The sequence below is a fragment of the Adlercreutzia sp. St.1H8 genome (assembly GCF_059728655.1).
Map to the genome: position 1 here is coordinate 173,015 of NZ_AP039376.1, position 57,671 is coordinate 230,685.

At 68.0% G+C, this 57,671-nt stretch carries 40 protein-coding genes, 3 tRNA genes and 1 riboswitch (2 of these 44 running past the window's edge); of the genes, 30 read left to right on the top strand and 13 right to left on the bottom strand.

What is annotated here, in order from left to right; all coding sequences use genetic code 11:
• Both AC6I0Y_RS00715 and AC6I0Y_RS00720 read left to right on the top strand, forming a co-directional pair.
• Window positions 1–61 carry the 3' portion of a LemA family protein gene (locus tag AC6I0Y_RS00715; protein ID WP_497732253.1) on the top strand. 491 nt of this gene lie to the left of the window's left edge, so the window shows 61 of its 552 coding nt (coding positions 492–552); its start codon lies off the left edge, out of view; its stop codon occupies window positions 59–61.
• A 109-nt stretch (window positions 62–170) separates the two neighbouring features.
• Window positions 171–533 carry a guanylate cyclase gene (locus tag AC6I0Y_RS00720; RefSeq protein WP_497732255.1) on the top strand — a complete coding sequence of 121 codons (363 nt, stop codon included), beginning with the start codon at window positions 171–173 and terminating at the stop codon, window positions 531–533.
• A gap of 278 nt (window positions 534–811) precedes the next feature.
• On the opposite strand, the gene AC6I0Y_RS00725 is transcribed toward AC6I0Y_RS00720, so the two are convergent.
• Window positions 812–902 (bottom strand) — tRNA-Ser (locus tag AC6I0Y_RS00725).
• A gap of 176 nt (window positions 903–1,078) precedes the next feature.
• Between AC6I0Y_RS00725 and AC6I0Y_RS00730 the strand changes: the two genes are divergently transcribed.
• The 3 genes from AC6I0Y_RS00730 (at window position 1,079) to AC6I0Y_RS00740 (ending at window position 5,267) form a co-directional block, all read left to right on the top strand.
• Window positions 1,079–3,136, top strand: coding sequence for a DUF2207 domain-containing protein (locus tag AC6I0Y_RS00730; RefSeq protein WP_497732257.1), 2,058 nt, complete (start codon window positions 1,079–1,081; stop codon window positions 3,134–3,136).
• A 609-nt stretch (window positions 3,137–3,745) separates the two neighbouring features.
• Window positions 3,746–4,738 carry a DMT family transporter gene (locus tag AC6I0Y_RS00735; RefSeq protein ID WP_497732259.1) on the top strand — a complete coding sequence of 331 codons (993 nt, stop codon included), beginning with the start codon at window positions 3,746–3,748 and terminating at the stop codon, window positions 4,736–4,738.
• A 1-nt stretch (window position 4,739) separates the two neighbouring features.
• The gene (locus AC6I0Y_RS00740) at window positions 4,740–5,267 is read left to right on the top strand and encodes a shikimate kinase (RefSeq protein ID WP_160708334.1); all 528 of its coding nucleotides are present in this window, start codon (window positions 4,740–4,742) and stop codon (window positions 5,265–5,267) included.
• Window positions 5,268–5,477: 210 nt separating this feature from the next.
• Here the strand turns inward: AC6I0Y_RS00740 and AC6I0Y_RS00745 are convergent, their stop codons facing one another.
• Window positions 5,478–7,025, bottom strand: a complete 1,548-nt coding sequence (locus AC6I0Y_RS00745; protein ID WP_497732261.1) for an alanine/glycine:cation symporter family protein — start codon at window positions 7,023–7,025, stop codon at window positions 5,478–5,480.
• Window positions 7,026–7,117: 92 nt separating this feature from the next.
• Window positions 7,118–7,217, bottom strand: a riboswitch (glycine riboswitch).
• 172 nt (window positions 7,218–7,389) lie between these two features.
• On the opposite strand from AC6I0Y_RS00745, the gene AC6I0Y_RS00750 reads away from it, so the two are divergent.
• The 14 genes from AC6I0Y_RS00750 (at window position 7,390) to AC6I0Y_RS00815 (ending at window position 26,424) form a co-directional block, all read left to right on the top strand.
• Window positions 7,390–7,465, top strand: a tRNA-Arg gene (locus AC6I0Y_RS00750).
• Window positions 7,466–7,880: 415 nt separating this feature from the next.
• A complete protein-coding gene (locus tag AC6I0Y_RS00755) occupies window positions 7,881–11,825 on the top strand; it encodes a hypothetical protein (RefSeq protein WP_497732264.1) in 3,945 nt (1,314 codons plus the stop codon).
• Window positions 11,826–11,837: 12 nt separating this feature from the next.
• Window positions 11,838–12,614, top strand: a complete 777-nt coding sequence (locus tag AC6I0Y_RS00760) for a SipW-dependent-type signal peptide-containing protein (protein ID WP_497732267.1) — start codon at window positions 11,838–11,840, stop codon at window positions 12,612–12,614.
• Window positions 12,615–12,627: 13 nt separating this feature from the next.
• Window positions 12,628–13,323: a hypothetical protein gene (locus tag AC6I0Y_RS00765; protein WP_160708340.1), complete on the top strand. Its 696-nt coding sequence runs from the start codon at window positions 12,628–12,630 to the stop codon at window positions 13,321–13,323.
• Window positions 13,320–14,120, top strand: a complete 801-nt coding sequence (locus AC6I0Y_RS00770; RefSeq protein ID WP_160708342.1) for a hypothetical protein — start codon at window positions 13,320–13,322, stop codon at window positions 14,118–14,120. Before AC6I0Y_RS00765 ends, AC6I0Y_RS00770 begins: the two co-directional genes overlap by 4 nt.
• The gene (locus tag AC6I0Y_RS00775; protein WP_160708344.1) at window positions 14,117–15,184 is read left to right on the top strand and encodes a MucBP domain-containing protein; all 1,068 of its coding nucleotides are present in this window, start codon (window positions 14,117–14,119) and stop codon (window positions 15,182–15,184) included. The genes AC6I0Y_RS00770 and AC6I0Y_RS00775 overlap by 4 nt, the downstream gene beginning before the upstream one ends.
• A gap of 3 nt (window positions 15,185–15,187) precedes the next feature.
• Window positions 15,188–15,721: a signal peptidase I gene (locus tag AC6I0Y_RS00780; RefSeq protein ID WP_160708346.1), complete on the top strand. Its 534-nt coding sequence runs from the start codon at window positions 15,188–15,190 to the stop codon at window positions 15,719–15,721.
• A 2,181-nt stretch (window positions 15,722–17,902) separates the two neighbouring features.
• Window positions 17,903–19,168, top strand: a complete 1,266-nt coding sequence (locus AC6I0Y_RS00785; RefSeq protein ID WP_236643328.1) for a homocysteine S-methyltransferase family protein — start codon at window positions 17,903–17,905, stop codon at window positions 19,166–19,168.
• Between the two features lies 1 nt (window position 19,169).
• Entirely contained in the window at window positions 19,170–19,670 is a 501-nt protein-coding gene (locus tag AC6I0Y_RS00790; protein ID WP_497732269.1) for a hypothetical protein, read from the top strand.
• Between the two features lie 544 nt (window positions 19,671–20,214).
• On the top strand, window positions 20,215–22,563 hold the full coding sequence (locus AC6I0Y_RS00795) for an anaerobic ribonucleoside triphosphate reductase (RefSeq protein WP_497732271.1): 2,349 nt from the start codon (window positions 20,215–20,217) through the stop codon (window positions 22,561–22,563).
• Window positions 22,564–22,644: 81 nt separating this feature from the next.
• Complete coding sequence (locus tag AC6I0Y_RS00800) at window positions 22,645–23,433, top strand: 4Fe-4S cluster-binding domain-containing protein (RefSeq protein ID WP_497732272.1); 789 nt, start codon at window positions 22,645–22,647, stop codon at window positions 23,431–23,433.
• Window positions 23,434–23,511: 78 nt separating this feature from the next.
• Window positions 23,512–24,438, top strand: a complete 927-nt coding sequence (locus tag AC6I0Y_RS00805; protein ID WP_497732275.1) for a mechanosensitive ion channel family protein — start codon at window positions 23,512–23,514, stop codon at window positions 24,436–24,438.
• 97 nt (window positions 24,439–24,535) lie between these two features.
• Window positions 24,536–25,252, top strand: coding sequence for a response regulator transcription factor (locus AC6I0Y_RS00810; RefSeq protein WP_160708356.1), 717 nt, complete (start codon window positions 24,536–24,538; stop codon window positions 25,250–25,252).
• A gap of 326 nt (window positions 25,253–25,578) precedes the next feature.
• Window positions 25,579–26,424 (top strand): sensor histidine kinase, encoded by an 846-nt coding sequence (locus AC6I0Y_RS00815; protein WP_370520274.1) that lies wholly within the window; start codon window positions 25,579–25,581, stop codon window positions 26,422–26,424.
• A gap of 397 nt (window positions 26,425–26,821) precedes the next feature.
• On the opposite strand, the gene pknB is transcribed toward AC6I0Y_RS00815, so the two are convergent.
• The 5 genes from pknB to AC6I0Y_RS00840 form a co-directional block, all read right to left on the bottom strand.
• Window positions 26,822–28,768 (bottom strand): Stk1 family PASTA domain-containing Ser/Thr kinase, encoded by a 1,947-nt coding sequence (pknB, locus tag AC6I0Y_RS00820; RefSeq protein WP_497732280.1) that lies wholly within the window; start codon window positions 28,766–28,768, stop codon window positions 26,822–26,824.
• A gap of 156 nt (window positions 28,769–28,924) precedes the next feature.
• A complete protein-coding gene (locus AC6I0Y_RS00825) occupies window positions 28,925–31,699 on the bottom strand; it encodes an FtsW/RodA/SpoVE family cell cycle protein (RefSeq protein WP_497732282.1) in 2,775 nt (924 codons plus the stop codon).
• 3 nt (window positions 31,700–31,702) lie between these two features.
• The gene (locus tag AC6I0Y_RS00830) at window positions 31,703–32,926 is read right to left on the bottom strand and encodes a Stp1/IreP family PP2C-type Ser/Thr phosphatase (RefSeq protein WP_497732285.1); all 1,224 of its coding nucleotides are present in this window, start codon (window positions 32,924–32,926) and stop codon (window positions 31,703–31,705) included.
• A complete protein-coding gene (locus tag AC6I0Y_RS00835) occupies window positions 32,926–33,339 on the bottom strand; it encodes an FHA domain-containing protein (protein WP_160708364.1) in 414 nt (137 codons plus the stop codon). The genes AC6I0Y_RS00830 and AC6I0Y_RS00835 overlap by 1 nt, the downstream gene beginning before the upstream one ends.
• Before the next feature lie 42 nt (window positions 33,340–33,381).
• Window positions 33,382–34,317 (bottom strand): FHA domain-containing protein, encoded by a 936-nt coding sequence (locus AC6I0Y_RS00840; protein WP_497732290.1) that lies wholly within the window; start codon window positions 34,315–34,317, stop codon window positions 33,382–33,384.
• A gap of 573 nt (window positions 34,318–34,890) precedes the next feature.
• Between AC6I0Y_RS00840 and AC6I0Y_RS00845 the strand changes: the two genes are divergently transcribed.
• The 9 genes from AC6I0Y_RS00845 to AC6I0Y_RS00885 all read left to right on the top strand — a co-directional run bounded on the left by AC6I0Y_RS00845 (window position 34,891) and on the right by AC6I0Y_RS00885 (window position 47,190).
• On the top strand, window positions 34,891–37,155 hold the full coding sequence (locus tag AC6I0Y_RS00845; protein WP_160708368.1) for a molybdopterin-dependent oxidoreductase: 2,265 nt from the start codon (window positions 34,891–34,893) through the stop codon (window positions 37,153–37,155).
• Window positions 37,130–37,477, top strand: a complete 348-nt coding sequence (locus tag AC6I0Y_RS00850; RefSeq protein WP_160708370.1) for a 4Fe-4S dicluster domain-containing protein — start codon at window positions 37,130–37,132, stop codon at window positions 37,475–37,477. Before AC6I0Y_RS00845 ends, AC6I0Y_RS00850 begins: the two co-directional genes overlap by 26 nt.
• A gap of 93 nt (window positions 37,478–37,570) precedes the next feature.
• The gene (locus tag AC6I0Y_RS00855) at window positions 37,571–38,869 is read left to right on the top strand and encodes an MFS transporter (protein WP_160708372.1); all 1,299 of its coding nucleotides are present in this window, start codon (window positions 37,571–37,573) and stop codon (window positions 38,867–38,869) included.
• A gap of 108 nt (window positions 38,870–38,977) precedes the next feature.
• The gene (locus tag AC6I0Y_RS00860) at window positions 38,978–40,621 is read left to right on the top strand and encodes a sodium:solute symporter family protein (RefSeq protein WP_497732293.1); all 1,644 of its coding nucleotides are present in this window, start codon (window positions 38,978–38,980) and stop codon (window positions 40,619–40,621) included.
• A gap of 231 nt (window positions 40,622–40,852) precedes the next feature.
• On the top strand, window positions 40,853–42,244 hold the full coding sequence (locus tag AC6I0Y_RS00865; protein ID WP_497732296.1) for a helix-turn-helix transcriptional regulator: 1,392 nt from the start codon (window positions 40,853–40,855) through the stop codon (window positions 42,242–42,244).
• Between the two features lie 326 nt (window positions 42,245–42,570).
• The gene (locus AC6I0Y_RS00870) at window positions 42,571–43,680 is read left to right on the top strand and encodes a hypothetical protein (protein ID WP_497732299.1); all 1,110 of its coding nucleotides are present in this window, start codon (window positions 42,571–42,573) and stop codon (window positions 43,678–43,680) included.
• 192 nt (window positions 43,681–43,872) lie between these two features.
• On the top strand, window positions 43,873–45,525 hold the full coding sequence (locus AC6I0Y_RS00875) for an ABC1 kinase family protein (RefSeq protein WP_497732302.1): 1,653 nt from the start codon (window positions 43,873–43,875) through the stop codon (window positions 45,523–45,525).
• Window positions 45,526–45,633: 108 nt separating this feature from the next.
• Window positions 45,634–46,644, top strand: a complete 1,011-nt coding sequence (locus AC6I0Y_RS00880; protein WP_497732304.1) for an MBL fold metallo-hydrolase — start codon at window positions 45,634–45,636, stop codon at window positions 46,642–46,644.
• Between the two features lie 54 nt (window positions 46,645–46,698).
• Window positions 46,699–47,190, top strand: a complete 492-nt coding sequence (locus tag AC6I0Y_RS00885) for a universal stress protein (RefSeq protein WP_497732307.1) — start codon at window positions 46,699–46,701, stop codon at window positions 47,188–47,190.
• Between the two features lie 416 nt (window positions 47,191–47,606).
• On the opposite strand, the gene AC6I0Y_RS00890 is transcribed toward AC6I0Y_RS00885, so the two are convergent.
• The 6 genes from AC6I0Y_RS00890 to AC6I0Y_RS00915 all read right to left on the bottom strand — a co-directional run bounded on the left by AC6I0Y_RS00890 (window position 47,607) and on the right by AC6I0Y_RS00915 (window position 52,701).
• Window positions 47,607–48,293 (bottom strand): PspA/IM30 family protein, encoded by a 687-nt coding sequence (locus AC6I0Y_RS00890; protein ID WP_497732309.1) that lies wholly within the window; start codon window positions 48,291–48,293, stop codon window positions 47,607–47,609.
• 72 nt (window positions 48,294–48,365) lie between these two features.
• A complete protein-coding gene (locus AC6I0Y_RS00895; protein ID WP_497732312.1) occupies window positions 48,366–49,973 on the bottom strand; it encodes a hypothetical protein in 1,608 nt (535 codons plus the stop codon).
• A gap of 517 nt (window positions 49,974–50,490) precedes the next feature.
• Entirely contained in the window at window positions 50,491–51,108 is a 618-nt protein-coding gene (locus AC6I0Y_RS00900) for an NUDIX hydrolase N-terminal domain-containing protein (RefSeq protein ID WP_497732316.1), read from the bottom strand.
• A 587-nt stretch (window positions 51,109–51,695) separates the two neighbouring features.
• Window positions 51,696–51,917, bottom strand: coding sequence for a helix-turn-helix transcriptional regulator (locus AC6I0Y_RS00905; protein WP_160710636.1), 222 nt, complete (start codon window positions 51,915–51,917; stop codon window positions 51,696–51,698).
• A gap of 43 nt (window positions 51,918–51,960) precedes the next feature.
• Window positions 51,961–52,290: a DUF6442 family protein gene (locus tag AC6I0Y_RS00910; protein WP_497732320.1), complete on the bottom strand. Its 330-nt coding sequence runs from the start codon at window positions 52,288–52,290 to the stop codon at window positions 51,961–51,963.
• Between the two features lie 335 nt (window positions 52,291–52,625).
• Window positions 52,626–52,701, bottom strand: a tRNA-Thr gene (locus AC6I0Y_RS00915).
• A gap of 1,018 nt (window positions 52,702–53,719) precedes the next feature.
• On the opposite strand from AC6I0Y_RS00915, the gene AC6I0Y_RS00920 reads away from it, so the two are divergent.
• Together AC6I0Y_RS00920 and AC6I0Y_RS00925 are read left to right on the top strand one after the other, a co-directional pair.
• Window positions 53,720–56,080, top strand: coding sequence for a MurT ligase domain-containing protein (locus AC6I0Y_RS00920; RefSeq protein WP_497732322.1), 2,361 nt, complete (start codon window positions 53,720–53,722; stop codon window positions 56,078–56,080).
• A gap of 179 nt (window positions 56,081–56,259) precedes the next feature.
• Window positions 56,260–57,671: the 5' portion of an LCP family protein gene (locus AC6I0Y_RS00925; protein ID WP_497732325.1), read on the top strand. Its footprint extends 160 nt past the window's final position; the window shows 1,412 of its 1,572 coding nt (coding positions 1–1,412); it begins with the start codon at window positions 56,260–56,262; its stop codon lies beyond the right edge, outside the window.

Consider the following 57,671-nt stretch of genomic DNA (forward strand, 5'->3'; position numbering starts at 1 on the left):
GGCGCGGCCGAGCTTTGACGCGGACGCCGGTGCCGAGGTGGCGCCGAAGGTGCAGTTCTAGCGCCAGAGACGAGAAGGCGGAAGGCGCGCCCTGAGGCGGCATGCCCCCCCTGTGAGGGCGCGGGCTCGCCTGGCGGGGCGGCGCGACAGCAAGAAGGCGAGGTGGAACCATGGGTTTGGTAGCGCGGCTCTCGCGGGTGATTCCGCTCGTCATTGCGCTTGCGGCCATTGCCGCGGTCATCTACCTGGTGGTCACCTACCGCCATTCGCCGGCGCGCGCCAAGGAGGTGCTCATCCGCGTGTTCACGTGGATCACCGGCGTGCTCTCCGTGTTCTTCGGGCTGGTGACCCTCTACGCGCTGGCCGAGGCCAACGCCGGCGTGCTCGACTTAGGCGCAAGCTTCCTGGTGGTCGCCCTCATCGGCTTGGCCATCACCCGCTGGTGCAACCACCTCTTCCTCAAGCACCACCCCAGTTACAAGAGGAAGCCCGTGAAGGCCGCCGTCAAGCGCCGTTGGCCCTGGCAGCGATAGGGGAGGCTCGAATCCCCGCGGGGGCTCAGGCGGCTTCCGGCAACGAAAAGACCCCCGTCTCCGGGGGTCTGTCAGAGCTGGCGGAGAAGCGGGGATTCCCGCGCCCGCCTTCGGCGAGCGCTCAGCCCCTCCCTCGCAAGCTCGGTCGGACGAAACGCTAAAAACGCGCCACCGGCGCGTTTTCCTCACGCGTTTCCACCTCATCGGTTCGAATCCCCGCTGCGCTTGATCGCCTTCTGGTAGCAAAAAGCCCTCCGGTCAGGAGGGCTGTTCTAGGCTGGCGGAGAAGCGGGGATTCGAACCCCGGAAGCCCTTGTGGGGCTTACTCACTTAGCAGGCGAGCACCTTCGGCCTCTCGGTCACTTCTCCAATAGCAAGAATGAATCATACCCGACTTGGACGCCCCGCGCAACGGCGTTTTCCGCACTTCCGCGGGCTTTCCGGGCGTACAGTATAATGAGAGGAATCCCTGCCAGACCGGGGTCGTCCGCTGCCCGCGCGTCGTCGCGTCGCGCGCTGTTCGGCCCTACGCGAAGGAGGCTTCCGTGCCCTCACGTTCCTTGGCCCGCCCATGCGCCCGTCGCCCGCTCGCGCTGTTCGCAGCCGCCCCGCTGCTGGTCGTCGCGGTGCTGCTCAGCATCCTGCCCGCTTCGCTTTCGCCGCTGGGGGCCACGCAGGCCCTGGCCAAGTCCTACGAGTGTCCGCGCGTGGACACCACGGCGCAGGTGCAGACCGACGGCTCGCTGCACGTGGTGGAGCAGCGCACCTTCGCCTTCGACGGGTCGTTCACTGCGGTGTGGTGGACCTTCGAGGACTTGCCGAGCAACGCGCAGGTGCAGGTCAACGGTATGCGCATGGCTCCGGTGGATGATGCGGGCAACGTGGTGGGCGACTGGGTGCCGCTTCAGCGGGTCACCTTCCAGCTGGCGTGGCGCGAGGCCGGCGGCCCTGGCGTGGACGCGTGGTCCTTCGACGAGCCGCAAGACACCGTGTACGCGTTCTTCAACGTGGAAGATGCCACGATGATCTTCGAGCTGGACTACACCGTGGTCAACGGCGTGCAGGCCTACGAGGACGTGGCCGAGGTGTACTGGAAGTATGTTCCCGAGGGCTGGGCGGTGGACTCCCGCAACGTAAACATGACCGTCGAGCTGCCGCTGCCGGCCGATGCGGCGGTGAGCGCTCCGGCTAACGATTCCGGGAGCTGGGCCGAGGGCGAGAGTCCTCGCGCCGGCGCTGGCGAGGTGCGTGCGTGGGGCCACGGGCCGCTCGACGGCACGGTAACGGTGAGGGCCGACGGCACGGTGACCTACGAGGTGCCGCTCGTACGCGCGGGCCAGTACGCCGAGGCGCGCGTGGTGTTTCCCGTCGAGTGGCTCACCAACCTCAGCCCGGAGGCGCGCAGGGCCCATCAGGGCACCTTCCGCCTGGAGACCGTGCTCTCCCAGGAGCAGTCGTGGGCCGACCAGGCCAACGCCCAGCGTGCGTGGTCGCTGCTGTTCATCGTGGGGATCGCGCTGGTTTGCGTGGCGATGCTGGCGGTGGCGATACTGCTGTTCCTGCGATTCGGCCGCGAGTATAAGCCCGACTTCACCGACGAGTACTGGCGCGACGTGCCCAAGCGCGGCATGCAGCCGGCCGTGATCGGCCGCCTGTGGCGTTGGAACCGCGAGAGCCACGACGACTTCACGGCCACCCTCATGCACCTGGCCCATGTGGGCGCGGTGCGCATCGACAAGGGGAGCTATGCCGACCCCAAGGGGCGGATGGTGGATGACTACTACCTGACCATCGACTACGCCATAGCCGACGCCCGGACCGATCCGGTGGAGAAGGCCACGTTGGCGCTGCTGTTCCGCCGCATCGCCGAGGGCCGTCCCTCGGTGTGGCTGGGCTCCATCCGCGAGTACGGCCGCAAGCATCCGGAGGAGTTCCTTGCCGCCATGAAGTCGTGGCAGGCCACGCTCGAGACCGAGGTGTACGCCCGCCACTTCTTCGAGAAGCCGGGTCGACGCATCGGCGCTGCCATGGGCGTCGTCGCGTTTCTCTCCCTGGGAGCCGGGCTTTTCCTAGGGGTGACCATGGAGAACTTCATTCCCCCGATCTTGCTGATCCCCACGGGCATCGCGCTGCTGGTCATCGCCAACTACATGCCGCGCCGCACTCGCGTCGGCAACGATCTGACGGCACGCTGCAAGGCCCTACGCAACTGGCTGCGCGACTTCTCCAACCTGGACGAGCGCCCGCCGACGGACGTGAAGGTGTGGGGTGAGTTCATGGTGTACGCCTACCTGTTTGGCGTGGCCGAGCGCGTTATGAGGGAGCTGCGCGAGACGGTGCCGGAGGTGCTCGAGGTGGACGACGGCGCTTCTGCCCCCCATTATGTGCCGTGGTATGTGTGGTACGCGCCGGGCCGCGGCGTGGGAGGCGCGCCCATGCCGAGCGTGTCTGACCTGATGAGGACGTCAGTGGCGAACACGGTGTCGACGGCGCAGGCCGCTGTGTCGGCTGCGAGCGGCGGCTCGAGCAGCGGTGGCGGGTTCGGCGGGGGCTTCTCCGGCGGCGGAGGCGGCGGGTTCGGCGGAGGCGGCGGCGCTCGCTAGCGGTTGTGGGGATCGCCGGGGCCGGCTCGCGGCTTCGGCGGCCCAGTGTGTGGGGCGGCCCGCGGCAGTCGGGGCCGCCCCGCCCAGCCCCCCGGTCCCGGCACCTGGCAGTCGCCTCCGCCCCCCCCGGTCCCGGCCCCGCCCGGCCCGCGGCAGTCGATCCTGCCCGGCTTCCGGCAGTCGGCCCCGCTCAGTCCCGGCATCCGGCAGTTGCCCCCCCCCTTCGCCTGGCTCCCGCCCGCCCCGGTTCCCGCCCCCCCGCCTGCCCAGCTCCCTCCCAGCTCCGCCCAGTCCCCGGCGCCCTCCACCCGGCTCCCACCCAGCACCTCCAAACCGCCCGCCAGGTCGTTTCCCCGTTGGCGATTGCGTCCGCGTGCCTCCTAGCGCCTCCCGAACCTTCGCTTCTCGCGCGCGATTTGCAAATTCGCACGGTTTTGCACTGAGATACCGCGCGAATCCCGCGCTACCGCGACATGGCGACTTTATCGACCTGGGCAAACGTAAACCCGCCTGCGCATCTGTCCCCGAGAAAGCCGCTCGCGCAGTGCAAAACCGTTCAAATTTGCAAGTTGTGGCCGCGTTTCGCCAGGCCGACTATAATGCTGCTCCGTGACTGCTCTGCGTAACATACCGCCAGCCGCCTACAAGCTGCTGATCGTGCTGGCCACCGTCATATGGGGGCTCAGCTTCGTGGTGATGAAGGACGCGGTGGACGTGATGGAGCCCGCATGGCTCATCGGCGTGCGCTTCCTCATCACGGCGGCGTTGCTTACCGTGGTGCTGTGGCGTCGCGTGCGTCCGGCGCTCACCCGCGAGCAGCTGCGGCGCGGCGCGGTGCTGGGACTGCTGATGTTTCTGGCCTACTGGACGCAGACCATCGGCCTGGCTTTCACCACGCCGGGCAAGAACGCCTTTCTCACGGCCACCTACTGCGTGATGGTGCCGTTCATGTTCTGGGCGGTGGCCGGCAAGCGGCCCACCGTGTTCAACCTGATGGCAGCTGTGCTGTGCGTGGCGGGCATGGGGCTCGTGTCGCTGGCGCCCGGCACGCAGGCCGTGGAGTTCGGCGACGTGATGACCCTTGTGTGCGCTGTGTTCTTCGGACTGCACATCGTGTTCGTGAGCAAGTACGCGCAGGGATGCGATGTGCTGCCCATCACCGTGTTCCAGTTCTGGACGATGGGGCTGTGCGGCGTGGTTATCGGCGCCCTTACCGAGGAGCTGCCGAATGCGGCCGCGGTGAGCCCCGAGTTCCTGTTTAACATGGCGTACCTGATCGTGCTCGCGTCGTGCGTGGCGCTCGTCATCCAAAACGTGGCGCTGGCCCATGTGCCGCCGGCCCAGGCGTCGCTGCTGCTGTCGCTCGAGGCCGTGTTCGGCGTGGCGTTTTCGGTGCTGCTCTATGGCGAGGCGCTCACGATGCGCCTGGTGGCGGGCTTTGGGCTCATCTTCGCGGCCATCGTGCTGAGCGAGGTGTTCCCGCTGCGCCCCCGTGGTCAACAAGCCGGAGACATCCCGGCCCCTGCGCCTGCCGCCGACTTGCTGGTGGGCGACAATGGGGCCTCCGGTGAGCTGGAGGAAGTTCTTGACGGAAGGAGCTGAGATGAGGGAGAAAATCGAGGAAGCCGGGCGCGACAACGTCGTCCTGATCGGGATGCCCGGCGCGGGGAAGTCGACGCTGGGGATCGTGCTGGCCAAGATCATGAACTACCGCTTCGTCGATGCCGACCTGCTTATTCAGAACCAGTGTGACAAGACGCTCCAGAAGCTGCTCGACGCCTGCGGACCCGATGGGTTTATCGAGGTAGAGAATCAGGTGCTCTCCGATTTGGAGTGCGAGCGCACCATCGTGTCCACGGGCGGATCGGCGGTGTACTCTGACGCGGCCATGGAGCACCTTGGGCAGATCGGTCGCATCGTGTACCTCCAGATCAGCTACGACGAGCTGAAGAACCGCCTGTCTGACCTGCAGGAACGTGGCGTGGTGCTGAAGGGCGGCATCTCCATGAGCCTGCGCGACCTCTACGATGAGCGCAAGCCGCTCTACGAGCGCTATGCCGACATCGTGGTGGACGTGAACGATCTGAGCATCACCGCGGCGGCCCGCAAGGTGGCTGCAGCGCTGGCCTAGCGGGCGGTGCGTGAGGCGGGCCGGAGGTGGGATTTCCTGAGGAGGCCTCGCGCCGCACGCTGCGCCGCAACAGCCTCCGCTGCCTTCCGGTCGTGCCGGAGCAAGCGCAGAACGCGAGAAAGGCGGGACGTCCCAGCGCGGGCGCCCCGCCTTTCTCATGCGGGACGGGGGCGGCCGACAGGCGCCCCCGCGTCTTCGGGTGAGACGCCGCTACAGCGACGGCTCCAGCTCCAGATCGTCGTCGAGGCCGGCGGGCACCGGAGCGGCGGGATCCTTGGGGGCCTTCCAGTCGGCCGCGTCGTCGGGGCGCGGTGCCATGGCGCTCTCCACGCCGTTGGCGGCCTTCAGGCGCGCGAAGTAGCTGCGGGTCTCCTTGGCCACCACGCCGGACAGCGCTACCAGCGCCACCATGTTGGGCAGGGCCATCAGGCCGTTGAAGATGTCGGCGATGGTCCACACGGCGCTCACGGTCATGTAGGGGCCGATGAACACGGCGGCGATGTAGAGCCAGCGGTACGCCTTCACGGCCTTCATGTTGCCGTTGCTGAAGTACTCAAGGCAGCGCTCGCCGTAGTAGTCCCAGCCGAGGATGGTGGTGAACCCGAACAGCACCAGGCACGCCATCAGGACGAAGGCCGTGGCCTCGCTCGGCAAAAACGGCAGGCCCGCTTGGAATGCGGCGGTGGTGACGGCCGCGCCCTCGAGCCCCGGCAGGTTGTAGGCGCCGGTCATGACGATGGCCAGGCCCGTCATAGAGCACACCACGATGGTGTCGAGGAAGGTGCCGGTCATGGACACGAGACCCTGACGCACCGGCTCCTTGGTCTGGGCGGCCGCAGCGGCGATGGGGGCCGAGCCCAGGCCGGCCTCGTTGGAGAAGATGCCGCGGGCGATGCCCTTCTGCATGGCGATGATGATGGCGCCGAGCATGCCGCCGGCCGCCGCCTGCAGGCCGAACGCACTCTGCACGATGGTCACGAGCGCTGCGGGCAGCATCTGGATGTTGGCGATGATGAGCACGAGCGAGAAGCCCACGTACACCACCACCATGGCGGGGATGACGCGCTCGGACACGCTGGCGATGCGGCGCAGGCCGCCGACGACCACCAGGCCCACCAGCACGGCCAGAATGAGCGACGCCACCACGGTGGCGATGGAGTAGTCCATGCCGAACAGCGAGAAGGCGATGGCGGACTTGTCCGGGTCAAAGAAGCCGGTAATGGCGCCGGATATGGAGTTGACCTGCGTGAACGTTCCGATGCCGAACAGGCCGACGCACATGCCGAAGAAGGCGAAGATCTTGGCGAGCCAGCGCCAGTTGGGCCCCATGCCACGCTCGATGTAGTAGAACGGGCCGCCGAGCACGTGGCCGTCCTCGCGGATGGAGCGGTACTTCACGGCAAGCAGGCCCTCGGAGAACTTGGTGGCCATGCCGAACAGCGCCGCGAGCCACATCCAGAACAGGGCGCCCGGGCCGCCGGCCACGATGGCGGTGGCCACGCCCACGATGTTGCCCGTGCCGATGGTGGCCGAGAGCGCGGTGCACAGAGCGCCGAAGCTGGTGACCTCGCCCTTGCCGTCGTCCTCGTTCTTGATCATGTAGCGCAGCGCACGCGGCAGCTGGCTGAACTGCAGGCCCTTGAGGCGCACGGTCAGCAGCAGGCCGCCGAAGAGGATGAGCACCATGAGGGGCACGCCCCAGATGAAGTCATCGATGATGCCCAGTACGTTGTTGATGGGCTCGAACACGTCGTCCACGAAAATCCTCCTTCTCTTGTGGGCGATGTCCGCCGAAGAAGGAGGCTCTGGAGAAGCACGCTATGCGGGGCAAGGAAAGATGAGCGCGAAGATAAGCGCCCTCTGTCCTTTTGCCTGAGAGTTTCAGCGCGGCCGCGTGGCAGCGCCTTGCACCTTCGGCACCCGTATTCGGGATTCTCCAGAGGCCCCTCCGCGCCCTGTCTCCGTGGATTCAGAGCGTTTCAGCGGGGTACGCTATGTGATTGCGTTGCAAATTATAGGCAGGGCGGTCGGCTTGTCAATGGAAGGCTGGGGCGAAATGGTAGAATCGGGGTCGTCGGCGCAGCGGACGGCCCCGAGCAGCTCCCCGCCGACCTCAAAGCGCGCCCCTGTAGCTCAGCGGATAGAGCGTCGGTTTCCTAAACCGTGCGTCGGAGGTTCGAGTCCTCTCAGGGGCGCCAGTTTCTAGGCCGTCTTCCTCAAGCTCTCCTTTTTGTCATGCATTCGTTACCTGTGGTCGGTCGTTCGTGTCCGGTGGCGCTTGCACGGTATTGTCGTGCCAGAGGGTCGTTATTAGTATGTAAACCGTATATTTACGTTTTTTGATGGAGAACTATCCGCTTTGGGCAATCTGCTCCGCCGTTCTGGAAGGGGCAGGGGCGGTAGTGGCCATGGTCGCGCGGCGTTTGGCGAGAAACGCGGGCGCGACCCGTAACGTTGTTGCGTCACCCCCCCGGCGCTCGTCGTCGGGAGAGAGCCATGGGGCTTGTGCGCACGGTCGGGAGGATGGCCGAGCGTCGCAGTGCCCGAAGAGGATGTTCTGCCAGTTGAGGAACGGTCGCTTTGCGACTGGTCTGATAACGAGGGAGGATGGCCATGGGTGGCTCGAACCAGAAGCCGGCGCAGCCAAGCACGCCGAAGAACCACACCTGGGGAAAGAAGCGCGTCCAGCTCATCGTGGGCGGCGTCGCCGTATGCGCGGCCCTGTCCCTGAGCGGCATCGCCTTTGCGGCGGCGGGCGGCGGATCGTCCGTCACCTGGGACGCGATGGAGAAGGAGCAGCCCCCGGTTCCCATCGAGCAGGCGGAAGCCCCGAAGGCCGAGGCAGACGCGCTGCCCGTCACGGGCGCGGCGGACAAGAAGGACGCGCAGGAGCAGCCGAAGGCCGAGGCTCCGGCTGAGGACAAGAAGCCGGCCGACGAGGTTGCGGCTTCGGTCAGCAACCCCGTGGGGGATGGAAAAAACACCACGGAGCAGGGCTCGCGCGGTTCGAATGAGCCGGCCGGAGCTGACGTGAAGGGCGGCGCGGACGGCAAGGAGCCGGCCGACGCGGCGAGCGACCCCCAGGGCGACGCGCAGGCCGAGCCTGCCCCTGAGGCTCCGGCCGCGGAAGACCCGACGGCCCAGGCTGCCGAGGCGGCTCCCGCGAAGGCCGTCGTGAAGCTCTCCGTGGAGCCGGCCGACCAGGGCGCCGTTGCCTACGCGGGAGCGACGTACCGCGACGGCGATTCCATCGAGGCCGAGGCTCCGGCCGACTTCGCCCTGACCGTGAGCCCTGCCGAGGGGTACGAGGTCGAGTCCGTCACCGTTATCCGCACGGCCGTCCCGCTTGAGGGCACAGACGCCCCGGCCGCTGCCCCCGGTGCCGGCCAGGCTGCCCCTCTCGAGGCCGATGCCGCGGGCGCCTACGTGGTGAGCGCCGACGCGCAGGCCGCCACCTACCAGGTGTCGGTGACTCTCAAGGACGCGCGCATCAACAGCTGGGAGAACCTCAAGGCCGCGCTCGAGCGGGGCGGGGATGTCAGGCTTGACGACGACATCGAGGCCGAGGGGCCGCTGACCATCACCGCTAACACGACGCTTGACCTGGCGGGTCATAACCTCACGCTTCCGGACGGCGAGGCGAGCGCGGTGAACGGCGGCGCGCTCATTACCGTGCAGAGTGGCATCGCTTTCACCCTTACCGACTCCACGGCGGCGGCTCCGCTCAAGTCCCAGTGCCGAGGCGAGGAGCGTGGCGTGCTGGCCTCGGCGGCGGGCAAGCTGGCCTCCTATGACGAGACCAGCCATGAGCTCACCTACTATGTGACCACCACTAAGACCAACCGCAGCGCCGGCACCACGGCCGAGACGCGTCACGAGGAGCACCTGGATCTGAAAGCTGCCGGCGGCGCCATTGAGGCCTCCGGCATCAATGCCCTCGTCGCCGTGGAGGACGACTCCACGTTTACCATGAGCGGCGGCCGCCTGACCAACGCCGGGGGCGCCCACGCCATCAAGGCCGGTAACGCCACGGTGACCCTGGCTGGCAACGCCGTCATCGCCGGCAGCGGCAGCGCATCCGCCGCGGGCGAGGACGCCAACGGCGCCGGCATCTACCAGGCCGGTGGCACGCTGACTGTGGGCGGCAACGCCGCCATCGCCGCTAACGTGGCCGCCAACAACGGCGGCGGCGTGTACCTGGCTGATGGCAAGGCGACCATCGGCGGCAATGCCGTGGTGGCCGGCAACAAGGCGTCCGAGGACGCGGCGGAGACGGACGGCTCCAACGAGCATCCGGACACGTACAACGGCGGCGGCATCTACGTGGCCAAGGCCGCGTCGCTCACGGTGAGCGAGAACGCCGTCTTCTCGGGTAACCGCGCTCGTCGCGATGGCGGCGGCATCTACGTGGCGCCCCGGCTGAAGGATGACTCGCTCGTCAGCGCGAACCGCCTTGTCCTCACTGGCGCCACCATTACCAACAACTACTCTGATGCCGTCAAGGAGCGCACGGGCTTCTACGTGTCCGGCGGCGGTGGTATCTTCTCGATGGGCGACGCTGCTATCGACGGTGCCGTCATCACGTCCAATCGCGCGGCCGACGCCGGCGGTGGCTTGGCCATGCCGGGCGAGGCCAAGTACCAGATGCCCCTGCTTACCATGCGCAACACCGTGGTGGCTGCCAACTGGGCGGAGGCTAGCGAGGGCGGCGGCATGTTCTGCATGACCTCCGGTCGCCGTGATGAGGACAAGGTGGCGCGCCTGAGCTACGTCACCACCGGCACCTACGTCACCAACAACCACACCAACACCGTGTTCGACTACGGCGGAGGCGGCCTGTTCGTGCCCGTCGATGGCTTCCTCAACGTGGTGTACCCCGTGGTCTCGGGCAACGAGGCCAGCGGCTTAGGCGGCGGCGTGGGCGCGTGCAGCAACAGCACCGTCATCACCCAGGACGCGGCCATCTTCGACAACAAGGCCCTGGGCGAGAACCACACCACCAACCCCAACGAGTACGGCGACCGCTGGGCCATGCTCGCCGAGGACAAGGGCCCCGGCCCCAAGGGCAACGACCCGGGCGACCGTATTTGGGATATGAAGTCCTCGGCGGTGGTTGAAAACACGTACGATCAGTACGACAGCTACAACGACTATCGCACGCTCAAGCATGCGGGTTGGCGCAACGAGAAGGGCGAGGTCGAGCCCCTGGAGGCCAACGACTTCTTCAGCGCGCACCGCGCCACCGTCTACGGCACGATGCTCGGCGGCCATGACGCCAGCTGCCCGGAGGACTGCGAGAGCAGCCACCGCTCCGAGTACAACTGGACGGGCTGGATGAGCGCGAGCCCCGCCCAGGGCGAAGCGCTGGTGGACTACGCCAAGTATGGAGTGGCGAAAGTGACTCTCCCGGGTGAAGGAGGGCAGCTGGGAGCCAACTCCTCTGGTCCCCGTGCTAACAACTTGGGTTGGTACCTATGGGTCAAGAATAGCGACTTCGATGAAGAGTTGGCTCTGGAGAGTGCGTACAAGCTTGACGGCGCGAGTGTGGAGCTCAACAGCTACCAAAGCGGCAAGAGCTTCCGCTCTTCCATGACCGGCTTCTACGAGCTGGGCTTGCAGAACGCCCCCAACCTCATCTGCCTGGACTTCAAGCGCTACGCCGATGGCGGCTTCATGCAGAATGCCGACGGCAGCCCCGCCAACAAAGGGCTCTACCTTAAGGCCGACGGCTCGAAGCTGGCCCCGCGCGAGCTGGAGGCCGCCACGCGCACCGAGCCCTTGGCCTACTACCGCGTGTACCACATCGACAAGTTCCCCGAGGGCAATGGCTTTGCCCAGGCCAACCGCATCATGGCGCTTACCGCGGACCCGAGCGCCGAGGCCAAGGTGTCGGCCCGCAGCGCTGCTTGCGTGTTCGTCACGGGCAACAGCTCCAACACCAACGGCGGCGGCATCGGCTGCAACGGCTTCATCCACATCGGCCGCCCCGATCCCAACGTGCCGGACGAGCCGACGACGCCGGACGACCCGACGCACTTCGGCAGCTTCCGCATCGTGAAGACGCTCGAGAGATTCCCGGAGACCGAGGAGGGCACCATCGACGGCGAGCGCGCCACCGTGGTCTTCCACGTAGTGGGCTATCAGGACAAGGAGTCCGTCGAGAGCGGCGAGGGCCATAACGTCATCTACGACGCCTATCACGCCCTGGAGTTTGACGCCAACGATTCGCAGGAGATCGTGCTGGGCCGCTTCCCCGCGGGCTCTTACTTCACGGTGACCGAGGTGTCCTACAGCGGCGCCAACTTCGAGATAGCCGATGGCGAGAGTGCCACGCAAGGCGTCATTATCGAGGACGACACGCAGGAGGGCGCCGTCCTCCCGCAGGTCAACTTCCGCAACACGTACAAAGACGACGGCCATAAGACCTCCGGCGTGGTGAACACCTACACCAAGCAGGACGGCAGCTACACCGTCACCCAGAAGTGGAGCAAGACCCAGGTTGTCGTGCCTGAGCCTGCGGAGGGCGACGAGCCGCAGACCCCGGCCGACGAGTCCTAGGCGAGGAAAGTGATGAGCATGAAACGAACCTTCCTGAAGAAGCGGACGGCGCTCGCCGTGCTGGCGGTGGCCCTGGGCTTGGGCGTGATGGTCGGCCCCACGTTGGCCTACTATACCGACACCACCCAGGCAAACGGGTCTATCCCGTTCTCCCTCACTCCCGAGACGCCGCCCCCGCCCGAGGAGCCCGAGGAGCCTGAGGAGCCGACGCCGCCCCCGCCGGGCACCGATATCCAGGAGGAGATCGAGGGCACCAACAAGATCATCCGCGTGGAGAACGTGGGCGAGACCGACGTGGCGGTGCGCGTGCGCGCCTTCTACGGAACGGCGAACGCCACGGTCGAGTTCGTCGGCGACGGCTGGGGAACGCGCGCCGAGGGCGACGGCGAGGAGGGCTGGCTGTACGGCCGAGCCGTCCTGAAGCCGGACGAGGTGAGCGATGACCTCTATATAAAGGTAGAGCCGGTCAAAAATGCCCAGGTCGACTCGTTTGACATCGCCATCGTGCAGCAGTGCGTGGCGGTGGATGAGGTGGCCGAGGGCGAGCCTGTCGCGGCGACCTTCGCGGACGGCACCGTGGTGCTGGACGAGCTGACGCCCCTTCCGGCCTACGAGGCTGACGACCAGGCCGAAGGCGAGGATCCTGAGGCTGGGGCCGAGGCCGAGGGCGAGGAGCCTGCGGCTCGGGCGGCCCTGGCTGCGGCGGCGGCCGTCGAGGGCCTGGTGCCCGTGGCCGACGAGGCTGCCCAACTGGTGAACGCGACCGTCAACCCGGGCGTCCGGGCGTAAAGGAGGGAGAGCCATGAGCGAAGTGAAGAGCGCATCCCCCCGCACCGTGCGGATGATGGTGCTGGCTGCGGCCGTGCTGCTGGTGGTCGGCATCGCGGGCGTGGTTCAGTCGACCCAGGCCCAGCTGGTGTTCATGAGCGAGAACTACGTCGCCGAGTTTGCGCAGACCCACATCGGGGTGGCGCTGACCGAGAACGACGTGGTGGTCGAGGGCGACGACGCCCTGCTGGCCGATCCGGAGGCCCTGCTGGGCGGCGATGCCCAGATGATTCCGGGCAAGGCGTACGCCGAGCGGCTCTCGGCGGTCAACACCACCGACATGGGCGAGTACGTGCGCCTGACCGTGCGCAAGTACTGGGCCGATGCCGACGGGACGAAGAACCCGCTGCTCGATCCCGCGCTGATCCAGCTGACCTACGACAGCGAGGACTGGGTGCTCAACCCGGAGGAGTCCACCGACGAGCGCCTGGTGTTCTACTACCGCCACCTGCTGGACGCCCATGAGGCAGCCGTGGCCCCAGCGGTCAAGACCATTGCCATCGACCCGTCCGTGTCCACGGCGACCGGCGATTTCTCGCAGTGCCGCGTGGCCCTTTCCGCCCAGGTCGACTCCGTGCAGATCAACTATGCCGACGACGCCGCTAAGAGCGCCTGGGGCGTGGACGTGGACGCGCTCGGCCTCGAGTGGGATGAGGTGATGGCGCGATGAGCCTGAGGAGTTTTTGCGGGAAGGCCCGGACTGGGCTGCTGACCGTGGCCCTGGCCGCAGGCCTGGCGCTCTCGGGCGCGGCTGCCGCGTGGGCTGCGGAGACCGGCTGGACGGTCACGTTCACCGGCGACAAGATGGAATCCGACGGCACGGCCGACGTGCTGGCCCAGGTGAAGCGACTGCAGCCCGGCGACAAGGTCGAGTTCGACATCGACCTGTTCAACGCCTATGGCGACAAGGCCGACTGGTACATGAAGACCGCGGTGCTGCGCACCATGGAGGAGCTGGCCGAAAACGGCGGTGGCTCCTATTCCTACAACCTGACCTACACCAATCCCGCGGGCGAGAAGAAGGTTATCTACACCAACGACACCGTCTCGGGAGATAGTGACAAGGGCGACACCAACGGCCTGCATGACGCAACTGACGCCACGAAGGAATGGTTCTTCCTGGACACGCTGCCGGCGAAGTCCCACGCGCACATCGTCATGAGCGTGAGCCTCGACCCCGAGTCGCACGGCAACAGCTATTTCGACACGGAGGCGGCGCTCGAGCTGTCCTTCGCGGCCGAGCCTGCGGCCAAGCAGCCGGCGACGCCGACGGATCCCAAGCCAGACACCCCGGCCGACCAGCCCAAGGCTGACAAGCCGACCGATCCTATCTCCAAGCTCGCCCAGACGGGCGACCCCGTGGTGCTTGCCATTGCCGGCGCGGCCGTCGTGGCCGTGGTCGCGGTGGTGCTGCTGGGCGTCGCGCGTCGACGCTCCCGCCTCAAGGAAGAAGGTGAGACGCGATGAAGACCGTCGCTCTGACTGCCCGCTGCGCCGCCGCTGCTGCCGCTGCGCTTCTGGCCGTGTCCCTCATGGCCGTCCCCGCGCTGGCCGCGCCGGAGGACGCCGCCCCGGCTGCTGATGGTGCCGCTGCGCCGGCTGATCCCACCACCTACACGGTGCGCCTGTACGCAGGCAACCGCGGCCTGGTGAACGACGGCGCCTCGTTCGAGTGGACGGGCGTTCCCTACGGCTCCGACCTGGAGCTCACCGGGGCTCGCGTGACCGTGACCGATCCCAAGTACTACGTGAAGGGCATCCGCCTGGCGGGCCTCGACAACGTGAAGGACGTGCGCTACGTCGGCCAGGTTGACGATCGCGGCTTCGCCACGGGCTCCGTGCGCGTGACCGAGGACGCCGACTATGTGCTGGCCTACGGCATCATGGCCAACCGCGTGGGCTACACCGTGCGCTACGTCGATGCCGAGGGCTTCACCATCGCGCCTTCCGCCACCTACTTCGGCGACGTGGGGGACACCCCTGCCACCACCGCCGTCTACGTGGAGGGCTACGTCCCCGACGCCTATGAGATTTCCAAGACGCTCGGCGAGGACGAGGCCGATAACGTGATCACGTTCACCTATACGCGCGTAGCCGCCGGCTTCACCACCGAGCCTGACGGCAACGGCGGCACCGTGGTCGTGACGCCCGAGGGCGAGCGCGTCCCGGCTCGCCAGCCGGCTGCCGAGGCGCCGGCTCAGGGCGCGGGAGCCGCCGCCGGCGAGGGCGCTGGGAACGAAGAGGAGGCGGTGGCCGACGAGCCTACGCCCCTGACCACGGCCGACGGCGCCGAGATCATCGACGACGATGGTAATCCGCTGATGGCGCCGCGCGATTCCATGAACATTGACGACGAGGCGGTTCCGCTGGCCGCCGCCGGGTTCGGCGAGGGCGGCGAGGCCCCCGAGGGCCCCGGCTTCGCGCTGGCGGTCAGCCCGACCTCGGTTGCGCTGCTCGCCGGAGGCGTGCTGCTGCTGGTGGCCGCGTTCATCTTGTGGCGACGTCGCCGCAAGGCCGCGCAGGAAGGCTAGCACGTGGCGCTGCGAGCTCAGACAGAGAGAGGCGCCCAGGACAACGCGAGCCCATCGCTCACCTCGCGGGTCCTGGGCTTCACGGGAACCGCGACTCTGGTAGTCGCGGCTCTTTTTTGCGCGGCCATCGTCCTGCCGCGCTTCGTCGGCGTGGTGCCCTACACGGTGGCCACCGGCTCGATGGAGCCCGATCTTCCCGTGGGGAGCCTTGTTTACACCGAGCCCGTCGATCCGGTTGAGCTGCTGCCGGGGGACGTGGTGACGTTCTCGATGACGCGCCAAGACGGGGCGGCCGTCACGCACCGCGTGGTTTCCAACGACCTTGATGAACGGCAGCTGGTCACCCAGGGCGATGCCAACACCGCGCCTGATCCCGAGCCGGTTCCCTACGAGAGCGTGCGGGGCAAGGCGGTGTTTTCCGTGCCCGTGCTGGGGGTTATCGCCAGCGGGCTGTCTTCCGGCGGGGGCAAGCTGGCGTTGGCCGTCGTAGTGGTAGGCGCGCTTGTCCTGTGCTTCGCCGCCGATCGCTTTCGGTAGCGCGTCTTCGCTGGCCGTGCCAGAGGGTCACACCAAAGCGTGCCAGAGGGTCACACCAAATGTCACTCCGCCGCGTGTCAGAGCGTGCCAGAGGGTCACGCCAAATGTCACTCCGCTGGGCTTAGTTTCGCTTGAAAAAGAATGCGGCCCCGGTCGAAGAGGGGTGCTTCGCCGGGGCCCAGGAGGGGGATGATACGACGCCTCGGGCGTCGCACGCTGCTTTTAGAAAAGCAGGGCTCGCTGATGAGGAGGGGTGCCTTTTCAGCGGCCGGGAATTATTATAGAGAACCTCCTCGTTTCGAAGCGCCTCCCGCGTTCCTCCAGAACGGAACGGCATGTTTTACACGGTGAACCGCACTTGCTCAGAGGCCCCTCGCCGCTAACCCGCTTCCACCTGCCGTTCGCCCTCGCTCAAACAACACGTACCCGGGAGTGTCCATCCCTTTGGGCCGGTGTGCGCCGCGGTTGGAGCGGGCGCAAGTGCATGATGGCGCGGAGCGCGCGATGCGGCCGCGGGCGTGGCGGCGGCGCGGTGATGAGGGGCACGTGGTGGCGATGCGGCTGCGCGTAGAGCCGGAGGCCCGTTTGTCGGTGTGTTTCGGATGTGCCGTGGTTTTGCATACGAATGTTTCACGTGAAACATTCGTGCGTCGGTGCCTTGCGATCCGATTTTCGTGCTCCGAGGTGTCAGTGTTTGGCTGGCCCCGCTTCGTGTGTGGCTGCTCTGGGGTACGTCGGTATCCCTCGGGGACATGATGCAGAGTATCTCCCGAAGCATAGCGACAGGGGTATAAGTAGCGCGTAACCATATGCGATCGCGGCATGCGGCTGTGCGCAATAGAGGCGTGATCGCAGTCATGCTGGTGGCAGGGGCAGAACCTGACGTGGTGCGGCGACACGGCTGCGGTGCAGTTGTGGATGTGACGTGCGATCGCGATGGGGCTGCGTGGCGCGGCGCGATGCGAATCAGTGTGTCGCGCGTGCGCGATAGCCACGACGAGCGTGTGAAACGCACGAGTGCGGCGAGGCTGAGGCGCGCGTGGGGTGGCATGGTTGCGGATGCGGCTGCGGAAGTGGTGGCGGCATGTGGTGGCGATGCAGCTGCACGGTGATGCGGGGCATGTGGCGGCGCGTGGCGGCGGCGCGGTGATGCGGGGACATGGCGGCGATGCGGCTGCTGTATCCGTTCGGCGCGTATCGTGGCGTGCTCGCCGTCTGTGGCGTCCTTTTTCAGCGCGTTTGCCGTAGTTGGGCGCACGAATGTTTCACGTGAAACATTCGTGCGTCGGTGCTTCGCGATCCAGCTTTCGCGTGCTGCACCTCGTTCGTCGCCGGCGCTTCGCTGTCCCCCCGCTTTGCGCGTGTTCGCACTGGGCGTGCCGATGCTCGTCGGGAGGGCGACCGTGACGGTGGGGCGAGCGTGGTACGCGGGGCGCGAGCGCGCCGGTGCGCTCGCGTGGGTAGCGCGCGATGGCGCGGGGCGCGCTCGACGATGGCCAGCCTATGCGTACCAGCCAATCGTCCTCTTGCGATGGCGGTGCGGCGGCGCGGCGGCGCGGCGGTGTGGCTGGTCAGGCCCCATCCTTTCTTCTGGTCGTCCCTTTCCCGCCCGGATAGACCCCGTCGCAGTGATTGGCCAGGCCCCATCCCTTCCGGCTACTCCTTCTCCCTCGCCTCGCGCTTCGCTGGGGTTAGTCGCTCTCGGCGGCGCGTCGGCGGCATGCCGGCGGCGCCTTCCGCTCGTTTCGCGCTCTGCTTGGGCTGGCCGCTTCCCGCGGGGCATTGGTCGCATGCTCGGTGCTCTCCTCCGCGTGGGTTCGACCGGGGCGCACGGATGTTTCACGTGAAACACTGGCGTGGATTTGACCATTGGGCTGCGACGGAGGAGAGCCCGGCAGGAAAAACGCCGATTTTTGGCAAGAAAAGCCGGTTCTGCAACACGATTCGGCGTTCCGCGAGCGTTCTATGAGCTGTTGCCGGCGCTGGCGGCCGCTGGCGCTTTCTGTGACCTGGGAAAATGCGCAGGGGAAAACGCAGCGCGCTACGATGGACCTTGCAGACCCGGCTTTTCTTGCCAAAAATACGCGCGTAGGGTGCCCGGGCGGGTGGGCGGAGCCTCGCCTGCTGCCGTCTCGTCCCATGCGCTATCATAGAGCGCACGAAACGGTCGAAGGGAATCTCATGCCTGACATCCAACTGCGCTTCCACAAAGACATGCTGGTGCTTTCTGCGCCTGTTTCCGCCGCGCTGCGGCGCGCGGGGCTCGACACGGCGCGCGATCTGGAGTTCACCCTGCTCTTCGAGCCTGACGTGGTTGAGGAGGCCTATCGCCTGGAGTCCATCGCTGGCGCTCAGTGCCTGGTGGCTGCCACGGGAGGCGTCACGCCGGCGCGCCTGGCCGCCGTCTCCATGGACGGGCGCGGGGCGGACGTGGTGGAGGCCGCCCTTGAGACGCTGCGCCCCTTCCGTCCCCAGCACGTGCTGGCGTCCCTTGAGCCGTGCGGCCTGCCGCTTGACAAGTCGTCGAAGGCGTCGATGACCGAGAATCGCGATCAGTACGCCCGCGCGGCGCGCCTGTTCGCCGGCAAGGAGCTGGACGGCTTTCTTCTGGAGGGCTTCGCGAGCTGCGCGGATCTGATGTGTGCCCTGGCGGGGCTGCGAAAGGTGACGGATGCTCCTGTCCTGGCATCAGTGGACGTGGATGGCGAAGGCGTGCTGGCCAATGGCCGCGATACCTTGGAGGAGGCCTGCGCCGTCATGGCTGACTTCGAGGCCTCTGCAGCTGGATTCGCGACCGCTGCTGGCCAGGAGGAGGCTTGCGCCCTGGCGCGCCGGGCTGCCGCGGCCTGCGATCTGCCGCTGGTGGCGTCGCTCGTCGTGAGGCGTCGCGATGCGCGCCAGCAGGGTCCCACGGCGGAGAATCCCTACTACTGCCCTGATGCCCTGGTGGCGGCCGCCGATGCTCTGCGTGCGGCGGGCGTGCAGTTCCTGCGGGCCGTGGGCGACGCCACGCCGGCCTACACGGGCGCCCTTGCTGCCACGACGGCCGGCCTGGACGTGGCGGCCGTGAGCGCGGGCGACGCCGCCGAGGAGGAGGCGCGGGCCCAGGCCCTCGACGCGCTGGCCGCCCAGATGCGCGAGCGCGTCTCGGCGGCTCTCGGCACGCTGGCCGCTGAGACCGATGCCGCTGCTGCGACCCTTACCCCTGAGGAGCGGGCCGCCGCCGAGTCTGCCGATGCCCCTGGCCCCACCGCACTCGACTCGGCCGCACCGTCCGGCGCCGCTGCCTCCATCGCGTCCCCCAGCATCTCGGAGAAGGCCCTGGCCGCCGACGACGCCGCCCCCGGCTCCTCCGCACTTAGTTCGGACGCGTCATCCGACGCCGCCTCCGTCTCGTCGGCCGACGCCTCGGAGGAGGCCTCGGCTGCTGGCGCCGGGAGGAGCTAGCATGCCTCGCGACCACTACGGCACCAATCGCGACCAGAGCGAATACTACGGTGCGCTGCAGAACCTGGTGGACAGCTTGTTTCCCGACGACGAATACGGGTTGGGAGACGCTGCCCGCGTCGTGGTGTCCGATGCGGGCACGGCGGCGACATCCGATGCGGGCGCGGTCGCCGGTGTCGCGGACGGCGCCGCGCCAGGCGCGCCAGGTGCAGCCGATGCCGCGGCGGCCTTCGGGGTATCGGAGCGTGCGGCGAGCCTTCTCGGGCTGGCGGCGCTCGTCCCCGCCGACGCCGAGCCCGCACCGGACACCACGCCTCCCGGTCCCACCATCCGTCGCCTCGACGCCGTGCTAGCGGCGGAGGCGGCCGATCTGCCCGATGACCTCATTCGCATCGTGAAGCTCCTGCCGCCGGGCGACTACACGCGCGAGCGCCTCTGCACTCAGCTCAACTCCGCCCTCACCGGCCACGCCTGGGGCCAGGTCTACGGCACGGTGGAATAGCCCCCCCCAAGCCCTCCCCAGGAAGAGGCGAGGGGCTGCCACAGCGGGGCCAAGTCTACAACACCGCAGGACGGGGTCTGCCAGGGAAGGAAAGCCATGGTTTTCTTCCCCTGTCGCTGTTGGAAAGAGAGGGCGTCCCCTGTTGCGTGGGAGGTGCTTGCCGGGGGCGGGTCGAGGCCTTCCGCTCGGGTGCCGGGAGCCTTCTCGGCTACGGGTTGGCAACTGGTTGGAAAATGATTTCTGTAGTTTTCGGCCCCTCAAAAACACAACTTGTTCGCTTGCAGTCGAACCCCCTGCCATGTACTATATATTCCCGCTGGTGAATGCAACAAGCACTATATCTTGTGGGTATATCGGTGGATTGTTGGTGGAAACCTAGTTGACGAAACAAGGGTATCCCCACTTCGCGACGATGAACCACAGGCCGTGTGAATAATGCGGAAGCATTCGCCAGGACACAGCATTTTGTGTTCAAGCGCCCTGCGCGAAAGCGTGGGGCGACCTTATGGATAGCCGCGGCAATAAGGAAGGAAGACGGCACGCCATGGTAGAGACCATCATCAAGCGCGACGGGCGCACCACCGCATTTCATCGGGAGAAGATCGTCGGAGCGGTGGAGAAGGCGTTTCAGGCTTGCGCGGCCATGCAGGATCGCGCGGTGGCCGAGGAAATCGCCGACACCGTTATCGCCAAGCTCGACGAGGGCGCCATCGAGGGCGTCCCGACGGTGGAGGGCGTGCAGGACCTCGTGGAGGAGACTCTGATCGAGTCCGGCTTCGTCCAGACGGCCAAGGCCTACATCCTCTACCGCGCCGAGCGCAATCGCGTGCGCGACGTCAACTCCCGCCTCATCAAGACGCTCAAGGACATCACCTTCTCCAAGGCCTCCGAGTCCGACATGAAGCGCGAGAACGCCAACATCGACGCCGACACCGCCATGGGCACCATGCTCAAGTACGGTTCCGAGTCCGCGAAGCAGTTCTACGAGATGTGCGTCATCAACCCCAAGTACGCCCGCGCCCATCGCGAGGGTGATATCCACATCCACGACATGGACTTCTACACGCTGACCACCACCTGCTGCCAGATCGAGCTGCGCAAGCTCTTCAAGGGCGGCTTCTCCACCGGCCACGGCGTGCTGCGCGAGCCCAATGACATCTCCAGCTACGCGGCCCTGGCCTGCATCGCCATCCAGTCGAACCAGAACGACCAGCACGGCGGCCAGTCCGTCTGCGACTTCGACTACGGCCTGGCCGTGGGCGTGCGCAAGACCTTCCGCCGCCTGTTCAAGAAGCACGCGGCCGAGGCCATCGACCTGCTCACCGACATCCAGGACGACCGGGAGTTCGCCGAGAAGCTGCTCGCCGGCGTGGAGGAGGAGACGGGCGCCATCGCCTCCCTGGACATGGACCCTGCCTTCAGCGCGGCCGTCATCGCCGGCCTGGTGCGGGCGGGCGTCGAAGAGCCCATCGCCGAGCGCGTGGTGAGCTACGCCGTGAAGAACGCCACGCGTGACACCGACCGCCAGACCTTCCAGGCCATGGAGGCCCTGGTGCACAACCTCAACACCATGCACTCCCGCGCTGGCGCGCAGACGCCGTTCAGCTCGGTGAACTACGGCATGGACACCTCCCCCGAGGGGCGCATGGTCATCAAGAACATGCTGCTGGCTACCGAGGAGGGCCTGGGCTCCGGCGAGACGCCCATCTTCCCCGTGCAGATCTTCCGCGTGAAGGAAGGCGTCAACTACAACCCGGAGGATCCGAACTACGACCTGTTCAAGCTGGCCATGCACTGCTCGGCCAAGCGCCTGTTCCCCAACTTCAGCTTCCTGGACGCGCCGTTCAACGCTCAGTACTACAAGGGCACGCCGGAGACGGAGATTGCCTACATGGGCTGCCGCACGCGCGTCATGGGCAACGTCTACGATCCCGAGCGCGAGGTCACGCCCGGCCGCGGCAACCTGTCCTTCACCTCCATCAACCTGCCGCGCCTGGCCATCCGCTCCAAGGGCGACCTCGACCTGTTCTTCGACCTGCTCGACTCCAAGCTGGCGCTCGTTACCGCGCAGCTCGACGAGCGCTTTGAGATTCAGGCCCGCAAGCGCGTGTACAACGCCCCGTTCCTGATGGGCCAGGGCGTGTGGATCGACTCCGAGAAGCTCAAGCCCACCGATGAGCAGCGCGAGGTGCTCAAGCACGGCACCCTGACCACCGGCTTCATCGGCCTGGCCGAGTGCCTGGTGGCGCTGACCGGCCAGCATCACGGCCAGTCGCCCGAGGCGCAGCGCCTGGGCCTGGAGATCGTGGGCCACATGCGCAGCTACTGCGACCGCGTCTCCCGCGAGCGCGGCATGAACTACACGCTCATCGCCACGCCTGCCGAGGGCCTGTCCGGCCGCTTCGTCCGCGTGGATCGCGAGCGCTACGGCGTCATCCCCGGCGTGACCGACCGCGACTACTACACCAACGGCTTCCACGTGCCGGTGTACTACGACATCTCGGCGTTCGACAAGATTGCCATCGAGGCGCCCTACCATGCGCTGACCAACGGCGGTCACATCTCCTACATCGAGCTGGACGGTGACCCGACGGACAACCTGGAGGCCTTCGAGAGCGTCATCCGCTACATGAAGGACTGCGGCATGGGCTACGGCTCGGTCAACCACCCGGTCGACCGCGACCCGGTGTGCGGCTACAACGGCATCATCGAGGACGTGTGCCCCAAGTGCGGGCGCACTGAGGCCGAGCACGACATGCCCTTCGAGCGCATCCGCCGCATCACGGGCTACCTGGTAGGCACGCTCGACCGCTTCAACGACGCCAAGCGCGCCGAGGAGCACGACCGCGTGAAGCACGACGTCTCCCGCATCGAGGAGGTCGAGGAGCGCTAGCGGCCAAGTCAACGCTATCGTGAGGAAGCGCCCCGCCGGCCTCCAGGTCTGCGGGGCGCTCCTATAATGGAAGGCATGAAGATGAGCGAGGACATACCGAAGGACGCGAAAGGCGCGGCTGCGAAAGGCGCACGGCCGGGCTCTGCCGGGGAAGAGGCCGCAGGCGCCGGTTTCCCGACGGTTGCGAGCGGCGCCCCAGACGCGCCCACGCACATTCGGCTTTACGGCACGGTGGCGGATTCCATCGTCGACGGGCCGGGACTGCGCTATGCCGTGTTCGTGCAGGGCTGCTCCCACGGGTGCCCGGGGTGCCACAACCCCGAGAGCCATCCGGCGGAGGGCGGTACGCTGACCGCCATCGACGCGCTGGTGGCCGACATCCGCGCCAACGGGCTCGTCCACGACGTGACGCTCTCAGGTGGCGATCCCTTCGAGCAGCCCGAGGCCTGCGCCGAGGTGGCACGTCGCTTGAAGGCTGCGGGTTACGGCCTGTGGGCCTACACGGGCTACCGCTACGAGGACCTGCTGCGCCAGGCCGACCCCGCCGAGGCCGCCCCCGCTGTCGTCCCCGGCGCCGACGCCGAGAATGCCGCCGGTATCGCCGGCAGCGCCGACGCTGCCTCCAAGGTTCCGGGGGGTGCCTCCCCCGACCAGGCCGCCATCCGGCGCGCTGCCGCCGTCCGCAGCCTGCTCGACACGGTGGACGTGCTGGTGGACGGCCCCTTCGTCGAGTCGCTCAAGTCCCTGGGGCTGAAGTGGCGCGGATCGTCCAACCAGCGGCTCATCGACCTGGCCGCCACGCGCGCTGCGGGGCAGGTGGTCGAGTGGCGGCCGCCGGCCTTCTCGCTGGAGAAGCCCTCCAACTGGTAGCCTGCCGGCCTTAACGAATCCGTGTAGATGCGCGCCTGCGGCCTCTCGGCTTGCGGGCGCGCCTCTACAATGGGGCCCATGGAAAAGCTCTACGACATGTTCGATCGGTTCGTCCACTCAGACTGGCTTGCCACCGCGCTCGGAGTCGCCGTCATCCTCGGCATCACCGCGGCGCTTGCGCGCGCGGCCGTCGCCCTGACGCGCCGCCTGCTCACGCGCGGGTCGCTGCTGCCCACCAGCTCCATCTTCATCAATGTCATCCGCGTGGGCATCTGGCTCATCGGCATCAGCTTCATGCTGTCAACCTGCTTCAACGTGAACGTGAGCGCCATCGTCACCGGCCTGGGCGTAGTGGGCATCGCCGTGTCGCTCGGGTTCCAGGACACCATCGCCAACCTCATCGGCGGCCTGCAGGTGAGCGTGTCGCGCACGGTGGAGCCGGGCGACAACATCAAGCTGGGCACCAGCGGCGTGAGCGGCGTCGTGCGGGACGTGACCTGGCGCTACACCACGGTGGACAACCCATCGGGCACCCACATCGTCATCCCCAACTCCATGATGAACACCACGGCGCTCATTCACCTGGCCCGACCCGAGTGCGTGTCGGTACCGCTGGTGGTGACCGATAGCGAGCAGCGCCTGACCACCGTCGCCCATCGCATGGAGGAGGCGGCGGCGAAGGCGCTCAAGCGCGTGGACAAGGTGAAGAAGGGCCCGTCGGTGACGTTCTCGGAGGTGACGGCCCAGGGGTTCCAAGGCTCGCTGAGCTTCACGCTCGCCGACGCGAGCAAGGTGTCGGCGGCTACCGACGCGGCCATCCGCGCCATCGCCCCCTACTGTCATCCGCACGCGCTTGAGCAGACGGCTGACGCCATCGCCGAGGAGGTGGGCGCCCTCACGGCAGCGGAGGGTGCCGAGCCGCCTGCCTCCGCCAAGGATCGGGCGGCAAGCGCTCCGGCTCCTGATGCCGATGCCGCCGACTGCGCGGCCAGGCGCTTCGGCTGATTCTTTCCCCAACTCTCACGACGCGGAAACCCGCGGCGGCCGGCGGTGGCCTACAATGGATAAAATACCCGCCACCAGGACTTTCCGGAGGCTGCCCATGATCTACTACGTCGAAGACGACCCCAACATCCGCGAGCTGACTAGCTACGCGCTGCGCCAAGCGGGCTTCGAGGCCGCGTGCTTTCCCGACGCCGAGGGCTTCTTCGCCGCCTGCGATGAGCGTCTTCCCGACCTGGTGCTGCTCGACATCATGCTGCCGGGCATCGACGGGCTGGAGATTCTGCGCCGCCTGCGCGCCGATGAGGCCACCGAGCATGTGCCTGTGATGATGCTCACGGCCAAGGGCGCGGAATACGACAAGGTGAGCGGCTTGGATGCTGGCGCCGACGACTACCTGGCCAAGCCCTTCGGCATGATGGAGCTCATCTCCCGCGTGAACGCCCTGCTGCGCCGCGCGGCCGCCCCACCTGTGGGGGGAGCGGCGTCTGCCGCGACGGCTGCCGATGAGCTGCGTGCCGGCACCATCGAGCTGTCGTCCGCGCGTCATGAGGTGCGCGCCGGCGGCAAGCCGGTCGTCCTCACCCTCAAGGAGTTCGAGCTCTTGCGCGCCCTCATGGAGAACGAGGGGCTCGTGCTCTCGCGCTCCCAGCTGCTCGAGAAGGTGTGGGGCGTCACCTTCGCTGGCGAGACGCGCACGGTGGACGCCCACGTCAAGACCTTGCGGCAGAAGCTGGCCGCCGCCTGTCCCGGCGCCGAGGAGGCTGTCGGCACCGTGCGCGGCGTGGGCTATCGCTTCCGAGGCGCGGGCGCATGAGCATCCGCCACCTGCTCGACCGCCGCGCCGCCCGTTCGACGCGCAGCCTCTCGGGCACCATATTCCGCGGCCTGCTCCTCTTCGTCGTCGGCGTGACCGCCGCCTTCGCCCTGGTGCTGGCCGGTCTCTACTACCTGTCACCCGAGCGCGCTCCCGAAGATCAGATGGTCGCCTTCCTCGGCAGCCTGATGGCGCCCGTGGCCGTGGCCCTGCTGGCGGCGGCCCTGCTGGCGCTGCTGCTCTCGCGCCTCATCACGCGGCGCATCATGCGCCCGCTCGACGCCATGGACCTGGCCGAGCCGCTCCATAACGAACACTATGCCGAGATGGCGCCCCTGCTGGAGCGCATCGACTCGCAGCAGCGCACCCTGCGCGCGCAGAACCGCGAGCTGGCGCGCGCCGAGAGCCTGCGCCGCGATTTCTCGGCCAACGTCTCGCACGAGATGAAGACCCCGCTCCAGGTGATAGCCGGCTACGCCGAGCTCATGGAGAACGGCCTGGTGCCGCCCGAGGACGTGGCGCGCTTCGCCGGCGTCATCCACAGCGAGTCCCAGGCTATGCGCGCCCTCATCGATGACGTGCTGACGCTCTCGCGCCTGGACGAGGTGGGTGCCGGCGCCGAGGACGCCGTGCCCGTCGAGCTGCGCGGAACGGCTGAGCGCGCCATCGGGCGCCTGCAGGCACTCGCCAGGCACGTCGGCGTGGAGGTGACGCTAGCGGGGGAGGCGTGCTGGACGCGCGGCAGCGAGACGCTGCTTGAGCAGATGGTCTACAACCTGGTGGAGAACGGCATCCGCTACAACGAGCCGGGCGGCAGCGTGACGGTGACGGTGGGGCGGGAGTTCGCTCCGATCGCCCCCGGCAGCGACGACGATGCGACGGCGCCCCTGCCCGCTGCGGCCACCCTGGCCGCCCAGGCCGTCATCCGCGTGCGCGACACGGGGCCGGGCATCCCCCCGGAGAAGCGCGAGAAGGTGTTCGAGCGCTTCTACCGCCTGGAGAAGAGCCGCTCGAAGGAGACGGGCGGCACGGGGCTGGGGCTGGCCATCGTGAAGCACGCCGCGCTCCAGCACGGCGGCTCGGTGGAGGTGCGCGACGCGTCAGGACACGGTGCCGAGTTCGTGGTGCGCCTGCCGCTTGTCACGCCGCCAGCAGACAGCCTGCGATCATAACGCGAGAAACCCCGGGCCAGGCGGCCGCGGGGTTTCTCGAAAAAGCCCTGTCCCTCGTCAGAAGGATGAACCCACCTCTAAAAGGTGGGTGCTCGCAGCTGGCTTCCTGGCTTTCGTGTCAACGGACGCGAATCTCCATTCCACCCGCTATCTTGAGCTCCCTCGTGCTAAAACGTCGGTCCATCGCGAATGTGACGGGAACAGGACCTGGGCCTAGTATAGGCCAACTCGCCTTGAGGAAAAGACTTGACAAGGAATGTAAGCATATTGTTCGGAAGGGACGGGTGCGCGGCGTCCGGCAGTGGCGCGCAGTGGCTGGGCATCGCCGGACGCCGCGCGCGTGGAGAGGGGTGCGGGGCCTGAAAGAAAAGGAGGCCCGCTCTTCGCGGGCCTCCTGCTAGTTCGCTGCTGCGGTCTGGGGGGTGGTGCCGTTGGCGCTGCCCCCGTTGGAGCCGCCTCCCTGGTTGCCCGAGCTTCCGCCCTGGCTGCCGTTGTTGCCGTCACCGGTGCTGGTGCCGCCGCTGTCGCCGCCAGAGGGCTTGTCGCTCGGCGTGGTGCCTCCCTGGTTGCCGCCCGGGGTGTCGGGCTTGGGCTCTGGCTCCGGCTCCGGGTCGGGCTTGGGCTCAGGCCCCTTGCTGACGGTGATGGTCACCTCGGTGCCCGGCTTGGCCGGCCCGGTGACGCTCTGGCTGATGACGTTGCCGGAGGCAACCGACGAGCTGTGCTCCTCGGCGGTCTTCACCTTGAAGCCGGCGTTGGACAGCGTATTGGTGGCCTCGGACTTCGACTTGCCCACCACGCCGGGGACGTTGACGTTCTCCTCGCCCAGCGACAGCACGTAGGTGACGGTGGAGCCCTTGGGCACCTTGGTGCCGTAGGTCGGGTTCTGGCTGACGATGTGATCCTTCTCCACCTCGTCGGAGTAGGCGGCCGGGTCGGCCGAGAGCTTGAGGCCGTACTCGTCGGCGTACTTCTGCGCCTCGGAGGCGGTCATGTCGTAGAAGTTGGGCACGGTCACCTGCTCCACGCCGGAGGACACGGTGACGTTCACCTTGGTGCCCTCGGGCTTCTTCTCGCCGTTGCCCGGGGTCTGCTTGATGATGGCGCCCTCGGCCACCTTGTCGTCGGGGGCGTAGTCCACCGTGCCTATCGCGAAGCCGTCGGCCTCGAGCAGGGTCGTGGCCTCCTCCACGGTCTTGCCTACCACGTTCGGCACGGGCTTGTCATCCGATCCGCCGCCGCCCATCAAGGCGAACGCGACGAATCCCACGATGGCAAGCGCGGCCACGACGGCCACGGCGATGACCGCGTTGCGCTTGGACTTGGGCGGCTCCTCCACGCGGTAGCTCTTGCCGGAGAGGCCGGGGTTGGTCACGGGCGCCACGCCGCCCACGCCGGGCATGGCCTGGGTGGCGTCCATCGGCGGCATCGGCGGCACCGCGGGCGGCACCGTGCCGATGACGCGGGTGCTGGCGCTCGTGAAGTCGGACGCGCCGCCCAGGTTGACGGGGCGGCCGGCCAGGTAGTCGTTGAGGGCCAGGCGCATGTCGTTGGCCGTGGCGAAGCGGTCGGCCGGGGACTTGGCCATGGCGCAGAGGATGATGTCCTCAAGCGCGGGGTCGATGTTGGGGTTGATGGCGCTGGGCGGCAGCGGCTCGTCCTGCACCTGCATCATCGCCACGCTCACGGCGTCGGGGCCGTCGAAGGGGAGCTTTCCGGTGGTGGCCTCGTACATGACCACGCCGAGCGAGTAGATGTCGCTTGCGGCCGTCAGCTCCTTGCCCTGCGCCTGCTCGGGCGAGATGTAGTGGGCCGTGCCCAGCACCGCGGAGGTCTTCTGCTTCACGGAGTTCTTCGCACGCGCGATGCCGAAGTCCATCACCTTCACGTTGCCGTCGGGCTGGACCATGATGTTCTGCGGCTTGATGTCGCGGTGGATGATGTCCTGGTTGTGGGCCACGGTGAGGGCCTGGCACACCTGGGAGCCGATCTCGGCCACCTTGCGCTGGTTGATGGCGCCGCGCTGGTTGATGGCGGTCTTGAGGTCAGACCCGCGAACGAACTCCATGACGATGAAGTAGGTGCCCTCGTCCTGGCCCCAGTCGTAGACGTTGACGATGTAGGGGCTCTGGAGGTTGGCGGCTGCGGCGGCCTCCTGGCGGAACCGGCGCGTGAACTCGGCGTCGGCCGCGTACTGGGGCAGCATCACCTTGACGGCCACCACACGGCCCAGGACGTTGTCCTGCGCCTGGTAGACCTCGGCCATGCCTCCGATGCCGATGCGATCACGCACCTCATAGCGGCCGCTGAGGGTGCGTCCCGTCATAGAATCCTGTCCGGTCACCTTGGAAACTCCTTTTACTCACACATGTGCTGCGTCTTTGGTCTGTTTATGCGGAAAGGCAAGCATACTTCATTGTACTAAACGCCCTGCGCCCTTCCGCCCTTTTTTGGAAAAGTCGTAACTTCGCCATGGCTCCTATCCGCCTTTGATGCTGCATCAGGCCAGGCCCTGCACCTGGAGGGCCGTCTTGAGGACGCCCTGGGCCTTGGCCGCGCCCTCGCCCGAGTCGCCCTTCTCGATGACGATGGCCACCACCACGCGCGGGTTGTCTGCCGGCGCCATGCCGACGAACCAGCTGTTGGAGGTGCCGTCGCCGCGCTCGGCGGTGCCCGTCTTGCCAGCCACGTCCACGCCGCTGATGCGAGCGGCCGTGCCGGTGCCGTCCGTCACCACGCCGCGCAGCACCGCGAGCGTGCGGTCGGCCGTGGCCTTGCTGATGGCCTGCGCCAGCTTGGACGGCTGGGCCGTGAAGCTGCGCTTGCCGCTGGCGTTGTAGATGCCGTCCACCAGGTAGGGCTGCATGATGGTGCCCTCGTTGGCGATGGCGCAGCCGGCCAGCGCCATCTCGAGCACGGTGGCCTGGGGGCCGGCCGGACTCTCGTGCTCGCCGACGGGCTCGCCGCAGGCGGCCCATGCCGTCTCCCACTCGGTCATCTCCGAGGGCTTGGGCATGAGCGACTTGCTGAGCGGCAGGTCGAACGGCACGTCCTGGTTGAACTCGAACTTCTCGGCGCTCGATACCAGGCGCTCGGGGCCTATCTCCACGCCGATCTGGCCGAACGCCGTGTTGGCGGATACCTCGGTGGCGCGCGCCAGGGTCACGCGCCCGTAGTCCACGTCCTTCGCGTTGGTCACCGGCGCGTTGCCGATGTCCATTGTGCCGGGGGCGTCGAGCATCGTGTCCTCGGTGGCCACGCCGGTCTCGAGCGCGGTGGCCAGGGTGACCATCTTGAACGTGGAACCCGGTGCGTAGAGCGCCTGGGTGGCGCGGTTGTAGAGCACCGATGAGTCGGTCGATCCCGCCGAGCCGCCCGCGGCCGCGCCGGCGATGATGGCCTCCACGTCGGCGGCGTCGTAGGTGGGGGAGGAGGCGAGGGCCAGCACGGCGCCGGTCTCCGGGTCGATGGCCACGCACGCGCCCACCTCGCCGACGAGCGCGTCCTGCGCCGCCTGCTGGATCTTCGAGTTGACGGTGAGCGTCACATCGTTGCCGGGCGCGTTGACGCCGGCCAGCGAGTTGAGCGCATCGGCCCAGGTGGCAAAGCTCTCCTGGCCCTTGAGGGCGGTGTTGCAGGCAGCCTCGATGCCGCTCGTCCCGTACTTCTCCGACGCGTAGCCCACGATGTGCGCCGCCAGCTCGCCAGCGGGGTAGACGCGCTCATAGGAGCCGTTCTCGCCCTGGATGCTCTGGGCGAGCACCACGCCGTCGTAGGTGGATATGGTGCCGCGCTCGGTCTTGGCCTCGCGAGCCATGGTGTGGCCGTTGCCGGGCAGGTTCTGGTAGTAGTCTGCCTGGATGACCATGATGTAGGTGAGGTTGGCTACCAGCACGGCGAACAGCGCCGAAAAGATGATCATGGTGCCCGTCAGCCGCTTGCCCAGGGCCACGCGGCCCAGCACGCTGTTGGCGGAGAGCGCGGTGGTGGCCTGCTTGACCTCCTCGCCCACGCCGGTGCCCTCGTCGCCGCAGCGCAGAAGGCAGCCCACGATGGCGAAGCTGGCGATGAGCGAGCTGCCGCCCTGGCTGATGAAGGGGAGCGTGATGCCCGTCAGCGGGATGACCCGCGTGACGCCGCCCACGATGATGAAGGCCTGGAGCACGATGATGGAGGTGAGGCCCACCGCGATGAAGGAGCTCACGTCGGACTTGGCCCGCGCTGCCGTCACCATGCCGCGGATGGCGAAGCACAGGTAGAGCAGCAGCACGCCGGCCGCGCCGAGCAGCCCCACCTCCTCGGCGATGACGGGGAAGATGAAGTCGCTCTCGGCCACGGGAATCACGCTCGCGCCCATGCCGCGGCCGATGCCGGTGCCGAACAGGTCGCCGTCGGCCATGGAGTAGAGGGACTGCACCAGCTGCAGGCCCTTGTTCTGGGCGTCGGCGAAGGGGTCGAGCCAGATGCTCACGCGCGTCTGGACATGCCCCATCATGAAGTAGAGCGCCACGGCCGCCACGGCCGCCATGCCCAGCGAAACCACCAGGTAGAACTTCTTGCCCGTGGCCACGTAGAGCATGACCACGAACACGGCGAACAGCACGAGCGCCAGGCCGAGATCTTTCTCGAGCACCACCACGAGAAACGCGAGCGCCCACATGACGATGAGCGGCAGCAGGGTGGACAGCGACGGCAGGCGGAAGGGCCCCACGTCCCAGGTGAACACCGAGAGCATCTCGCGGTTGGCGGCCAGGTAGCCGGCCAGGAACACCACGATGAGGATCTTCGCCAGCTCGCCGGGCTGGAAGCTGAAGCTTCCCACCTTCAGCCACAGCTGGCCGCCGCCCGACTCCGAGCCGATGCCCGGCAGCAGCGGCGAGAGCAGCAGCAGGATGCCCACCGCCATGAGGGTGTACTTGTAGTTGGCCACCTTGTCGAGGTTGCGGATGAACGCCAGCACGAGCACCATGAGCGCGATGCCCGCGTAGAGCCACATGAGCTGGCGCACGGCCAGGTCGGGCACGATGCGGGTGACGAACGCGATGCCGATGCCCGACAGCGCGAAGGAGATGGGCAGGATGGCCGGATCGGCTCCGGGCGCGAACCGCCGCACGGCCAGGTGCGCGATGACGAAGGCCACGAAGATGCCGAGGGGCACGCCCAGGGTGTTGAAGGTGAGCTCTTGGCCGCCGTTGACCACCATCATGCCGAACAGCACGATGACGATGGGCGCGGCGATGCAGAGGAGCAGCAGCTCGAGGTTGCGGCGAGTCATGGCCTACGCTCCCTCGCCGGCGGGCGGCGTGGCGGCCTGGTCAGCCGTCGGGTCGGCGTCGGCCGGGGTGCCGGTGCCGTTCGCGTCCGCAGGGTTCGTCGTGGCGTCAGCGGCGCCGGTGCCGGGTTCCGCGACCTCGCCGGAGGGGCGGTTGCGCTCCTCGATCTCCTGGCGGTAGTCCTGCACGAGCTCCTGGGCGCCCTCTACGCTGTCGGCTTTGATGCCGTCGGTGCGCAGGCGGTTGGCCAGGCCCGGCTGTAGGTCGTCCACGGACACGTCGGTGACCTCCACCAGCTTGGAGGTGGACAGGCCGAACACGTCGCCCTGAAGCCCCCGGTAGACGGCCACCTTGCCGTCGACGTCAGTCAAGTAGGCCGAGTTGGAGGTGAGAAAGTTGAAGATGCCCACGGCGCCGGCCACGATGGCGGCCAGCAGCAGCACCAGCAGGGCGGCGGTCACCTTGGTCTTGCGGGCCACCTTGCGCCGCCGCGCCTCGGCGAAGCCGGTGACGTCGGCCACCACCACGGTGACGTTGTCGTAGCCGCCGTGGGCGATGGCCTCGTTCACGAGCAGCGCGGCGCAGCGCTGCGGGTCGGGCGTGCGGGCCATGAGGGACTCGATCTCATCGTCCTCCACCATGCCCGACAGGCCGTCGGAGCACAGGAGCAGGCGGTCGCCCGTCTCCACGTTGATCTCGAAGAGGTCGGGGGTGGTGCGTGGGTCGCTGCCCAGGGCGCGGGTGATGACCGAGCGCTGGGGGTGGACGCGCGCCTCCTCCGGGGTGATCTTGCCGGCCTCGATGAGGTCGGTCATGAGGGAGTGGTCGCGGGTGAGCTGCTGGAGGCGGCCCTTGTGCAGCAGGTAGGCGCGCGAGTCGCCCACCTGGGCGATGACCAGGCGCTCGTTCTCGAGCATGGCTGCGGTGCAGGTGGTTCCCATGCCCTCGCGCCCCACGCCCTCGCGGGCGGCGCGGACGATGGCCAGGTTGGCTTCCTCCACGGCGCGGCCCAGGGCCTCGGCGTCGGGGTGGCGCGGGGCGCGCTCGGCGATGACGTCCACCGCTATCTCAGAAGCCACCTCGCCGGCGGCATGGCCGCCCATGCCGTCGCACACCACGTACAGCGGCGGCGCCACGACGAGCGAGTCCTCGTTGTGCTCGCGCACGCAGCCGACGTCGGTGCGGCTGCCGAAGGTGGAGCTCGCCTTCTTGAAGCTGCGGGCCGCCATTACAGGTACCTCACGCGGATGGCCACATCGCCGATGGTCACCACGTCTTTGTTGCGCAGGGCCGCGGGCTCGGCGACGAGGCGCCCGTTGACGTAGGTGCCGTTGGTGGAGCCGAGATCCTCGACGAAGAGGTTCTGCCCCATCAGCTGGAAGCGCGCGTGGCGGCCGGACACGAACCCGGCGCCTATCACGATGTCAGCCCCTGGCGAGCGTCCCACGATGACAGGGCCGCGCACGGCGATGGACACGCCGCGCAGCTCCTTGGGCCCCTTCTCGACGGAGAGGTTCCAGGTGTGCTCCTTCTTGCGCTGGCCGCGCACCAGGCCGATGCCCGTGCGCATGATGGCGAACAAGAAGAGGTAGAGCAGCGCGACGAAGAGCAGGCGCGCTATGAGCAGAACGACGTCGATCACGGGATTTTCCTTTTCGCGGTGCTTCCGGCTTCCTCCAGGCGCCTAGATCAGCTGGAACTCGACGCTCGTGGTGCCCAGGGTCAGGCGGTCAGCGTCCTGGAGGGGGGTTGATTTTATCTGGCGCCCGTTGACGAAGGTGCCATTGGTGGAGCCGAGGTCAGAGATGACCCACGCGCCGGTGGCCTCGCGGCGGATCTCGGCGTGCTGGCGCGAGACGTTGATGTCGGGGATGACGATGTCGTTGCGCGACTCGCGGCCGATGATCATGACGCGCCCGTCGAGCGGGAAGGCCCGATCGTTGGTGATGTCGTAGAGGTAGGCCTGCTGCTGGGGCTGGCCGGCTGAGCCGCCGGCGGGGTCGAAGACCATGGTCTGGGGCGCCTCGCCGTAGCCGTCGGCCGGGTTGTCGTAGAAGCCGTCCTCGCCCTGGGCCTGGCCGTACGTGGCATCGCCGGCGTAGGCGTCGCGCTCGTCGAAGCCGTAGGGGTCGGGGGCGGGCGTCGGGGCGGGCGCGGCGCCGGAGGGGCGGTAGCCCACGCCGCGGCCGCCTGCGCCGACGGCCAGTCCGTAGCGCTCCATCTCCTCCTGGCGCAGCTGGGCCACGAGCGGCGCGGCCACCATCTCGGCGATGACCTCGAACTTGCCGTGCTTCAGCTCCTCGTCGACGATGAAGCGCACGAGGGGCTGGCCGTCCATGATGAGGCCGTGCTCGCTGGCCTTGGCGGCCAGGTAGGTCTCGGTCTCGCCCGCGAGGGTGGGGTAGTAGCCGAAGAGGCGCTCGTCGTCGTCGGCATTGACCAGCACGGTGTAGAGGGTGGGGGCGTACTGCTTGCCCGCGCCGACCATCTTCTCGCGGCGCATCTGCTTCTCGGCCTTCTTGGCTATCTGGACGGGGGAGAGGGGGGTGCCCGCCATGCGATCGGCAGCGCCCTCCACGGTGTCCTCCATCTTGCCCTCGACCTTTGAAAAGAAGCCCATGGGTACTCCTCTACTCGCCTGAACATAGTAAGTCTCCATCTTGCCACAAACGCTTAGCAAGGCGGTGCTTCTTTACGCAACGAACAAAATGCCGTAACCGGCCCCGTGGCCGTCGGTCCTCACCTTGGGAGTTGCGGCGCGAATTGCAAATTCGGTCGGTTTTGCACTCACCGGCCGGGTGTTTTCCGCGCCAGGAGGCCCCGATTGGCCCGAAAAGCGCCTCGGGAGCCTGTTTCGGGCCTCAGGAGGGCAGTCGTAGAGTGCAAAACCGATCGAATTTGCAATCGGGGTGCCGAAAACGAAGGACGGCCCCGGTGTCAGGGCGAGGTGGTAGCGCTTGACCAGGGGCTCTGGGCGCATCCTAACCGTTTTGTCTAGGTGGGGAGCCTAGGCGAAACTATCATCCTCTGCGTAGTAAATGGTCGCTTTCTCCTGATGGAAAACCGCCTCGTTCGCCGTACGTTGTCGGCAGCGCGAAGCGAGCGCCCCGGCGCTGCCTCCGGGCATCCCCCACGCCGCCGCTCCTTCGCGTTCTGGCAGGAAAACGGAAAGAGGAGAGGAAAGGAGAGAGGTATGCACAAAGACTTGCCAACCACGTGGGAAGAAGACGGCTACGTCGTCACCCGCACGACGGCATGGTCCGCGCCGGGCTGCCATTCCGGCTGCGGCATCATCTGCTACGTGAACAAGGAGACCGGCAAGCTCGAGAAGGTCGAGGGCGACCCTGAGCATCCCTACAACCAGGGCCATATCTGCCCGCGCTGCGCCGCGCTTCCCGACGTGGTGAACAGCGAGGAGCGTCTGCTCTACCCCATGAAGCGCGACCCGGAGCGCCGCGGCGACCCGGACGCGTGGGAGCGCATCTCCTGGGATGAGGCGCTCGACCTCGTCTACAACACCATGACCGAGCTGGGCGAGAAGTACGGCAAGCACACGCTCCAGACGTTCTGCGGCACGGGCCGCGACATCCTCTGGCAGTCGCAGCGCCTGGCCTACTCGATGGGCACCCCGCACGTCGAGAGCTACTCCTCGGGCCTGGCCTGCTGGATGCCGCGCCTCATGTCCTACAACGTGAGCACCGGCGGCTACATGATGCCCGACTGCTCCGAGTGCCATGAAGACCGCTACGACAACCCCGAGTACAAGGACCCGGAGGTCATCGTGGTGTGGGGCAACAACTGCGTGGCCTCCAACTCCGACGGCTTCTTCGGCCAGTGGGTGGTGGAGGTGGTCAAGCGCGGCGCCAAGATGATCGTGGTCGACCCGCGTCTGACCTGGATGGCCGCCCGCGCCGACCTGTGGATCCAGCCCCGCCCTGCCGTTGACTCCGCCGTGGCCATGGCCATGCTCAAGGTGGTCATCGAGGAGGACCTCTACGACCACGACTTCGTCGACCGCTGGACCTACGGCTTCGAGGCTCTGGTGGAGCGTTCCCGCGAGTACGACTTCGACGAGCTGTGCGAGCGCGCCTGGGTCGATCCGGAGAAGATCCGCAAGGCCGCCCGCATGATCGCCGCCGGCAACCACACCGCCGTGCAGCTGGGCCTGGCCGTCGACATGCAGCGCAACGGCATCGGCGCGGTGCGCTCCATCATCGCCATGCTCGCCATCTGCGGCGACATCGACCAGCCGGGCGGACAGATCTTCACCCCCGAGCCCTATGACTTCCACTACTTCAGCTGGGGCTTCAAGGAGCTCCCGGAGGACGTGCAGAAGATGGTCGTCGGCTACGACGAGTACCCCTTCATCCGCATGGGCATGGTGCTCGACCAGCCCGACCTGGCCGTCGTCCAGGCCGAGACCGAGGAGCCCTACGGCTTCACCGGCGCCATCATGATGGGCACCAACCCGCTGTGCTGCATGAGCAACGCCGACCTGAACCGCGTCTACCCCGTTCTGCAGAAGCTGAAGTTCATCTGCGTCTGCGACTGGCGCATCACCCCCACCATCCAGACGCTGGCCGACGTGGCGCTGCCCGTGGCCATGTGCGTGGAGAAGACGGGCATGATCGCCAAGCGCACCGGTGCCTGCGCGATGTCGCCCATCGCCGGCCTGGACATCCAGGGCGAGCCCAAGTCCGACGCCGAGATCACGCTGCTGCTCGGCAAGCGCTTCAACCCCGAGATGTTCCCCTGGGACACCGTCGAGGAGATCTACGACTTCCTGGTGAAGGACTCCGGCTGGTCGTGGCAGGACATTCGCAACATGAACTGGGCGTGGCCCGGCCAGGAGTACCGCCGCTACGAGAAGGGCCTGCTGCGCGCCGACGGGCAGCCCGGCTTCAACACCTCCACCGGCCGCATCGAGCTGTACTCCCCGTTCGCGGAGAGCATCGGCGAGAACGTGCTTCCCTACTATGACGAGCCCTATTACGGCCCCTACACCACGCCGGAGCTCTACAAGGAGTACCCCGTGATCACCATGACGGGCTCCCGCAACATCCAGTTCTTCCACAGCGAGCATCGCGATGTGAAGAAGCTGCGCGAGATCCAGCCCGATCCGCTGGTGGAGATCAACGACGTGTGGGCCAAGGAGCAGGGCTTCGAGGACGGCGACTGGCTGTGGGTCGAGGACAAGATCGGCCGCATCAAGCACCGCGCCAAGTGCACGCCCATCGTCAAGTACGGCATGGCCAACGTCAACTCGGGCTGGTGGTTCCCCGAGACCGATCCGCATGAGGATCCGATGTACGGCTGCTGGGACGTGAACCCCAACGTCCTGAGCGAGCTCGGCCAGCAGGGCCCGACCGGCTTCGGCGCCGACGTCAAGGCCCTTCTCTGCAAGATCTACAAGTGCGACGAGGAGGATGCAAATGTCAAAGCAAGCACTGCTCATTGATTATGAGTTCTGCTCCAACTGCCACACCTGCGAGGTCGAGTGCAAGATGGAGCATGGTTTCCCCGAGGGAACCGCCAACGGCATCAAGGTGTTCGAGGTCGGCCCGTGGCAGATCGAGGGGGATCGCTGGCAGCTGACCTACATGCCGGTGCCCACCGACATGTGCGACCTGTGCGCCGACCGCACGGCCAAGGGCAAGCTCCCCGCCTGCGTGCACAGCTGCTACACCGGCTGCATGAAGTACGGCACCGTGGAGGAACTCTCCGCCGAGCTCGAGCGCAAGAGCCGCCAGGTGCTGATCGTTCCTCTGCAGGAGGACTAGGGGCACGGGCGCGCGTCGCGTCGGCTGCCGCTGGCCCGGCACGGCGCGCGCCTGCGCGCGAACATCGTCATCTCAAAACGAAAGGGGGATGAAATGGGTGCTGAATCCGAAAAGAAGGGGATTCACTACGCGTGGTTCATTCTCGTGGCCTGCTGCTTCATGTTCGCGGGCTCGATGGCGCTCATCAACTCCATCATCAGCGTCTACGTTCTGCCGGTGACCGAGGCCCTGGGCTGCAAGCGCGGCGACTTCACGTTCATGCTGACCACCCAGGCTATCTCGATCGTGCTCACGATGCCGCTGTGGGGCAACATCTTCAACAATGAGAAGATCAACATCAACCTGGCGCTCTCGCTCGGCGCGCTGTGCATGATCGCCTGCCCGCTGCTGTGCTCGTTCGCCACCGACCTCATCATGTTCTACGTGGCCGGCTTCATCGGCGGCGTGGGCATCGCGGCCTGCTTCACCATGGCGACGCCGGTGCTCTGCGGCAACTGGTTCGCCAAGAAGTACCGGGGTAAGATGATCGGCATCGCGTCCGCCTTCGCCGGCGTGTCCACCATCTTCTGGGCTCCGCTGTTCCGCTGGATCATCGCGGAGAACGGCTGGCAGACCTCCTACCTCATCAACGCCATCCTCATGGCCGTGCTCATCCTTCCCTGGACGCTCTTCGTCATCAAGCGCAAGCCGTCTGACAAGGGCCTGCAGCCGTTCGGCTACGATCCGAACGAGAAGGACGCGACCGAGTCCAAGCAGAACTTCGGCGTGAAGGCGGCCGACGCCCTCAAGACCCCGGCGTTCTGGATCATCATCGCCGGCGTCATGCTCACCGCCCTGGGCATGGGCTGGAACAACAGCCAGTCCGGCATCGCCAAGGAGCTGCTGACGGGCACGCCCGAGGAGGCCAACGCCGCCGTCATCGGCGCGACCATGGTATCTGCGGCTGCGCTCGGCAACCTGCTCTCCAAGCTGAGCATGGGCGCGATGATCGACAAGTTCAACCTCAACGTCACCTTCATCGCCTTCCAGGTGGTGTGGCTGCTCGCGTTCGTCATGTGGTACTTCTTCGGCACCACCTCCGCCGTCCTGGTGGCGGGCGGCTTCTGCCTCGGCTTCAGCAACGCGCCCTCCCGCGTCGGCTGGCCGATGGCCATCCGCAAGATCTTCGGCAACGCCGACTACTCCAAGATCTGGGGCTACATCGCCACCGGCTCCTCCATCATCGGCGGCATCTCGACCTCCCTCATGGGCTGGTGCTACGACTACCTGGGCTCCTACATGCCCACGCTCATCATCGGCATGGTCGTCGTGGTGCTGATCGCCATCCTGGCGTTCGTGGCCTCCACCTTCGTCGGCAAGTACGAGTGGAAGGACATCGAGCCCACCAAGTAGCAGGGCCTCTCTTCCGTGGGGACGCGTCGCCCGATAGCGCGACGCGTCCTTGGGCGGGGTCCGCGGGCAGGTCTCGCGGGCCCCGATCGATACCTGAAAGGCATCGAGATGATTACCTTCGCTATGGTCGTCGGCTACCTGGCCGTGACCCTGATCGTCGGCTTGGTGATGAAGCGCCGGGCCGGCAAGGACAAGACGGTGCGGAACTTCTTCGTGGCGAACGGGAAGATGCCGCTGTTCGCGGTGACCACCATGCTCTTCGCGGACCTCATCGCCGCGTCCACCACGACGGGGACGGCGGGCACCGGCTACAGCACCGGGCTGGCTGCGCTCTGGGGCATCTGGAGCTCGAGCTTCGGGTGCATCCTGTTCAGCGTGTGCTTCTGCCGGTTCTTCTTCGAGATTCGCCGCACGGGCGCCATCACCGGGCCCGAGGCGTTCGGGATCCGCTTCAGCCAGAAGATCCGCTACCTCGTGCTCGTCTTCACGCTCATTCCTCTCTTCATCGTGTTCTCGGCGCAGATCACGGCGGCCAGCATGTACCTGGCCAGCATGCTCGGCATCGCTGAGTCGGTTGCGACGGTGGCGGTGCTCTTCCTGTTTCTGGCCATGGCGCTTCTGGGGATCACGGGCATCGCGGAGATGAACAAGGTGCACGCGTTCGTCCTGCTGTTCGGCCTGACGTTCGCCGCCATCGTGTGCCTGAACCACGTGGGCGGCCCCCAGGCGCTCGTCGAGAAGCTGCCCCCCTCGCACCTCGACCTCTTCTCCGTCGGGTTGCCGACGGTGCTCGCGCAGTTCGTGGGCGGCGCGCTCGGGTTCTCCATATCGGTGACCTCCATCAACATCGGCTACTGCGCCAAGGACATCAAGACCGCCGAGCGCAGCCACGTCATCGTGGCCGTCGCCAGCGCGGTCTTCGCGTTCGCGCCGGCCATCATCGGGCTGTGCGCCGCCGTGTCGCTCGAGGGCATCCGCAACGACAACGCGCTGTTCGCGATGACGAGCTCCATCTCCCCCGAGCTGGCCGGCATCGCCGTCATGGCCGTGTTCGCGGCCATCTTCTCCACGGGCCCGTGGTTTCTGCTGGCCACCTCCAAGCTGGTGGTGCAGGAGCTCTACGTTCCGCTGAGCGCGCGTGCAGGGCACGAGGTGTCCGACCGCTCGGCGCTGCGCATGTCGCGCGTGGTCATCGTGGTGACGCTCGTGCTGGCCGTGCTGGCTAGCGGGACCAACGTGTCGCTGCTCAACTCGCTCATGAGCGCCTCGCAGATCAAGGCCATCGCGGTGGTCCTGCTGCTGTTCGGCATCTACTGGAAGCGCACCTCCAACGCTGCGGGCTTCGTCGGCCTGCTGGTGGGCGGCACTCTGTCCACCGCGTGGTACGTGCTGGGCAGCCCGCTGGGCGTGCAGCCGTTCTGGCCGGGCGTCGTGTCGTCGGTGGCCATCATCGTGGTGGGCAGCCTGGTGGCGAGCCGCAAGCCGGTGTCGGACGACTACGTGGCCTACGAGCAGCGCCTGGCCGCCGCGCAGGAGGAGTTCGCCGCGTGCCGCCGCGCCTATGACGCGCGGGCCGCGGCGGGTGCGGCGGGCGCGGGCGCGGTGGACGTGCCGGCGGGCGCGGGCGCGGCGGGGCCGGGTGCCGGGGCGCTGTCGGGCGCGGGCGCGGCGGGGCCGGGCGTCGAGGCGCCGGCGGGTGTACCTGCTGTGGAGGAGGACGGGGTGTCGCGCGACATTTCCGCCGCTGGGTGAGGAGGGTGGCTTAGAATTCTCCGCATGGGAAATGGGCTTGCTTCGACAGAGGGGGACGAGACACGTTGACTGCATCGCGCGACATGGCTGAGATCGATCCGGGCGCCCCGTGCGCCACGACCGCGGGTGACGACGCGCAGGCTGACGGGGGGGGGGGCGCTGATTGCCCACGCCAGTGACGGCTGGGGCATCGCCGGCTTCGGGCTGTACCTCGCGTGGGTCTATCTGATAATGACGTGCTCCGTCACCGGTGACGCCCGCATCCCCCAGATCACGGCGACGCTGCTCGTGGCGGCATTCCTGATAGGCGAGGCGGCTGCGGCGGCGGTGGTGGCCTCGGGCGCCGCGCGCCTGACGGGGCGCCGGGTCATCCGCGTTATCTCCGGCGTGTCCTGCGCGCTCCTCGTGCTGCCGGGGCTGGCCGCCCTCGTGCCGGTGTCCGAGACCGTGCTGTTCGCCGCCTGGTTCCTCTCGGGGTTCGGCTCGATGCTGCTGCTCTCGCTGTGGGGCTTCTTCCTCGCGCGGCTGGCGCACAGCTACGCCCCCTTCTACACGGCGCTCTCGGCGCTTCTGGGCACGTCGCTGCTCGTGCTGGTGCGGGTCTGCCTCAAGGAGGACGTGTTCCCCTTCGCCGCCATCTCCATCGGCGTCCTGTCGGTGGGGATGTTCGCCATCTGGGCGCGCCGGCTGCATGCCGAGGAGGGCTTTGCCGTTCCCAAGAACACGCGCCCGCCCGACCTGCCCTCGCTGCTGCACTCGGCCGTGGCCATGGTGGCGAACAACTTCCTGCTCGGCTTCGGGTTCTACGCCGTGGCCGTGTCCACGGGGCTGGTGGCGGGCGGTGGGTTCATCGTCTGCGGGCTGGTGGTGGCTGCGCTCTACAAGGTCATCGACACGCGGACGCGGCTGATCTACCAGGTGGACGTCATCATCAAGGTCATCGCGCCCGTGGCGGCCGTCTGCATTCTGCTGCTGCCGTTCGTGGCGGTGCCCGTGCGCTACGCGCTGCTGTTCCTCCTCATCGTGGTGGCCATGATCGACGAGGTGGTGTGTTGGTCGGCCGTCGCCGAGTATATGTACATCCATCAGGTGCAGCCCTTCGCCAACATGACGGTCGGCCGCTTCGGCGAGATCGTGGGCCTTTTGCTCGGGTTTTGCGGCGGCGGCATCATCTTCGGCTCGTCCATCGACGGACCGGTGGAGCCGAGCCTGTTCGGAAGCTGCGTGGTCATCGCGTTCATCTGCATCCAGGCGTTCTTCTTCCGTGATAACTACACGCCCTTCGTCGAGCATCGCGAGATGGACGAGGAGCTTGCCGTCATCGCCGACGAGGCCCCGCGCGAGGAGCACGAGTCGTGGGAGACGGTCTGCCGCCGATTCGCTGAGCACTACGGCCTGACGCCGCGGCAGACCGAGGTGCTGCTGCTTCTGACCAAGGGGTACTCGATGGGGGCCATCGAGCAGCAGCTCGTGGTGTCCATCCACACGGTGAAGGCCCACGTTTACGGCATCTACCAGAAGGCCGACGTTCACTCGCGCCAGGAGCTGATCGAGAAGATCAGGGCCGAGGAGGACGCGGCGGTTTCGCGAGAGGGGCACCTAGAGGAGGGTGCGGCCCGCTAGGCGCCCCGGTTTGGGCGGCAACCACGGAAACTCGGGCGCGGATTGCAAATTCGGTCGGTTTTGCACTCTGCGAGCCTCTTCTTCGGCTCGAAATGGGCTCAGAAAGCCCGACTTGGGCTGTTTGGACGCCTTTTGGGGCGCGAAACGCGCGACCTTCGAGTGCAAAACCGACCAAATTTGCAGTTTGGCCGCCCAAGCGCGAGGTCGGGGGGGATTTCCCGTGGAGGGGTCGACGGGTTTTCGCCCGCCACGGTACAATTCGCGTTGAGCGCGCTCAAGGCGCGGCTCTCATCGAGCGAAACCACTGAGCAAGGAGCGGGATGGCCATGGGTAGGGAAGCGACTGCTGCGTCGGCGCTGAGGAGCGCCTGCTCGCGCGGGCGGGTCGCGCGCCTGCTGGCCGCTCTGCTGCTGGCCATCGGCCTGGCGGCGCTGCCCGCGACCTCGCTTTGCGGCGGCCCTGCGGGCGCGTCGGGCCGTGGGACGGCGGGCATTGCCTGGGCGGCTCCCGCCAAGGGCGCCCAAGACGCGGCGCCTTACTGGGTGGATGTGACCTACCAGGGAGACGGCACGGTGGAGGCGTCGGCTCGCGTGGAGCCGGGTGACAGCCATACCGTGCACTGGAAGGCCGACCCCGGCGCTGAGGTGGTCGCCGTCCAGGTGGACGGGCAGGATCGTCCCGACCTGGTGGGCGACGGCTCTGCCGGGCACGTCGACTTCTCCGGCATCAACGCCGACCACTCCGTGAGCGTGCGGTTCTCCGAGGCCGACGCGGCCTCCTCCGGCTCGGTGAAGTACATCGTGGACACCGCCATCGAGGGCGGACCGGGCTGGGTCACCGGCGCGGGGCTCGTGTCTAAGGGCGGAAGCCGCGTGGTTGCCTGGGAGCCCGAGGAGGGGTGGAAGGTGGCCGCCGTCGTGGTGGACGGCAGCACCCGGCCCGACCTGGTGGGCGTGGGGTCCACCATCTTCCAGCGCATGAGCGGCGACCACTCCGTGACCGTGGTGGTGGCGCCCGACGACGAGGCCTCCGCCGCGCCTGAGGACGATGAGCGCGAGGCCACCCTGTTCGCCCAGCGCCGCGCGGCCTCGCCGACGAGCCCCTTTGCCGAGCCCGTCGACGGCGCGCCGCGGCTGGTCTATGACCTGGTGTCGCTCGTCCATGCCGGCGGGCTCGTCTCGCTCGTGGCGGGCGTGGTGGTGTTCGCGGCGCTCGTGGCGGGCGCGCACGTGCTCTCCGATCGGCGCCGCTACTACGAGGAGGATCGCCAGGAGGCCGCGGAGGCCGCCGCGGCCGAGCGCGCCGAGAAGGAGGCCGAGGCCGACGCCTACCTGGCCGGCTACTACGACGCCTACCTGGCCGCCTACGGCGACGCGGCTGGCGACGACGCCGACGACGCGGCCGCAGGCGCCGACGACGCGGCTCGCCCGCGGTAGGCCGGCCCGCGACGGGCTTGCGGCAGGTCGGCGCTGTGGCTCGCCCGCAGCGCGCCGTGCGATCCGACGCGAGAAACGACTTGTCATCATCCCAGCGATGACCTGGGTGGTCTGCTTTTCCGCTGCTAGCATGGAGGGATGCCGGGCCTGAGGCGCCCGTCCTGCGGGCGTTGCGAGCGGAAGGAGGAGCCGATGCCCACGTTCAGGGAGCTCATGCGCGTCGCGGAGATCACCGTCAAGGACAAGACGTCCTCCAAGCGCATGGGCGAGATCGTCTCCATCATGCGCCGCTACCACGTGGCCCACGGCCTCACGCCGGAGAAGGCCGTCGCGGTGCTCGAGGCGCTCGGGCCCACCTACGTGAAGATCGGCCAGCTGGCGTCGAGCCGCTCCGACCTCTTGCCGAGCGCCTACTGCGATGCGCTCGAGCAGCTTCACGATCACGTGGCGCCGCTGCCGTTTTCCGAGGTCATCCACTGCATCGACGCAGCCTACGGCGTGCCGTGGACGACGGTGTTCTCCTCCATCGACGAGAAGCCCCTCGGCGCTGCGTCCATCGCGCAGGTGCATCGGGCCGTGCTGCTGGACGGCACGGTGGTGGCCGTGAAGGTGCGCCGTCCCGGCATCGTCGAGCAGATGGCCGAGGACATCACCCTCATGCGGCACCTGCTGGCGCTGGCCGAGCTTTCCACCTCGTCCCACCAGGCCATCATGCTGAGCTTGGACAACGCGCTGGAGGAGCTCGAGCGCACCACCGCCAACGAGGTGGACTTCACCGTCGAGCTGGGAAACCTCGTGCGCTTCCACGATGAGCTGGCCAGCCAGTCGGGCGTTACCTCGCCTGTGCCGTACCCGCGCTACTCCACCGACTCCGTGCTGGTCATGGAATACGTGGAAGGCGCGCAGGTGGACGACGTGGCGGCGCTGCGCGCCCAGGGCGTAGACGCGTCGGCGCTGGCCGAGCGGCTCGTGCAGAGCTACGTGACCCAGGTGCTCGACAACGGGTTCTTCCACGCCGACCCGCATCCGGGCAACATCCTCGTGCGCGACGGCGACATCGTCTGGATAGACCTGGGAATGACCGGGTCGCTCACGGCCAGCCAGCGCCTGCTTGTGGGGCACCTGTTCCGGGCGGTGGCGACGGGCGACGCCTACGGCCTCAAGGAGGCGGTGCTCGGGTTGTCGGTCGTGCACGGCCAGGTGGACCATGGCGCGCTGCTCTCCCAGATGGACGCGCTGCTGACGGAGTACGGCACCGCCGATCTGCGTGACATCAACATGGGCGCCGCGTTCCAGGAGATCGTGGAGGTGCTGCGCACGCAGAACCTCATCATGGTGCCGTCGGTGACGATGCTCGCGCGCGGGGTGGTGACCATCGAGGGCGTCATGGCGGAGCTCGACCCGAAGGCCAGCGTCGTGCAGATCGTCTCTCAGCATGTGGTGCGCCAGGCGTTCTCGCCGCGGCACGTGGAGGAGAAGGTCGTCTCGATGCTGACCGCCACGGCCGAGTCGGCCGAGGCCCTGGCGCATCTGCCGCGCCAGCTCTCGAACACGCTGGACATGCTTGACCGCGGGGAGGTGTCGGTGGTGGGCGACCTGCGCGTGCCCGCCAACGCGCTGGCCACGCTGTACGCCGCCTGCGGGCGCATCGCCCTGGCGATGATATCCGCGGGCCTGTTCATGGGCTCGTCCATCCTGTGCACCACTACCATGGAGCCGCGGTTCCTGGGGGTGCCGGTGCTGGGCGTGCTCGGGTACGTGGGCGCGCTTGTGCTGGGGGTGTACGTGATCTACCGCACCCTGCTGAGCCGCCATCAGATGAGAAACGACGAGAAGCTGAGCTGACGCGTGGCGGGCGCTTGATGCCTGGCGAGGATGCGGTGGCGCCCGTTGCGCGGTGGGTGCGGATCGGGGCGCCGGCGGCGCGGCGGCCCTAAGGAAGCGAGGACGGAAGTGCTGGCTGAGAAGATAAACGACGACCCGGAGATCTATCAGCTGCGGGTGCCCTTTCCCAACGTGGTGACCACCGAGACCAACGTCTACGTGCTGCGTGACGGCGACGAGGTGCTGGTGGTGGACTCCGGCGCGCCGACGGAGGGGGCTGCCCTCTACTTCGCAGCGGCCCTCGGGGAGCTGGGGGTCGATCCGCGTCGCGCGCGCTACTTCCTCACGCACCTGCACTACGACCATGCCGGACTGGCGGGCGACTTCGTGCCCGCGGAGGCCACGCTCTACGTGGGTCGCGGCGAGCTTGAGGCCGCCCGCCCGGACTTCAGCGAGCGAAGCGCCCGCCACTCGTGCGCGCGCTTCGTCGAGGAAGGCCTGACCACCGACGAGGCCGCGCGGGCCCACGCGCCGCTGCGGGTGTCGACGCCCATCGACGTGGAGGCGCGCCCGGTCGTGGTGGTGGCCGAGGGCGACGAGGTGGCGGTGGGCCGCCATCGCCTGCGCGTGGTGGAGGTTCCCGGGCACACGCGCGGCCATGTGGCGCTGCTGCATCCCGAGTCGGGCATCTGCTTCACGGGCGACCACGTGCTCTTCATCATCTCGCCGGGGCTCTCGCTGTTTCTGGACGGGTCGGACGCGCTGCGCACCTACCTCGACAGCTTGGACAAGCTCGATGCGCTCGGCTGCTCGCGGCTGCTCATCTCGCACGGCGAGAACCGGCTCGACTTCCCCGAGCGCATCGAGTGGCTGCGTCACCACCACGAGAAGCGGCTTGGCGCCATGGAGCAGGCGGTGTCCGAAGCGGCAGCACGGGGTGAGGAGCCTACGGGTGCCCAGGTCATTCGTGCTATCAGGTGGAAGGTGCCCGGCGGCCGCATTGACGCTTGCGCGCCCTTGCAGCAGTGGAGCATCTACACGCTGGGCATCGTGCTGCTCGACCACCTGGCGTCCGAGGGGCGGCTTGCGCGGCGCCTCGACGCGGATGGCGTGCACCGTTACCGCCCGGCGGGATCATAGGCGAAGCGGGGCGCGGCGAGGCCCGCGCCCGGTAAGGTTCTTGGTTAGGAGGACATGATGTACAAGAAGGTGCTCGTTCCCTACGACAAGTCCGATCCGTCGCGGCGCGCTCTCGCGCAGGCGCTCGACCTGGTGGCCTGCGCGCCCGACGCCGAGGTGACCGTCCTCAGCGTGGTGGATTGGCGCGACTTCAACGCAGAGACGTTCAAGATAGCATCGCGCATGTCCGGCGCAGTGGGCTCTGTCGCAGACAGCGCCGCCTTCGCCGACGTGGGGCTAGAGGCCGCGCGCGAGGAGAGCGAGCGGGTGATGGAGGACATCGCCGGCATCCCCGGATGCGCGGACGCCCTGGGCGACGGGGACCGGGTGTCTATCGCCGTCGTGAACGGGTCGCCGCACGATGCCATTACGGCGTATGCTGACGAGGGCGGCTACGACTGCATCGTCATGGGGCATCGTGGCATGGGCGCCATGCGCGGCGTGCTCGGCAGCGTCTGCTACTCCACGCTGCACAAGACGAGCTGCCCGGTGCTGGTGGTGAAGTAGGGCGCTCGCGCTTCTGGGCGGGCTTCGGGGGGCGGGCCTCGGCCGGTGGTCGGGGCCCGCCGCGCGTTTCCGGGGCCAACGTGGCCAAAAAAGTCGACTTGACGACAGAGGAGGCGCCTTCCCGATCCCGTGCGGACACGGCGCGCCCGCAAAACCCCAGGTCGCGAAAGGCGAGCGCGTCGACGAGGCGCCAGGAGAGCCGCAAGGTGCCCGAGTTTTTGTCGTCAAGTCGACTTTTTTGGCCACGTTGCGCGCTCGTTTTTGCGCGCGACCGCGAAGCGGGCCCCGGGCGACGGCCGGGGCCCGGGGGTTCGGCGGAGCGGGCCTGAGGCGGCCGAGTTCGCGGATCCGAGAGGCGATGGCCGGGCCGGGGCCGGGGGTTCGGTGGTTCGGGGCGGCTCGTCTCGGGGGCAGAGCTACTGGAGGCCCATCTCGGCCTTCATGCGCGATAGCTCGTCGTCGACGGCGGCGGTGGAGCCGGCTTCCTCGTACTTCTTCTCCAGCTCGGCGGCCGGGTCGGCGGGGCGGCTGCTCAGCTCGGCCATGGCGTTGGCGCGGTCGAGCATCTCATCGGCCTTGGCCTCCATGCGGTTGAAGGCCCCGATGGCGCTGGCGGCGCTGTCGCCGGCGGCCGTGAGGTCGTTCACCTTGTCCTGGGTCTTGGCCACGGCCACCTTCGCCTTGATGGACTGGCGGCGGCCCTGGAGCGTCTCGATGTCGCTGACCAGCTTGTCGTGCATCTGGCGCATCTTCGTCGCGTTGTCCTGCGCGGCGGCGTAGGCTATCTTGAGGCCCTCGGTGTGCGCCTCGATCTGCTGCTTCTTGGCCAGGAAGGTGCGGGCGTCGCCCTCGTTGCCGGCCTCGAGCGCCTTGCGTGCCAGGCCGTCGTAGCGATCGATATCCGCCTGGCTCTCGTCGACGGCGCGCTTGCAGCGGGCTTCCTCGGCCATGACGCCGGCCGTGGCCTCGCGTACCTCGGCCAGGCTCTCGGTCAGCTCGCGCAGGTACTGGTCAATCATCTTCTCGGGGTCTTCCGCCTTGTCGAGCAGGTCGTTGATGTTCGCCTTGATGATGGAGGTGAATCGGTCGAGGATTCCGCTCATGGTGTCTCTCCTTCTGGCCCGCAGGCCGGTCGTTCCCGCTCGCGGGCGGGGTTGTCGGGGGAAGGGGCGCGCCTAGGCGTCGGGCCCCTTGGTGCTGGAGGCGGCGTCGGGCGCGGATGGCGCGCCGGGGTCGTCGGGGTGGTTGGCGGCTGGCGTGGCGGGCGTCAGCGGGTCGGACGCCGCTGCGTCGGGAGTCGCCGTGCTGGATGCGGCCGCGTCGGGCGCGTCTGCGGCGCTCGCGGACTCGTACTTGCGCGCCAGGTTCTCCGTCTCGCGGTCGCCGAACTTCTCGAGCGGCGCGTTGAGGATCTGCTCCATGCGTCGCGACTCGCGTTCGCGCTGGTCGCGCTGGCGCTTGACGAGGAGCGCGATGACGATGGCGACGATGGCGACCGCTGCGCAGATGGCCAGCGGCACGAGCGGCGATTTCGTGACCGTCATGATGCGCGCGCCGGTGTCGGCGAAGGCCTTCGAGAATAGCTGATCCTCGGAGAGGCCCTGGTCGCGGTAGTAGCGGTCGAGGTAGTCGGCCAGCACGGAGACCGCCTCGGCGTCCATCACCGTCTTGGCCTGGCTTCCCACGGCGTAACCCGCGTTGAACGATCCGTTGCCGTCGTCGCAGAAAACGAGGATGAAGTGCGCGTCGTCGCTGAAGAGCTCCTCGTAGAGCTGGTCGGCGTATTGGGCGAGCTCCTCGGTGGACGTGGATGTGCCGTTCGGGAGAATGTAGAGGTAAGGCCACACGCCGGTTTCGTCGTAGAAGCGGCGCATGCCGTCCTCGAGCGCGCGGGGCGTGTGGATCCAGTCGCCGTCGGCGTCGGTGTAGTAGGGGGTGACGAGCGCGGCCCCCTGCGGCAGTGGCTCGCGCTCGATCGAGGAGCGGGTCACGTCGTCGGACGAGCAGCCCCCGCCGAGGGTGGCGAAGAGAAGGAGCGCCAGCGCGATGACCGCCACGACGATGAAGGCGACGCCGCAGCCGCCCCGGGAGGCCCCTGGCCCATCGGGGGTGTTGGGGGTGGCGGGGTGCGGGCCGCCGGGGGTGGGAGGTGCGCCGAAGGGCGGGCCGCCGGGGTACGAGCTGCGGGGAGCGTTGGGGCCGCCGGGGGTGGCAAGGAGCGGGTCGTCGGGGGTGTTGGGGGCGTAGGGAAACGGGCCGCTGGGGGTGTTGGAGGCGTCGAAGGACGAGCCGCCGGGGGTGGCGGGGGCGCCGGGGTACGGACCGTCGGGCGTGCCGACGCTGGTGGGCGCTGCTGCGTAGGGGGCGCCGCTGGTGGGGTTGCCTGTGCGGGGTGCGTCTGGCTCTGGGGCGAGTGGCGCAGGGGGAGACGCACCGGCGGGGGCATTGGACGCGGGGACGTCATAGGGGGTCGCGTAGGCCGATGGGGCGCCGAAAGACGAGGGTTGCTGCGGGGACGGGGCGTCGCCGGGGCTGTTGATGCTGATGCGCGGGGCGAAGATGGCAGGCAGCCCTCCTAAGAGTCCGCCGAACCCTCCCAGGCCGCCGAATCCGCCGCCCAGGCCGCCGCCACGATAGGGCGACCCGCTGCGTGACGAGCGCGGGAAGCTGCGTCCGCCGCCGCGGGTTCCTCCCGAGAATCCGCCGGTCGACCGGCTGCCACCCGAGAAGCCTCCGCTGAAACCTCCGCCTCCGCTTCGGCCTCCGCCACCCGATCTGCCCATAGGCGCTCCTTCCCGATACGCGCTACCCCGTCTGCGCCCCGGGGCGCAGCAACGTGGCACGTCACATCGCTTCGCCCATTATGGGTTGGCGGCCTAGTGCCCAACCTAGCGTCTCGTGCTTGATGAGAAACCGAAAAGAATCCTCCGCGCACTTAAAGAAGCCCGCCGCCAGTGCCCCCGACCCGACGATCCGTCCGACAGCCTGCCCGGCAGGCCCCGCCACATCCGCCCTCCCCCTCCAGGGCGGGGGTCGTCGTGCCGCGTCCGGCCCTGCGCTGTTCGCTGGCTCGCCGCCTTCGCGTTCGCCTGTCGGCTCGGTTCTGCGTGCCCCCCCCCTTCGCCATCGGTGCTCGCTGTGGCTCGCGGCGCTCCTTCGCTGTTCCTTTCCTCGCTCGTGTCCCGCTGGCGGGGAGGAGTGTTTCACGTGAAACAATGTAAGCCGTGGCGAACTATTCTCCCGAGGGGGGGGGCGATCCTTGGGGGGCTGAGGGGCCCTGGGGGCGAAGGGCGCGCGGCGCTAGTCGAAGGGAGGGATCCAGGTGGGGGAGCGGTGCGCCTCGAAGCACATGCGGATCTGATCTGCGGTGTTCTTCGCCTCGGAGAGCTCGGGCAGCTCGCTTTCGGGAAAGTAGCGCGCTTCGGTGGTCTCGCTGTTCGGGACGAAGGCACCGCCGAGCGCCGTGCATGCGACGAACACCTTCGTCACGCCGTAGGCGGACACGGGGCAGTTGTGCCGACCGCCGTCGAGGATGGCGATGAGTCGCTCGGCACGCACATCGAGCCCTGCCTCCTCGCGCGCCTCTTTCACCGCGTTCTCGCCGACGGAGAGGTTCACGTCGCACCAACCGCCGGGGAGCGACCAGCGGCCGTCGTTCTCGCGGACGAGCAGGATGCGGTCGCCGTCGAAGATGGCGGCGCGTGTGTCGAGCTTGGGTGTTTGGTAGCCGGTCTCGTTGCAGAAGAGGTCGCGCACCTTGGCGACGGGCAAGTCGGTCAGGGCGGCCATCATCTCGGCGGCGATGGTGCGGACGCGCTCGTAGCGCTCCAGGTCGAAGGCGTCGCGTCCGTAGAAGAGCCCGGCTTGCGCGAGACTCTGAAGCTCCACCGTCCAATCGAGCCAGGGGTTACCGCTCATGGTGCTCCTCTCGTCACTTCGTCGCCGCCCCCAGCGTACCACGTGCCCGCCTCCAAAACCCAAGCGCACAAATGTTTCACGTGAAACATCCGGACGATGTCGCAAGGAACCGTAGGTGAGCGGGCTTTGTGAGGGCGCCGTGCGGGGTATGGCCGGGCTGGGATTTCGGGGGGGGGTGAGCGTTGGTGGAATATGGTGCGGAATGCGACAGGCGGGCGGCGCGGTGGCTGCGCGCGATGGCGGGATGGGGCCGTGCGTCGAGCGGCGCGCTGGGGGTGGGGCAGGGCAAAGGGAGTGCGGCGCAGAGGTCGGTGCGCGACGCCGGGGTGGAGGAGGAGGCGGACGAGGCGGCGTGTGGTGGAATGCGGCAGAGCGGGATGGCACGCGACGTCGGGGCGCGGGGGTGGCGCGGAGGATGCGGCGGCTCGGGGCAACGCACGGCGTTGGGGTAGAGGGCGGAAACCGGTGGGATGTTGACGGAATGCGGCGGGCGGGGCAGCGCGTGCGGGTGGGATCCGGCGCGTTGGGGCGGCGCTCTCGCGCGTCGGGGGGGGGTGGGGCGGGCGCCCGGGCGCTCGTGCTACGGGCTAGTCTTCGAAGTAGAAGAGTTCCTCGAACGTTCGGTTGAGTGCTATGGCGAGGGTGAGGGCGAGCTTGGCGGTGGGGGAGAACTGCCCCGTCTCGATGCTTGAGATGGTCTGCCGGGATACGCCCACCAGGCGCGCGAGCTCCGTTTGCGAGAGGCCGCAAGCCGATCGAGCCTCGCGCAGGCGGTTCTTCAGGACGAGGTTGTCTTTTCGCGAAGGCATGGCGGCGGATGGCGAAGGCGGCGCGCGGGCGGAAGGGACGCGGCTAGAGCGGCAGCGCGCCGACAGCCGCCAGGTAGCCGACTGCCCACCAGGCGCTCCCGACGAACCAGACTAGGGCCGCTCCCAGCAGCTCACGCCGGCGGGCTCGGCGGTACTGATAGCCGCTGAAGACGCCCATGCCGAGGAAGGCGACGGCCATGAGGTCGCCGTTGGGTTGATGCAGAAAGAGGGATTTCACCAGGTCGAGCACGATAGCCAGGAGCGCGACGGTGAGAAGCGCCCGCTGCGCACCGCCCTCGCGGACGCTGCGATCGCGCTCGTCGTCGCCCACGTTGTCCATCCGGCTGAGCAGCAGCACCTTCTCGCGATTCATGGAGGCCCCTTTCGACGTCCCCATCATAGCTTGCTATTTGCTTGATGTAAAGAAAACTTGGCAGAATGGGAAGAAGCTGCGCGCTGGCTCGAGAACGAATGTTTCACGTGAAACATTGTTAGCCGGAGATAATTATCAGCGAGCTTGGGCGAGGGCGACCTTGCGCGGACGCGCGTGCGAGTGTTCCACGTGAAACGTTTTCGGGCGACGCTGGGCCTTGGCCCGGAATGGCCCTTCGCCTTTGGGGCGAGCCTTCCGGCCGCCGCCGTGCCGGAGGTGCGGGGTCGGGCCTGGACGCAGAACGGCCCCCGGAGTGCGGGGGCCGTTTTGTCTTCTGGAGCCAACGAGCGGACTCGAACCGCTGACCTGCGCATTACGAGTGCGCTGCTCTACCAACTGAGCCACGTTGGCGTGGCGCTTCTCTCGAAGCGAAAACGTAGTATAGCGAATCGCCCCGTCGCGTGCAAGGCGGCAGCCGGGGAATGTCCCGCGTCTCCCGCATGGGCCCCACCTCGGTCCCGCCCTCGTCCTGGTTCCCGCGCCCTCTCCGACACGCCTCCTTCTTTCGTTTTCTCCGTCCCTCTGCTCTGGGCTGCCGATTGCTTCCGCTCCCTTCTGCTCTGACCCCCGCTCTCTTCACGCCACTTCCTACATTCCTTTGTCTCTGCCCCAGATCCTCGGACCCCCCGGACCCCCCCAGACCCCCGGGCCCCCGGACCCCCCGGACCCCCCGGACCCCCCAGACCCCCGGGCCCCCCGGATCCCCCGGATCCCCCGGACCCCCCAGACCCCCGGATCCCCCGGACCCCCCGGACCCCCCCGGACCCCCCCAGACCCCCCCAGACCCCCCCAGACCCCCCAGACCCCCCCAGACCCCCCCAGACCCCCGGGCCCCCCGGACCCCTGCTCTTTGCTTCGCCCTCGCTCCCTTTCCGCCTTCCGCATTCCGCCGTCCGTTTCGATCCGCCCCCCCACGTCCTCGCCCCCCCATATCCTTCCGTCCCGCCTTCCCCCGCCCCGTTTTCTGCCCGCCGCTTCCTCCGCCCCCTGCCCCTCTGCACCTCGCCCCCCGCCGCTCCCTTCCTCATTTCGCCCCGCCTCTTCCGCCCCCCCATCCCACCCCTCCCCCCCCCCGTCCCCCGTTCCGCCTCTTCCGCCCCCCGCCGCGCCCTTTCCGCACTTCGCCCCCGCGCCCTTCGCCCCCCCATCCCGCCCCTTCCGCATTCCGCCGCCTCGTCTCCTTCTGCCCCCCCCCTCGCCGCCGTCGGCGGCGGAGCGCCGCGGGCTGCTGCCGTTTCCCCGCCTCTTCGTCCGGGCGTTCTGGTAATTGGGTGATTGTCGTACGCGCGTGCGAGCGGGGGTTATACTTGACGGCCAGTGAAACGAAACCGACGGGGGCGCGGGCGCTCCGGAAGCGAAGGTGCGCGTCATGGGCTTGCAGCTGGCGATGGCAAAGGCGGCGGGGAACACCCTCTCGTGGGGGCTGCGGAAGGTGGCGCGGCGCCCGGGCGGCACGCTGCCGGGCAAGGTGGGACTGCGTATCGATCCGCAGTTCATCGCCGATCTGCGCGGCAAGGTGCGCGTGGGCAGCGTCGTGGTGGTGGGCACCAACGGCAAGACCTCGGTGACTAACCTGGTGGCCGACGCCTTCGAGGCTGCGGGACGCACCGTCATCTGCAACCGCACGGGCGCCAACATGGGGCCCGGCGTGGCGTCGGCGCTGCTGCAGGCGCGGCCGGCCGAGTGGGGCGTGTTCGAGAGCGACGAGCTGTGGCTTGCCCGCACGCTTCCCCAGCTGAGGGCCGATTACGTGGTGCTGCTCAACCTCTTCCGCGACCAGCTTGACCGCTGCGGCGAGATCAGCCGCATCCAAGAGAGCATCGCCGGCGCGCTGGAGAAGTCGCCGGAGACGACGCTCGTCTACAACGCCGACGACCCCCTCTGCGAGGCCATCGCGCGGAAGGTGGCCAACCGCACGGTGTCCTTCGGCGTCGATGGGGACATGGAGCTTGCGCAGAACACGGTGGCCGACGCGCAGATGTGCCAGGACTGCCCGGGCATGGTGGAGTATCGGTATCGCCAGTACGGCCAGCTGGGCGACTACTTCTGCCCCGCATGCGGATTCGCGCGGCCTGCGCTGGACTTTGCCGCCACCGACGTGCGGCTCGACGCTCGCGGCGCCGCGTTCGCGGTGACGAGCCGCGCCACGGACCGCGTCGACCGCGTGACCACGAGCCAGCCGACGCCCTATCTGGTGTACAACCTGCTGGCCGCCGACGCCATCATGCAGCTGACCGGGGTGGACGCCGCCGTGTTCCAGCGAGCGGTGGATGCTTTCGACCCGCGCAACGGGCGGCTCCAGCGCTATGTTATCGACGGACATCCCGTGCTGCTGAACCTGGCGAAGAACCCGACGGGCTTCAACCAGAATCTCAAGATCATCGAGCGCGACGCCGGCCCGAAGGCGGTCGCCTTCTTCGTGAACGACTACGAGGGCGACGGGCGCGACATCTCGTGGATCTGGGACGTCGATTTCGAGGAGCTGGCCGGCCATGGCGCGCTGGCCGTGTTTGCCGGCGGCACGCGCGCCAACGACTTGCAGGTGCGCCTGAAGTACGCGGGCATCGACGCCCAGCTGATCGACGCGGTGGACGACGTGTTCGCCATGCTGCCGCGTCTGGCCGCCGAAGGCGCGCTGCCGGCGGATGCCGGGGTGTACGCCATCGCCAACTACACGGCGCTCCCGTCGGTGCACGCCGCGCTCAACCGCCTGGCTGCGCGCGAGGAAGGCGCCGCGGGCGCGGAGGCCGCGCCGGACGCGGAGGCCGCGCAGGCCGCGGCTCCCGCCCCGGCCCCGGCCGCCCCGCAAGACGCGGCGACCCCCGCCGGCGCCCCCGCAGACGCGGCCGCCCCGCAGCCCGCGGCGCCCGCGCCAGCCCCGGCCGCCCCGCAAGACACGGCGACCCCCGCAGGCGCCCCCGCAGACGCGGCCGCCCCGCAGGCCGCGGCGGCCGCAGGTGCCCCCGTCCCCGCCCCCGTGGTGATCGCTCACCTCTTCCCCGACCTGCTCAACCTCTATGGCGACGGTGGCAACGTCCGCATCCTCGAGCAGCGCCTGGCCTGGCGCGGCATTCCCGTGGAGGTGCGGCGCGTCCACTACGGCGACGTGGCCGATCTGGCCGGCGTCGACCTGGTGTTTTTGGGCGGCGGCCCCGACCGCGAGCAGCGGCTGGCAAGCGAGAAGCTGGCGGAGATGCGCGACGACCTGGCGGCCTACGTGGCCGACGACGGTCCGCTGCTGGCCATCTGCGGCGGCTACCAGATTCTTGGCAGCCAGTGGCTCTGGGGCGACGAGCTCGTGCCCGGCCTGGGTATCGTCGACCTGGAGACGCGTCGCCCCGGCACCTCGGCCGACCGCCTGACCGGCGACCTGGTGATGTCATCGCCCCTGGCATCGCACCCGGTGGTGGGGTACGAGAACCACGCCGGCCGCACGTATTTGGGAGAGGGCGTGGAGCCGCTCGGCACCGTGGTGTCCAAGGCAGGCCACGGCAACAATGACGCGGATCGCGCCGATGGCGTGCGCTACCGCAACGTGGTGGGCACCTACTCCCACGGCCCCCTGCTTTCGAAGAACCCCGAGGTGGCGGACTGGCTGCTCGCGCGCGCCCTGGAGCGGCAGGCCCGACGTGTCGGCACCGAGCCCCTCGCGCTCTCGCCGCTCGACGACGCGGTGGAGCTGGCTGCCAACCGCTGGATGGTCGCGCGTCTGGGCGTTGAGGGCGCGTAAGGGTTCGTTAAGGACCGTGAAAAACTTGTGGAGGGGATGACGATGTCCTGTGGCTTTTGCATGGGGCGGATGCGGGGTTTGTTGCCAAGGAATCAACGAGATAGCAGAATAAAGGCTCATGAGAATCCCCAAAACCGCAGGCCATAGCGCTCGGGATACAAGAAACGGAGTCTCGCACCATGGCTAAATCGTACAATCGAAACTCCTACGGCTCGGGAGGCCGCTCCGGCAACGCGCGTTCCCGCTACTCAACTTCCAGCTTCTCGCCCGTGGGGTCGCACATGAAGTCGGCACGCGCCCACGAGCGCCAGCGCACGGAGCAGGGCTACGGCCCCTCGCAGGGACGCCCCGGCTCGTCAGGCTATCCGGCTGTCCCGACCAACCCCTACTCGCGCGGCTCGCACAGCGAGGCCTACCAGGTGGGAAAGGCAAAGAAGCGCAAGCGCAAGAAGATAGCGCTCATCTCGCTTATCGTGGTGTGCGTGCTCGTGCTCGGCGGCGTGGGCATGGCCTTCGCCTACGTCAACAACATCCAGTCCAACATGCAGCGCAACGTCGATCCGGAGATGATGAAGGTCCTCGAGCAGACCACCCCGCCGGGCGACCCCTTCTACATGGTGCTCATGGGCACCGACGGCTCGGCCGAGCGTGACGCGTCGGCGGAATACGCCGGTGACCAGTACCGTACTGACAGCCTCATGCTCGTGCGCGTCGATCCCAAGCAGAAGAAGGTCACCCTCGTCTCGCTCATGCGCGACACCAAGATCGACATGGGCAAGCACGGCGTCCAGAAGCTCAACGCCGCGCACGCCATCGGCGGGGCGCCGATGACGGTGCAGACGGTGTCGCAACTGGCCGGCGTCCCCATCACCCACTATGCCGAGATCAACTTCGACGGCTTCAAGGAGGTCGTGGATGCGCTCGGCGGCATCGAGGTGGACGTGCCGGTGAAGATCGCCGACCCGCGCGCAGGCTATCTGGAGGCCGGCGTGCAGACGCTTGATGGCGACGGCGCGCTCACGCTCTGCCGCTCGCGTCACACCTACGACGCTCTGGGCGACGGCGACGGCTATCGCGCCGCCAACCAGCGCATGGTCATCAGCGCCATCGGCAAGAAGATCCTCAGCAGCGACCCGGCCACCATGGCCGCCACCATCGAGGCGCTCTCCAAGTACGTGACCACCGACATGGGCGTCATGGACATCATCAGCCTGGCCACCAACCTGCGCGGCATGAACATGGAGACCGACTTCTACACCGCCGTCGAGCCTACCACCTCGGAGTACAGCAACGAGGTCTGGTGGGAGATCCTCAACAAGGACGAGTGGAAGAAGATGATGGATCGCATCAACCAGGGCCTGCCCCCGACCGAGGAGGACGTCGTCGACGAGGCCACCGGCATCGTCATCGCGAGCGCCGGCGGCGGGGCCATGTCGAGCGACGAGGGCAACACAGCTCGCTCGCGGGCAAAGCGCTCGGGCACCGTGTCCGTCCGCAACGGATGCGGCGTGGCCGGCGTGGGCGCCGAGGCGGCCGAGGCTATCACCGAGCTGGGCTACAAGACCGAGGCGGGCAACGCCAACCACAGCGA

Excerpts from the sequence above, each read along its gene's own strand:
- AC6I0Y_RS00910 (WP_497732320.1), bottom strand. The coding sequence starts at position 52,290 with ATGAATCGCGAGAAGGTGCTGCTGCTCAGCCGGATGGACAACGTGGGC.
- AC6I0Y_RS00740 (WP_160708334.1), top strand. The coding sequence starts at position 4,740 with ATGAGGGAGAAAATCGAGGAAGCCGGGCGCGACAACGTCGTCCTGATC.
- AC6I0Y_RS00790 (WP_497732269.1), top strand. The coding sequence starts at position 19,170 with ATGCCTCGCGACCACTACGGCACCAATCGCGACCAGAGCGAATACTAC.
- AC6I0Y_RS00825 (WP_497732282.1), bottom strand. The coding sequence starts at position 31,699 with ATGACTCGCCGCAACCTCGAGCTGCTGCTCCTCTGCATCGCCGCGCCC.
- AC6I0Y_RS00830 (WP_497732285.1), bottom strand. The coding sequence starts at position 32,926 with ATGGCGGCCCGCAGCTTCAAGAAGGCGAGCTCCACCTTCGGCAGCCGC.
- AC6I0Y_RS00860 (WP_497732293.1), top strand. The coding sequence starts at position 38,978 with ATGATTACCTTCGCTATGGTCGTCGGCTACCTGGCCGTGACCCTGATC.
- AC6I0Y_RS00765 (WP_160708340.1), top strand. The coding sequence starts at position 12,628 with ATGAGCGAAGTGAAGAGCGCATCCCCCCGCACCGTGCGGATGATGGTG.
- AC6I0Y_RS00855 (WP_160708372.1), top strand. The coding sequence starts at position 37,571 with ATGGGTGCTGAATCCGAAAAGAAGGGGATTCACTACGCGTGGTTCATT.
- AC6I0Y_RS00755 (WP_497732264.1), top strand. The coding sequence starts at position 7,881 with ATGGGTGGCTCGAACCAGAAGCCGGCGCAGCCAAGCACGCCGAAGAAC.
- AC6I0Y_RS00800 (WP_497732272.1), top strand. The coding sequence starts at position 22,645 with ATGAGCGAGGACATACCGAAGGACGCGAAAGGCGCGGCTGCGAAAGGC.
- AC6I0Y_RS00795 (WP_497732271.1), top strand. The coding sequence starts at position 20,215 with ATGGTAGAGACCATCATCAAGCGCGACGGGCGCACCACCGCATTTCAT.
- AC6I0Y_RS00895 (WP_497732312.1), bottom strand. The coding sequence starts at position 49,973 with ATGGGCAGATCGGGTGGCGGAGGCCGAAGCGGAGGCGGAGGTTTCAGC.
- AC6I0Y_RS00905 (WP_160710636.1), bottom strand. The coding sequence starts at position 51,917 with ATGCCTTCGCGAAAAGACAACCTCGTCCTGAAGAACCGCCTGCGCGAG.
- AC6I0Y_RS00775 (WP_160708344.1), top strand. The coding sequence starts at position 14,117 with ATGAAGACCGTCGCTCTGACTGCCCGCTGCGCCGCCGCTGCTGCCGCT.
- AC6I0Y_RS00770 (WP_160708342.1), top strand. The coding sequence starts at position 13,320 with ATGAGCCTGAGGAGTTTTTGCGGGAAGGCCCGGACTGGGCTGCTGACC.
- AC6I0Y_RS00890 (WP_497732309.1), bottom strand. The coding sequence starts at position 48,293 with ATGAGCGGAATCCTCGACCGATTCACCTCCATCATCAAGGCGAACATC.
- AC6I0Y_RS00870 (WP_497732299.1), top strand. The coding sequence starts at position 42,571 with ATGGGTAGGGAAGCGACTGCTGCGTCGGCGCTGAGGAGCGCCTGCTCG.
- AC6I0Y_RS00850 (WP_160708370.1), top strand. The coding sequence starts at position 37,130 with ATGTCAAAGCAAGCACTGCTCATTGATTATGAGTTCTGCTCCAACTGC.
- AC6I0Y_RS00840 (WP_497732290.1), bottom strand. The coding sequence starts at position 34,317 with ATGGGCTTCTTTTCAAAGGTCGAGGGCAAGATGGAGGACACCGTGGAG.
- AC6I0Y_RS00810 (WP_160708356.1), top strand. The coding sequence starts at position 24,536 with ATGATCTACTACGTCGAAGACGACCCCAACATCCGCGAGCTGACTAGC.
- AC6I0Y_RS00805 (WP_497732275.1), top strand. The coding sequence starts at position 23,512 with ATGGAAAAGCTCTACGACATGTTCGATCGGTTCGTCCACTCAGACTGG.
- AC6I0Y_RS00845 (WP_160708368.1), top strand. The coding sequence starts at position 34,891 with ATGCACAAAGACTTGCCAACCACGTGGGAAGAAGACGGCTACGTCGTC.
- AC6I0Y_RS00875 (WP_497732302.1), top strand. The coding sequence starts at position 43,873 with ATGCCCACGTTCAGGGAGCTCATGCGCGTCGCGGAGATCACCGTCAAG.
- AC6I0Y_RS00920 (WP_497732322.1), top strand. The coding sequence starts at position 53,720 with ATGGGCTTGCAGCTGGCGATGGCAAAGGCGGCGGGGAACACCCTCTCG.
- AC6I0Y_RS00760 (WP_497732267.1), top strand. The coding sequence starts at position 11,838 with ATGAGCATGAAACGAACCTTCCTGAAGAAGCGGACGGCGCTCGCCGTG.
- AC6I0Y_RS00785 (WP_236643328.1), top strand. The coding sequence starts at position 17,903 with ATGCCTGACATCCAACTGCGCTTCCACAAAGACATGCTGGTGCTTTCT.
- AC6I0Y_RS00885 (WP_497732307.1), top strand. The coding sequence starts at position 46,699 with ATGATGTACAAGAAGGTGCTCGTTCCCTACGACAAGTCCGATCCGTCG.
- AC6I0Y_RS00720 (WP_497732255.1), top strand. The coding sequence starts at position 171 with ATGGGTTTGGTAGCGCGGCTCTCGCGGGTGATTCCGCTCGTCATTGCG.
- AC6I0Y_RS00900 (WP_497732316.1), bottom strand. The coding sequence starts at position 51,108 with ATGAGCGGTAACCCCTGGCTCGATTGGACGGTGGAGCTTCAGAGTCTC.
- AC6I0Y_RS00865 (WP_497732296.1), top strand. The coding sequence starts at position 40,853 with ATGACGTGCTCCGTCACCGGTGACGCCCGCATCCCCCAGATCACGGCG.
- AC6I0Y_RS00815 (WP_370520274.1), top strand. The coding sequence starts at position 25,579 with ATGGCGCCCCTGCTGGAGCGCATCGACTCGCAGCAGCGCACCCTGCGC.